The sequence below is a fragment of the Natronospira elongata genome, assembly GCF_034931365.1.
Lineage (GTDB): Bacteria > Pseudomonadota > Gammaproteobacteria > Natronospirales > Natronospiraceae > Natronospira > Natronospira elongata.
In genome coordinates this window covers 1-57,671 of the sequence record NZ_JAYGII010000011.1, presented here as the reverse complement: position 1 = coordinate 57,671, position 57,671 = coordinate 1, and the positions used below count along the sequence as shown (strand labels likewise).

The 57,671-nt window shown below is 61.2% G+C and carries 48 protein-coding genes and 1 tRNA gene (1 of these 49 running past the window's edge); 32 read left to right on the top strand and 17 right to left on the bottom strand.

Annotated elements, in window-relative coordinates; all coding sequences use genetic code 11:
• From VCB98_RS06875 to VCB98_RS06865, 3 genes are all read left to right on the top strand, one after another.
• Positions 1–558, top strand: partial view of a M90 family metallopeptidase gene (locus VCB98_RS06875; protein WP_346051166.1) — the 3' portion only. 204 nt of this gene lie to the left of the window's left edge; only the last 558 of its 762 coding nucleotides appear in the window; the start codon falls outside the window, past its left edge; its stop codon occupies positions 556–558.
• Between the two features lie 75 nt (positions 559–633).
• Entirely contained in the window at positions 634–1,446 is an 813-nt protein-coding gene (locus VCB98_RS06870) for a TatD family hydrolase (RefSeq protein WP_346051165.1), read from the top strand.
• 112 nt (positions 1,447–1,558) lie between these two features.
• The gene (locus tag VCB98_RS06865) at positions 1,559–2,971 is read left to right on the top strand and encodes a M20 family metallopeptidase (RefSeq protein ID WP_346051164.1); all 1,413 of its coding nucleotides are present in this window, start codon (positions 1,559–1,561) and stop codon (positions 2,969–2,971) included.
• Positions 2,972–3,028: 57 nt separating this feature from the next.
• On the opposite strand, the gene VCB98_RS06860 is transcribed toward VCB98_RS06865, so the two are convergent.
• Positions 3,029–3,577: a nuclease-related domain-containing protein gene (locus VCB98_RS06860; RefSeq protein ID WP_346051163.1), complete on the bottom strand. Its 549-nt coding sequence runs from the start codon at positions 3,575–3,577 to the stop codon at positions 3,029–3,031.
• Between the two features lie 11 nt (positions 3,578–3,588).
• Positions 3,589–4,494: an EamA family transporter RarD gene (gene rarD, locus VCB98_RS06855; protein WP_346051162.1), complete on the bottom strand. Its 906-nt coding sequence runs from the start codon at positions 4,492–4,494 to the stop codon at positions 3,589–3,591.
• Positions 4,495–4,629: 135 nt separating this feature from the next.
• Here rarD and VCB98_RS06850 point away from each other — a divergent pair, with 135 nt between their 5' ends.
• The 8 genes from VCB98_RS06850 to VCB98_RS06815 all read left to right on the top strand — a co-directional run bounded on the left by VCB98_RS06850 (position 4,630) and on the right by VCB98_RS06815 (position 11,732).
• Positions 4,630–5,103, top strand: coding sequence for an SUF system Fe-S cluster assembly regulator (locus VCB98_RS06850; protein ID WP_346051161.1), 474 nt, complete (start codon positions 4,630–4,632; stop codon positions 5,101–5,103).
• Between the two features lie 48 nt (positions 5,104–5,151).
• Positions 5,152–6,612, top strand: a complete 1,461-nt coding sequence (gene sufB / locus VCB98_RS06845) for a Fe-S cluster assembly protein SufB (RefSeq protein WP_346051160.1) — start codon at positions 5,152–5,154, stop codon at positions 6,610–6,612.
• A gap of 47 nt (positions 6,613–6,659) precedes the next feature.
• Positions 6,660–7,415, top strand: a complete 756-nt coding sequence (gene sufC / locus VCB98_RS06840) for a Fe-S cluster assembly ATPase SufC (RefSeq protein WP_346051159.1) — start codon at positions 6,660–6,662, stop codon at positions 7,413–7,415.
• Entirely contained in the window at positions 7,412–8,755 is a 1,344-nt protein-coding gene (gene sufD / locus VCB98_RS06835; RefSeq protein ID WP_346051158.1) for a Fe-S cluster assembly protein SufD, read from the top strand. The genes sufC and sufD overlap by 4 nt, the downstream gene beginning before the upstream one ends.
• The gene (locus VCB98_RS06830; RefSeq protein WP_346051157.1) at positions 8,752–10,008 is read left to right on the top strand and encodes a cysteine desulfurase; all 1,257 of its coding nucleotides are present in this window, start codon (positions 8,752–8,754) and stop codon (positions 10,006–10,008) included. The genes sufD and VCB98_RS06830 overlap by 4 nt, the downstream gene beginning before the upstream one ends.
• Positions 10,009–10,023: 15 nt before the next feature.
• Positions 10,024–10,467: a Fe-S cluster assembly sulfur transfer protein SufU gene (gene sufU / locus VCB98_RS06825; protein WP_346051156.1), complete on the top strand. Its 444-nt coding sequence runs from the start codon at positions 10,024–10,026 to the stop codon at positions 10,465–10,467.
• 15 nt (positions 10,468–10,482) lie between these two features.
• Positions 10,483–11,031 carry a putative Fe-S cluster assembly protein SufT gene (gene sufT / locus VCB98_RS06820; RefSeq protein WP_346051155.1) on the top strand — a complete coding sequence of 183 codons (549 nt, stop codon included), beginning with the start codon at positions 10,483–10,485 and terminating at the stop codon, positions 11,029–11,031.
• A 62-nt stretch (positions 11,032–11,093) separates the two neighbouring features.
• Complete coding sequence (locus VCB98_RS06815) at positions 11,094–11,732, top strand: hypothetical protein (RefSeq protein WP_346051154.1); 639 nt, start codon at positions 11,094–11,096, stop codon at positions 11,730–11,732.
• A gap of 82 nt (positions 11,733–11,814) precedes the next feature.
• Here the strand turns inward: VCB98_RS06815 and VCB98_RS06810 are convergent, their stop codons facing one another.
• Together VCB98_RS06810 and VCB98_RS06805 are read right to left on the bottom strand one after the other, a co-directional pair.
• Positions 11,815–12,450 (bottom strand): inorganic pyrophosphatase, encoded by a 636-nt coding sequence (locus tag VCB98_RS06810; protein WP_346051153.1) that lies wholly within the window; start codon positions 12,448–12,450, stop codon positions 11,815–11,817.
• Between the two features lie 40 nt (positions 12,451–12,490).
• Entirely contained in the window at positions 12,491–12,775 is a 285-nt protein-coding gene (locus VCB98_RS06805) for a hypothetical protein (protein WP_346051152.1), read from the bottom strand.
• A gap of 153 nt (positions 12,776–12,928) precedes the next feature.
• Between VCB98_RS06805 and VCB98_RS06800 the strand changes: the two genes are divergently transcribed.
• From VCB98_RS06800 to VCB98_RS06760, 9 genes are read left to right on the top strand one after another with little or no spacing between them, the layout of a single operon-like run.
• Positions 12,929–14,938 carry a hypothetical protein gene (locus tag VCB98_RS06800; RefSeq protein ID WP_346051151.1) on the top strand — a complete coding sequence of 670 codons (2,010 nt, stop codon included), beginning with the start codon at positions 12,929–12,931 and terminating at the stop codon, positions 14,936–14,938.
• A gap of 30 nt (positions 14,939–14,968) precedes the next feature.
• A complete protein-coding gene (locus VCB98_RS06795) occupies positions 14,969–15,472 on the top strand; it encodes a Na+/H+ antiporter subunit E (RefSeq protein ID WP_346051150.1) in 504 nt (167 codons plus the stop codon).
• Entirely contained in the window at positions 15,469–15,750 is a 282-nt protein-coding gene (locus VCB98_RS06790; RefSeq protein WP_346051149.1) for an MrpF/PhaF family protein, read from the top strand. The genes VCB98_RS06795 and VCB98_RS06790 overlap by 4 nt, the downstream gene beginning before the upstream one ends.
• Positions 15,743–16,036 (top strand): cation:proton antiporter, encoded by a 294-nt coding sequence (locus VCB98_RS06785; RefSeq protein ID WP_346051148.1) that lies wholly within the window; start codon positions 15,743–15,745, stop codon positions 16,034–16,036. Before VCB98_RS06790 ends, VCB98_RS06785 begins: the two co-directional genes overlap by 8 nt.
• The gene (mbhE, locus tag VCB98_RS06780) at positions 16,029–16,991 is read left to right on the top strand and encodes a hydrogen gas-evolving membrane-bound hydrogenase subunit E (protein ID WP_346051147.1); all 963 of its coding nucleotides are present in this window, start codon (positions 16,029–16,031) and stop codon (positions 16,989–16,991) included. The genes VCB98_RS06785 and mbhE overlap by 8 nt, the downstream gene beginning before the upstream one ends.
• On the top strand, positions 16,988–17,308 hold the full coding sequence (locus tag VCB98_RS06775) for an NADH-quinone oxidoreductase subunit K (RefSeq protein WP_346051146.1): 321 nt from the start codon (positions 16,988–16,990) through the stop codon (positions 17,306–17,308). Before mbhE ends, VCB98_RS06775 begins: the two co-directional genes overlap by 4 nt.
• Positions 17,295–18,776, top strand: coding sequence for a complex I subunit 5 family protein (locus tag VCB98_RS06770; RefSeq protein ID WP_346051145.1), 1,482 nt, complete (start codon positions 17,295–17,297; stop codon positions 18,774–18,776). The genes VCB98_RS06775 and VCB98_RS06770 overlap by 14 nt, the downstream gene beginning before the upstream one ends.
• A complete protein-coding gene (locus tag VCB98_RS06765; RefSeq protein ID WP_346051144.1) occupies positions 18,773–20,272 on the top strand; it encodes a proton-conducting transporter transmembrane domain-containing protein in 1,500 nt (499 codons plus the stop codon). The genes VCB98_RS06770 and VCB98_RS06765 overlap by 4 nt, the downstream gene beginning before the upstream one ends.
• Complete coding sequence (locus VCB98_RS06760; RefSeq protein WP_346051143.1) at positions 20,269–21,927, top strand: complex I subunit 5 family protein; 1,659 nt, start codon at positions 20,269–20,271, stop codon at positions 21,925–21,927. Before VCB98_RS06765 ends, VCB98_RS06760 begins: the two co-directional genes overlap by 4 nt.
• A gap of 49 nt (positions 21,928–21,976) precedes the next feature.
• On the opposite strand, the gene VCB98_RS06755 is transcribed toward VCB98_RS06760, so the two are convergent.
• Positions 21,977–23,503 (bottom strand): alpha/beta hydrolase-fold protein, encoded by a 1,527-nt coding sequence (locus VCB98_RS06755; RefSeq protein ID WP_346051142.1) that lies wholly within the window; start codon positions 23,501–23,503, stop codon positions 21,977–21,979.
• Positions 23,504–23,705: 202 nt separating this feature from the next.
• Between VCB98_RS06755 and VCB98_RS06750 the strand changes: the two genes are divergently transcribed.
• A tRNA-Ser gene (locus VCB98_RS06750) sits at positions 23,706–23,793 on the top strand.
• A 267-nt stretch (positions 23,794–24,060) separates the two neighbouring features.
• Here VCB98_RS06750 and VCB98_RS06745 read toward each other — a convergent pair.
• From VCB98_RS06745 to VCB98_RS06735, 3 genes are all read right to left on the bottom strand, one after another.
• Positions 24,061–27,390: an EAL domain-containing protein gene (locus VCB98_RS06745; protein WP_346051141.1), complete on the bottom strand. Its 3,330-nt coding sequence runs from the start codon at positions 27,388–27,390 to the stop codon at positions 24,061–24,063.
• A 126-nt stretch (positions 27,391–27,516) separates the two neighbouring features.
• Complete coding sequence (locus VCB98_RS06740) at positions 27,517–29,697, bottom strand: cyclic nucleotide-binding domain-containing protein (protein ID WP_346051140.1); 2,181 nt, start codon at positions 29,695–29,697, stop codon at positions 27,517–27,519.
• A 208-nt stretch (positions 29,698–29,905) separates the two neighbouring features.
• Positions 29,906–32,293, bottom strand: a complete 2,388-nt coding sequence (locus VCB98_RS06735) for a helicase-related protein (RefSeq protein WP_346051139.1) — start codon at positions 32,291–32,293, stop codon at positions 29,906–29,908.
• A 204-nt stretch (positions 32,294–32,497) separates the two neighbouring features.
• Between VCB98_RS06735 and VCB98_RS06730 the strand changes: the two genes are divergently transcribed.
• The 3 genes from VCB98_RS06730 (at position 32,498) to VCB98_RS06720 (ending at position 36,136) form a co-directional block, all read left to right on the top strand.
• Positions 32,498–33,172: a Bax inhibitor-1/YccA family protein gene (locus VCB98_RS06730; RefSeq protein WP_346051138.1), complete on the top strand. Its 675-nt coding sequence runs from the start codon at positions 32,498–32,500 to the stop codon at positions 33,170–33,172.
• A 135-nt stretch (positions 33,173–33,307) separates the two neighbouring features.
• Positions 33,308–34,198 (top strand): vitamin K epoxide reductase family protein, encoded by an 891-nt coding sequence (locus VCB98_RS06725; RefSeq protein WP_346051137.1) that lies wholly within the window; start codon positions 33,308–33,310, stop codon positions 34,196–34,198.
• An 18-nt stretch (positions 34,199–34,216) separates the two neighbouring features.
• Complete coding sequence (locus tag VCB98_RS06720; protein WP_346051136.1) at positions 34,217–36,136, top strand: ATP-binding cassette domain-containing protein; 1,920 nt, start codon at positions 34,217–34,219, stop codon at positions 36,134–36,136.
• Positions 36,137–36,142: 6 nt separating this feature from the next.
• Here VCB98_RS06720 and VCB98_RS06715 read toward each other — a convergent pair whose 3' ends face one another.
• Complete coding sequence (locus VCB98_RS06715) at positions 36,143–38,845, bottom strand: diguanylate cyclase (RefSeq protein WP_346051135.1); 2,703 nt, start codon at positions 38,843–38,845, stop codon at positions 36,143–36,145.
• Positions 38,846–39,081: 236 nt separating this feature from the next.
• Positions 39,082–39,525, bottom strand: coding sequence for a CBS domain-containing protein (locus VCB98_RS06710; protein WP_346051134.1), 444 nt, complete (start codon positions 39,523–39,525; stop codon positions 39,082–39,084).
• A 241-nt stretch (positions 39,526–39,766) separates the two neighbouring features.
• Here VCB98_RS06710 and VCB98_RS06705 point away from each other — a divergent pair, with 241 nt between their 5' ends.
• Genes VCB98_RS06705 through nrtS form a run of 3 tightly spaced genes read left to right on the top strand, consistent with a single transcriptional unit; the run spans position 39,767 to position 44,168 of the window.
• The gene (locus tag VCB98_RS06705) at positions 39,767–40,600 is read left to right on the top strand and encodes a substrate-binding periplasmic protein (RefSeq protein WP_346051133.1); all 834 of its coding nucleotides are present in this window, start codon (positions 39,767–39,769) and stop codon (positions 40,598–40,600) included.
• The gene (locus tag VCB98_RS06700) at positions 40,597–43,035 is read left to right on the top strand and encodes a putative bifunctional diguanylate cyclase/phosphodiesterase (protein ID WP_346051132.1); all 2,439 of its coding nucleotides are present in this window, start codon (positions 40,597–40,599) and stop codon (positions 43,033–43,035) included. Before VCB98_RS06705 ends, VCB98_RS06700 begins: the two co-directional genes overlap by 4 nt.
• Complete coding sequence (gene nrtS, locus VCB98_RS06695) at positions 43,032–44,168, top strand: nitrate/nitrite transporter NrtS (protein ID WP_346051131.1); 1,137 nt, start codon at positions 43,032–43,034, stop codon at positions 44,166–44,168. The genes VCB98_RS06700 and nrtS overlap by 4 nt, the downstream gene beginning before the upstream one ends.
• Here the strand turns inward: nrtS and VCB98_RS06690 are convergent, their stop codons facing one another.
• From VCB98_RS06690 to ald, 6 genes are all read right to left on the bottom strand, one after another.
• Positions 44,169–45,032, bottom strand: a complete 864-nt coding sequence (locus VCB98_RS06690; RefSeq protein WP_346051130.1) for a peroxidase-related enzyme — start codon at positions 45,030–45,032, stop codon at positions 44,169–44,171.
• Between the two features lie 62 nt (positions 45,033–45,094).
• Complete coding sequence (gene serS / locus VCB98_RS06685) at positions 45,095–46,381, bottom strand: serine--tRNA ligase (protein ID WP_346051129.1); 1,287 nt, start codon at positions 46,379–46,381, stop codon at positions 45,095–45,097.
• 48 nt (positions 46,382–46,429) lie between these two features.
• A complete protein-coding gene (locus VCB98_RS06680; RefSeq protein ID WP_346051188.1) occupies positions 46,430–47,713 on the bottom strand; it encodes a replication-associated recombination protein A in 1,284 nt (427 codons plus the stop codon).
• A 44-nt stretch (positions 47,714–47,757) separates the two neighbouring features.
• Positions 47,758–48,381: an outer membrane lipoprotein periplasmic chaperone LolA gene (gene lolA / locus VCB98_RS06675; protein ID WP_346051128.1), complete on the bottom strand. Its 624-nt coding sequence runs from the start codon at positions 48,379–48,381 to the stop codon at positions 47,758–47,760.
• 58 nt (positions 48,382–48,439) lie between these two features.
• A complete protein-coding gene (locus tag VCB98_RS06670; protein ID WP_346051127.1) occupies positions 48,440–50,785 on the bottom strand; it encodes a DNA translocase FtsK in 2,346 nt (781 codons plus the stop codon).
• 218 nt (positions 50,786–51,003) lie between these two features.
• The gene (gene ald, locus VCB98_RS06665) at positions 51,004–52,059 is read right to left on the bottom strand and encodes an alanine dehydrogenase (RefSeq protein WP_346051126.1); all 1,056 of its coding nucleotides are present in this window, start codon (positions 52,057–52,059) and stop codon (positions 51,004–51,006) included.
• 297 nt (positions 52,060–52,356) lie between these two features.
• Between ald and trxB the strand changes: the two genes are divergently transcribed.
• From trxB to infA, 5 genes are all read left to right on the top strand, one after another.
• The gene (gene trxB / locus VCB98_RS06660) at positions 52,357–53,334 is read left to right on the top strand and encodes a thioredoxin-disulfide reductase (RefSeq protein WP_346051125.1); all 978 of its coding nucleotides are present in this window, start codon (positions 52,357–52,359) and stop codon (positions 53,332–53,334) included.
• Positions 53,335–53,340: 6 nt separating this feature from the next.
• Positions 53,341–54,495 carry a GNAT family N-acetyltransferase gene (locus tag VCB98_RS06655; RefSeq protein ID WP_346051124.1) on the top strand — a complete coding sequence of 385 codons (1,155 nt, stop codon included), beginning with the start codon at positions 53,341–53,343 and terminating at the stop codon, positions 54,493–54,495.
• A complete protein-coding gene (aat, locus tag VCB98_RS06650; RefSeq protein WP_346051123.1) occupies positions 54,492–55,265 on the top strand; it encodes a leucyl/phenylalanyl-tRNA--protein transferase in 774 nt (257 codons plus the stop codon). The genes VCB98_RS06655 and aat overlap by 4 nt, the downstream gene beginning before the upstream one ends.
• Entirely contained in the window at positions 55,262–55,972 is a 711-nt protein-coding gene (locus tag VCB98_RS06645) for an arginyltransferase (RefSeq protein ID WP_346051122.1), read from the top strand. The genes aat and VCB98_RS06645 overlap by 4 nt, the downstream gene beginning before the upstream one ends.
• 651 nt (positions 55,973–56,623) lie before the next feature.
• Positions 56,624–56,842, top strand: a complete 219-nt coding sequence (gene infA, locus VCB98_RS06640; protein ID WP_346051121.1) for a translation initiation factor IF-1 — start codon at positions 56,624–56,626, stop codon at positions 56,840–56,842.
• A 100-nt stretch (positions 56,843–56,942) separates the two neighbouring features.
• On the opposite strand, the gene VCB98_RS06635 is transcribed toward infA, so the two are convergent.
• A partial coding sequence (locus VCB98_RS06635) for an AAA family ATPase (RefSeq protein ID WP_346051120.1) occupies positions 56,943–57,671 on the bottom strand: 729 nt, incomplete at its 5' end.

Here is a 57,671-nt window from a genome sequence, read left to right as displayed (position 1 = left end):
GCCATGCAACTGCGCATTGCCACCATGGCCGCCGTGCCCATTCTGGAGCTTGGCCTGGACTGGTATGACGGCTGGTACTCCATCATTCTCTACCCGGCCGAGTTTGTTCCCACCCAGGAATATGAGGATGATTTCGGCGTTGTTCATCGCGACCGCCACCCCCTGAGCGGCGAAGCCTGGCTCCAGGGCCCGGTCATCCTGTCCTGGAACGATGTCATGGCCGCCGACCCGGACGCCGCCTACAACGTGGTCATTCACGAGCTGGCCCACAAGCTGGACATGCTCAGTGACGGTCCCAACGGCTCCCCGCCCCTGCATCGGGGCATGGACCCGGAGGCCTGGACCCGGGCCTTTACCGACGCCTGGGAGGATCTGGAGGCCCGAGTGGAGGAGGAAGCGCCCCTGCCCCTGGATCCCTACGCCCTGGGGAACCCCGGCGAATTCTTCTCCGTGGCCAGCGAGACCTTCTTCGAGTCGCCCCGCCGAATCCGGGATGCCTGGCCGGACCTTTACGAACAGCTACGCCTGTTTTACCGCCAGGACCCGGCCGCCGCTTGAGAAGCGGGCCCATCTTGCGCAGAATTGCGCCTCCATCGGAGATCCATCTGATTACCGCAGCGACGAGGAGCCTGCATGACCGCCCTGGAGAAATCCCCCGCCCCCCTCATCGATATTGGCGCCAATCTGAGCCACGACAGCTTCGATCATGACCGGGATGCGGTCATCCAGGCCGCCGACGAAGCCGGTGTCAGCCGCATGATCCTCACCGGGGCCAGCGTCAAGGGCAGCCGTCAGGCCCTGGCCCTGGCTGAACAATGGCCCGATCGCTTCTGGAGCACCGCCGGTGTGCATCCCCATATGGCCAAGCATTATGTGGATGAAACCAACGGCATTCTGCGCGGCTTCCTGGCCTCGGAGAAATGCGTGGCCGTGGGTGAATGCGGCCTGGACTACTTCCGGAACTTCTCCGAACCGGCAGACCAGCAACAGGCCTTCCGGGCCCAGCTGGAGATTGCCTGCGAGATTGGCTATCCGGTCTTTCTGCACCAGCGCGATGCCCATGAGGATTTTCTTGCCATCCTCGACGAATACCTGCCGCGGCTGTCGAGCGCCGTGGTGCACTGCTTCACCGGCAGCGGCGAGGAATTGGCGCACTACCTGGAACGGGACCTGTATGTGGGGATCACCGGTTGGATCTGCGATGAGCGCCGCGGGACGCACCTGCGCGACATCGTCCACCAGATCCCGGATGATCGCATCATGATCGAAACCGACGCGCCCTATCTGCTGCCACGGGATCTGAAACCCAAGCCTTCGACCCGGCGCAATGAGCCCAAATGGCTGCCCCATGTGCTGGCTCGCGTGGCAGAATGCCGCAACGTGGACCCCGAAACCCTGGCACGCCAGACGACGGCGAATGCCGAGCGCTTCTTTCGGCTGGCCTGAGCTTCGGGTGAGGGGTGAGGGGTGAGGGGTGAGGAGCCGTACTCCCCTAACTCCTGACCCCTCACCCCTAACCGTATGACCGTATCACCGTCAAAATACAGAGAGCGCGAATATGGATAGCAAGGCCCTGCAGCAGTTTGTGAACGGCAAGTGGGATGAGGAGATCATTCCGGAGCTTGAGGAGTACATCAAGATTCCGGCCAAGTCTCCCGACTTTGACGCCGACTGGGAGAAGCACGGCTACATCGATGAAGCGGTGAAGCATGCCGAGGCCTGGTGCCGAAAGCAGCCGGTGGACGGCATGTCGGTGGAGGTGGTCAAACTCGAGGGCCGCACGCCCCTGCTGTTCATCGAGATCGAGGGCCAGAAACCCGGCACCGTGGTGCTCTACGGGCATCTGGACAAGCAACCGGAATTCACCGGCTGGGAGCCGACGCTGGGCCCCTGGAAGCCGGTGATTCGCGACGGCAAGCTCTACGGCCGGGGTGGCGCCGACGACGGCTATGCGGTCTACGGCTCACTGACCGCTATTGCCGCCCTGCAGAAACAGGGCATTCCCCACGCCCGCTGCGTGCTGCTGATCGAGACCTGCGAGGAGTCCGGCAGCTATGACCTGCCCCCCTATATCGATCACCTGAAGGATCGGATCGGCAATCCGGACATGGTGGTCTGCCTGGACGCCGAGTGTGGCAACTACGAACAGCTCTGGACCACCACCTCCCTGCGCGGGAACCTGGTCGGCACCCTGCGGGTGGATGTGCTTGAGGAAGGCGTACACTCGGGTAGTGCCAGCGGCATCGTGCCCTCCAGCTTCCGGGTCCTGCGTGAAGTGCTCGACCGGGTTGAAGACCCGGCTACCGGCGAGATGCGGCTGGAGGAGCTCAAGGTGGAGGTCCCGGCGGAGCGCCTGGACCAGGCCCAGGCCGCCGCGGACGTGCTGGGCGAGTCCATCGCAAGGAAATATCCCTTTTCTTCCAAAGAGATGGAGCCAGTTTCTGATAAGCCACTTGAACTGCTGCTGAATAATTCCTGGCGGCCTACCCTGTCGGTCACCGGGGTCGACGGCATCCCGGATTTCGCCAATGCCGGCAATGTGCTGCGACCCTACACGGCGGTCAAGCTGAGCTTCCGCCTGCCGCCCACCTGTGACGCCCAAAAGGCCGGCGAAGCGGTCAAGAAGGCCGTGGAGACCGACCCGCCCTACGGCGCTAAGGTGGAATTCAGCATCGATTCACCCCAGAACGGCTGGAACGCCCCGGCCATCGCCGACTGGCTGGACGAGGCCATGCAGGCCGCCTCCAACCGCCATTTCGGCAAGGACGCCATGTACATGGGCATGGGTGGCAGCATTCCCTTCATGGGCCTGCTGGCCGAGAAATTCCCCGAATCCCAGTTCCTGGTCACCGGCGTCCTCGGCCCCAAGTCCAATGCCCACGGCCCCAACGAGTTCCTGCACATCGACACCGGCAAGAAACTCACCGCCTGCGTGGCGGAGGTCCTCGCCGCGCATGCGGCGAGGGGGTGAGGGGGTGAGTGGTGAGGGGTCAGGGGTTAGGAGAATCGCATCCTCACCCCTGACGCCTCACCGCCGCTCGGCATGCCCGGCGATCTTGCCCCAGGTGGCGCGCCAGCCGTCGGGGATGTCGCCACTGACCGGCTCCAGCCGCTCGGCCAGGTCTTCCGGGAGCACGGTTCGGGTCGGGCGACCCTTGGGGAAGCTGACATCCCCGATCAGCAGAACATAGGCTTCCACCCGGATGCCGCCGGCAAAATGCGACAGTGCCGCCACCCTTTCCTCCAGGGGCCCGAGAGGATTACGAAAGCCGTGCCGACGACCATTGTCGAGCATGACCCACTCGCCCATCTTCTCCGAGCCGAAGACCGCACCCCGGAGACGTTTGATTTCCAGTGCCACCAGGCCACGACGGGTCATGAGGACCAGATCAATATGCACCTGGCCGTCGAGGCCATCGGGAATGACCACGTCCCGTGCCTGGTCCCAGACCCGCCCCTTGAGCACGCGGCCCAGGTCGCCCCGACGGCGTCTCCAGATCCAGTAGCCCAGGGCAGACAGGATGACAAGCAGGCCGAAGCCGGCCGCGGCCAACAAGATGATGTCTTCGCTATGCATGGTCTTCTTTATCAGTCAGAGAGTGGCGCCGATCGTTTGCGGCGGCTGCGGATTGTATCAGCCATCAGTAATATGAGGGCAGCCCAGATCAGTCCGAAAGTGATCCCGTGGGCCGCCGTGAACAATTCCCCGAACACGAAAACGGCCAGGCACAGGGTGACGGTGGGCGCGATGTACTGGAAAAAGCCCAGTGCCGACAGCGGCAAACGGCGCGCGGCATTGGCGAACCAGATCAGGGGCAAGGTGGTGATCACGCCAGCCGCCACCAGCAACAGGTCGGTGCGCCAATCCACCTGCAGGAAGCGCAACTCGCCCGCCTGCCAGGCCCACAAGGCCAGCAACAGAACCGCCGGCAACAGCAGCAGGGTCTCGACCAGCAGGCCGCTGGCCGCCCGCACTTCCACCCGCTTTCTCACCAGGCCATAGAAGCCAAAACTCAGGGCCAGGGCAAAACTGGCCCAGGGCATGACCCCCTGGGCGAGGACCAGATTCAGTGTCCCGGCCGCCGCCATGAGCACGGCCAGCCACTGCACCGGCCGCAGCCGCTCGCCCAGAAAGACCAGGCCGAGCAGCACGTTGACCAGCGGGTTGATGTAGTAGCCCAGACTCGCCTCCATGACCCGGTCGGCGTGCACGGTCCAGATGAACACGCCCCAGTTGAAACCGATGATGGCGCCGCTCAGCAGCAGCCAGGGCAGGACATCCCGCCGCCACAGCCCGGCCAGCCCCCGACGCAAACCACCCCACCAGGCGATCAGGAGAAAAAGGAAGACCACGGACCAGGCAATCCGGTGCCCCAAAACCTCCAGAGCCGGCACATGCTGGACGGCCTTGAAGTAGATGGGCGTCAGGCCATAGAAGATGAATGTGGCGGTGGCGAAGATCACCCCCGCCTTTTCTTCACTGGATCGGAACATCCGCGCGTCTCTAGGTCATTGCCTGGGTTGATGGGCGGGGCATGATAGCACTCCGGCCGCCCGGAAGAAGGCCAGTGGCTTGCCCGTCAATTCAATTCGGACTAAAATAGTCCACATTCTCCGGAGGCAGTCCAGATGCTCAAGCTCAGCCGCCTGACAGACTACGCCACACTGGTGCTGGCCCACCTGGCCCGGCACGGTGAAAGCCGCCATTCCGCCGCGGAAGTGGCCGAGCAAACCGGTCTGGCCGGCCCCACCGTCAGCAAGGTGCTCAAGGCCCTGGCCCGGGAGGGTCTGGTGAGCAGCACCCGCGGCGCCGCCGGCGGCTATGCCCTGGCCCGGCCGGCACGGGAAATCAGCGCCGCCAACATCATTGACGCCATCGAGGGACCGGTGGCGGTGACCGAGTGCAGCCACGAGGACGGCGATTGCAGCCTGGAATCCATCTGCGGTGTCGGCCAGGGCTGGCAGAAGATCAATTCGGTGATCCGCCGGACATTGGAAGGCATCACCCTGGAGGAATTGCTCACACCCGAAATTCCGCTGCAGTGGTTTCCGAGACCGCCCGGCAGCAAAGCAGGCGAAACGGATGCTAAGACCGGCGCCTGATCAGATCCGGATAATTTTTTACATTGGTTCCCCGACGGGAGGCTAATCATGGCCACCAATCAGAAGGAAATGGACGAACTCGTCAGCCGCGAATACAAACACGGCTGGGTTACCGACATCGAGCAGGACACCCTGCCCCCCGGTCTGGACGAGGACGTCATTCGTCATATCTCCGCCAAGAAGGAGGAGCCCGAGTGGCTGCTGGAATGGCGGCTCAAGGCTTACCGTGCCTGGACGGAGATGAAGCACCCGAGCTGGGCCAAGGTCAAGCATCCGCCCATTGATTATCAGTCCATCTCCTATTACTCCGCGCCCAAGAGCAAGGAGCAGATCGAGGCCGAGGCCCCCAAGAGCCTGGACGAGGTGGACCCCAAGCTGCTCGAGACCTACGAGAAGCTCGGCATCCCCCTACACGAGCAGGAGCAACTGGCCGGGGTTGCCGTGGACGCCGTGTTTGACTCGGTGTCGGTGGCCACCACTTTCAAGGAAAAGCTCCATGAGGCCGGGGTGATTTTCTGCTCCTTCTCGGAAGCGGTGCAAAAATACCCCGAGCTGGTACAGAAGTATCTGGGAACCGTCGTTCCCCTGAAGGACAACTTCTTTGCCGCGCTCAACTCGGCGGTATTCACCGATGGCTCCTTCGTCTTCGTGCCCAAGGGTGTGAAGTGCCCCATGGAGCTGTCCACCTACTTCCGCATCAATGCCTCCAACACCGGGCAGTTCGAGCGCACCCTGATCGTGGCGGAAGAAGGTGCCAGTGTTTCCTATCTGGAAGGCTGCACCGCGCCGCAGCGCGACGAGAATCAACTGCACGCGGCCGTGGTGGAACTGGTGGCCCTGGATGATGCCACCATCAAATACTCCACGGTGCAGAACTGGTACCCCGGTGACGAGAATGGCGTCGGCGGCATCTACAACTTCGTCACCAAGCGTGGCGACTGTCGTGGCGACCGCTCCAAGATCACCTGGACCCAGGTGGAGACCGGTTCCGCCATTACCTGGAAGTATCCCAGCTGCATTCTGCGGGGCGACGATTCCGTGGGTGAGTTCTACTCAGTGGCGGTGACCAGCAACCACCAGCAGGCCGATACCGGGACCAAGATGATCCATATCGGCAAGAACACCCGCAGCACGATCATCTCCAAGGGCATCTCGGCCATGCAGGGCGATCAGAGCTATCGCGGCCTGGTCCGGATCACCCCCAAGGCGGATGGCGCACGCAACTACACCCAGTGCGACTCCCTGCTTATCGGCGACCGTTGTGGGGCCCATACATTCCCCTACATCGAGGCACGCAACAACAGCGCCCAGGTGGAACATGAAGCCACTACCTCGCGGGTGAGCGAGGACCAGCTTTTCTACTGCCGGCAGCGCGGCATCTCCGAAGAAGATGCGGTCAACATGATCGTCAACGGATTCTGCAAGGAAGTCTTCAAGGAGCTGCCCATGGAGTTTGCGGTGGAAGCTGAAGCACTGCTGGGCATCACTCTCGAAGGTGCGGTGGGCTGATACGCCCTGCCCCTGGCGATCACGAATTCAAAGACAGGTAACAAGACATGCTTAAGATTGAAAACCTCAAGGTCAATGTAGAAGGCAAGGAAATCCTGCGCGGGCTGAACCTGGAAGTGAAGCCCGGCGAAGTGCACGCCATCATGGGCCCCAATGGCTCCGGCAAGAGCACTCTCGCCCATATTCTCGCCGGCCGGGGCGACTACGAGGTCGTCGAGGGCAGCGCCACCTGGAACGGCAAGGATCTGCTTGAGATGGAACCCGAGGAACGGGCCCATGAAGGTGTTTTCCTGGCCTTCCAGTACCCGGTGGAAATTCCTGGCGTCAACAATGTCTACCTGCTGAAGGCTGCGCTCAACGCCATTCGCGAACATCGCGGCGAGGAGCCCATTGATTCCGCCGACTTCCTGATGCTGGTCAAGCAGAAGATGAAGCGCATGGGCATGGATGAAAGCTTCATCCGCCGCAGCGTCAATGAAGGCTTCTCCGGTGGCGAGAAGAAGCGCAATGAAATCTTCCAGATGCAGGTACTGGAACCCACGCTGGCCATTCTCGATGAAACCGACTCCGGCCTGGATATCGATGCCCTCAAGGTGGTTGCCGAGGGTATCAACCAGATGCGCGACCCTGAGCGCGCCTTCGTGATGGTCACCCACTACCAGCGACTGCTGAACTACGTGGAGCCCGACAAGGTGCATGTGCTGTCTGGTGGTCGGATTATCAAGACCGGTGACAAGAACCTGGCCCTTGAGCTTGAGCGCGACGGCTACGAAGGGGTCCAGAAGGAGGCGGCTGAAGCATGAGTGGCGAGGATACTGCACGCTACAACTTCCTGACCCAATTCGACCGGGCGGTGGACGAGCTCCCCGGACAGGGCTGGCTGTCCACCCTGCGCCGTGACGCCCTGGCCCGGTTTCGTGAACAGGGCCTGCCAACGCAGAAGGACGAAGACTGGAAGTACACCAGTCTGCGCCCCATCACCGAGGGTCGCTTCGCCCTGCCGGGCAGCACCACGGTGCCGGCTGATCGCCTGGACGAAGCCCGGGTACCGGGGCTTGATGCCGCCCGGCTGGTATTCGTCAACGGCCGTTATCAGGCCGGACTTTCCGATATCAGTGGCTTGCCCGAGGGCGTCACTGTTCGCTCCATCGCTGATGCCATGGAGCGCGAACCGGAGAATCTGCAGGCACGCCTGAGTCGACAGTCCGGTCTTGACTACACCCCCTTTACTGCCCTGAACAACGCCTTCGTGGCCGACGGGGCGCTGGTAGAGGTGGCTGCCAACGTGCAGTGCAAGACACCCATTGAATTGCTGTTCCTGTCGGTACCGGGTGATGAGGCCTTTGTCTTTCATCCCCGCGTACTGGTGCAGATGGCACAGGGCAGCGAGGCAACGGTGATCGAGCACCATGTGGGCCTGGATGAAGCGGCCAACTTCAACAACGTGGTCAGTGAAATCTCCCTGGGCGCTCAGTCCCGCCTCGAACATTATCTGCTCCAGCGCCAGTCCACGGCGGGTTATCACATTGGTGGCATCCATGTGCACCAGGCCCGTGACAGTCGCTACGTCAGCCATAACGTCAACCTGGGCGGGGCCCTGGTCCGGCATGACATCAATGCCCGACTCGCCGAGGAAGGTGCGGAGGCGGTGCTGAATGGTCTGTATCTGGTCAATGACCGCCAGCATGTGGACAACCACACCTGCGTGGACCATGCCGCCCCTCACACCATCAGTGATGAGACCTACAAAGGCGTGATGGCGGGCCGTGGCCGTGCCGTATTCAATGGCCGTGTCGTGGTCCACAAGAATGCCCAGAAGATTGATGCCGGCCAGAAGAACGACAATCTGCTGCTGAGCAAACTGGCGGAAGTGGACACCAAGCCGGAACTGGAGATCTATGCCGATGACGTGGCCTGCTCTCACGGTGCCACCATCGGGCAACTGGACCCGGATGCCCTCTTCTATCTGCGCTCGCGGGGCATCGATGCCGACAAGGCCCGTGACCTTTTGACCTTCGCCTTTGCGGAATCGGTCATTGAACGCATGGGCCTGAGCGAAATTCGGGAATGGCTTGATCACCTGGTGGTCAACCGCGTCTCCGGCGAAGGCCGGCTGGATGACCTGGAGTCCGTGGAACAATGAGTACTGCACCGGAGAAGTTGAGCGAAAGCGACAGCCCCCTGGATCTCTCTGCAATCCGGGCGGACTTTCCCATCCTGGATCAGACAGTTCAGGATAAGGCGCTCTGTTATCTGGATAATGCCGCGACGGCACAAAAGCCACGCCAGGTCATCGACGCCGTGGCCGAGTACTACCGTCGTGACAATGCCAATATCCACCGTGGTGTTCATACCCTGGCCGAGCGCGCGACTGCTGCCTATGAATCGGCACGGGAACGCATGGCGGACTTCATCAATGCCTCGGCCACCGAGGAACTGATCTTCCTGCGCGGCACCACCGAGGCAATCAATCTGGTGGCCCAAAGCTGGGCCCGCCCTCGCCTGGAACCGGGTGATGAGATTCTGGTCACGGAACTGGACCACCACTCCAACATCGTGCCCTGGCAACTGGTTTGTGAGCAGACCGGCGCCACCCTGCGCGCGGTGGAAGTCAATGAGCGCGGCGAACTGGATCTGGAGAGTTTTGAAGCCCTGATCAGCCGTCGACCGCGGCTGTTTGCGGTGGGCCATGTGTCCAATGCCCTGGGCACCATCAATCCGGTCAAGCATCTGGTTGAACGCGCTCATGCCTTCGGCGTGCCCGTACTGGTGGATGGTGCCCAGGCGACGCCGCATATGGCGGTGGATGTTCAGGCCCTGGGCTGTGACTTCTATGCGTTCTCGGGGCACAAGATGTACGGCCCCACCGGCATTGGCGCCCTCTGGTCACGCAAGGAGCTGCTTACCGAGATGCCGCCCTGGCAGGGTGGTGGCGAGATGATCAAGATGGTGAGCATTGAACGCAGCGTCTGGAACGATGTGCCGCACAAGTTTGAAGCCGGCACACCCAATATTGCCGGCGCCATTGGACTGGCCGCGGCGGCGGATTATATGGAGTCCATTGGCCTGGATGCCATTGGCGACTGGGAACACCGTCTACTGGAACATGCCACCCGCCGTCTCTCGGAAACACCGGGGGTAACACTCATCGGCACAGCCGAGCAAAAGGCTGCGGTGGTGTCCTTCGTGGTGGATGGCGTCCACCCGCACGACCTGGGCACCATTCTGGACAGTGAAGGGGTGGCCATCCGCGCCGGCCATCACTGTGCCATGCCGCTGATGGAGAAACTGGGGCTGCCAGCGACGGCCCGGGCATCCATGGCCTTCTACAACACCCTGGAAGAAATCGACACCCTCGCCGACGCCCTCGTCCGGGCGCGCGAATTGCTGGCTTGAAGGGGATAACAGCAAATGGACCTCAAAGACCTCTATCACGAAATTATCGTCGACCATAACCGGCGACCGCGCAATTTCCGCCGCATTGAGAACCCCACGCGAGTGAGCGAGGGCTACAACCCCCTGTGCGGAGACAAGCTCAAGCTTTATGTGGTCGAAAAGGATGGCGTGATCGAGGATGTTGCCTTTGAAGGTTCCGGCTGCGCCATTTCCATGGCTTCCGCCTCCCTGCTCACCGAGCGCCTCAAGGGCAAGCCGGCCGAGGAAGCAGAAACGCTGTTTGGGCAGATGCATGATCTGCTCACCGGCAAGGGTGAGGATATAGACACCGAAGCACTGGGGAAACTGGCAGCCCTTGAGGGTGTCAAAGCCTACCCCTCAAGAGTGAAATGCGCCACCTTGTGCTGGCATACCCTGCATGCGGCCTTGCAGGGTGAAGACCTGGCCACGACGGAATAAAGGAGCTCACTGCCAATGTATACCCGTGGTGATCCCATTGCCCTGACCAGAGACTGCGAAGCGGTACTCATCCCTTCCGGCAGCCGGGTCGTGATTCCGGAGAACACCGAAGTGGTCATCGCCCAGGCCCTGGGTGGCAGCTATACCGTCTATGTGTCCGGCAACATGGCCCGCATTGGGGGTCACGATGCGGATGCACTCGGCATCGAACCCGAGCAGGAGCCGGAGCTGGATGCGGATGCCAGCGAGGAAGAACTGGAAAAGTTCTGCTGGGAGCGCATGGCCACCTGCTACGACCCCGAGATCCCCATCAATATTGTGGACCTGGGTCTGGTTTATCAGTGTGACCTGACCCCCATTGGCAACAGCCGTTATCACGTCAATGTGCAAATGACCCTCACCGCCCCCGGCTGCGGCATGGGCGATGTCCTTGCCGCTGACGTGCAACAGAAGCTGGAACGCATCACCCAGATTGAAAAAGCCAATGTGGAACTGGTCTTCGACCCGCCCTGGCATCGGGACATGATGTCCGACGAGGCCAAACTGCAAACGGGAATGCTCTAGGCCCCATGCAGAATACTCAAGCCCAGCTCGCCCAACGAGGAGAGACTTGCAGCCAAGCCGCCATGCCATATCCCATACTCCAGGCTCTGGGCTTTACTCTCTCGTTCCTGCTCGCAGGCTCGGTCGTGGCATCGGAGTCAGACGAATGGCCAATCATGGTCGTCTGTGACAATGCCACCTGGCTGGAAGGGCAGCCTTTCAACGCGGACACCCAGGCTGAAGGCCATGCCGACTGGCCTGAATCCGCGGCGGAACTGGATGCCAATCGATATAGAGACCCGGCCTTTCGCTCCATTCCCCGCCCCGAGGGCTACCTGGTGATCCAGGAGTATGACGGGAGCCTGCGCGGGGAATTATTGGCCGTACAGGATCGGGTGGCGATTGATCTGCGAATCGAGGGCACGCCATCAGATGGCTTGTCCTGGGTTCGGCTGCAGGCTCGCTATGACGACGAGGAATACCTGGGCGTATTCACCGACGATGTTTACTGGCGCCCGGCCAGTAATCTGGTGGCCTCCCCGCTTGCCAATGACGCCATCTCTATCTTTCTTGACGAAGCCGGCACCCTCCACTTTCAGGGCGACGACATCAGCAACGGCCTGCGGCTCCACACCGGCCCCATTCTGGCGGGATTTGAGCAAGCCGAAATGCTCTGCTTCCAGGGGTCTGATGAGCCCGAGGGCGACGAAGACACCGATTGATCCAGCCAATAATAATGACACCATGAAAAAAGCCCGGCGGTTGCCGGGCTTTTTTCATGCCATCCGGAAACCGGCTCGCGGATCAGCCGTTAGCGGCCTTGGCAGCGTCCTCTCCCACCAGCTCGCGGTAGTCGGCGAGAGCCGCTTCCACAACCTTGTGAGCCTGGTCACGGCCATAGATGCTGTTGACAACGCAGGGAGACTTGTCCATGCCGGGCAGCCACTTGTAGGTCTCAAAGTAGTGACGCAGACGCTCGACGAAGACCTCCGGCAGTTCGGAGATATCCTCGATGCCGCCGTAGACCCGGTCGCTGGGGAGCACCGCCACGATCTTGTCGTCGGCTTCACCCTTGTCCACGGTGCACAGGCCACCCACCACCTTGGCTTCGGCCAGCACGTCAGCCTGACCGATGGGGCGTTCGCTGAAGATGACCACGTCCAGGGGATCGCCGTCCCCTTCCAGACCGTCGCCGGTCAGCGCCGCCACACGGCTGCCGCAGTAGGTGCGCGGGACCAGGCCATAGACGGCCGGCGGCAGGGAGGAAGTACGCTGCACCCGATCAACCACCAGATAACCGGTGTCCTTGTCGATCTCATACTTGATGGGATCGGCGGGCGTGATCTCGATGAAGACGTTGATGGTGCCGGGCAGATCCGGGCCTGCCTCAATCCCGTGCCAGGGATGGGCGCGGTACTGGGAGAAATCCTTGGAAGCCATTGGGTACCTCTGGACTGAAACGATGAATTGAATTGGAAACTCAGGCGTCCCGATCAGGCGGGTCGCGATGGTAGTCGCCGTCAATCACCCGGCCCCGCCGGGGCTGGGTGGCCGATTCCTCCGACCGCTGCCGGCGGCGAGCCGATGCGGCACGGCGCCGCAGCCACCACAGGCGGAGCTGGAATACCACGAAAGCGATAATCGCCAGACCCACAAAAGTGACGAAGGCCACCGCACCGACCACAAAAGCCAGGATACTCAGCAATACTGCGCCAACGGCGGCCAGCACGCTCAACAGGCGATTGCCTTGCATGGAATGCGGCATTCGGGCGACTCCCAGAATCGGTGGCGCTATTCTAACCGAGCGGGCCGCCACATGCGACCGCCCCGGCCACTGGCCGAGACGGGCGGCAATGGTTTACTGTTGAGCTTGCAGCACCCGAATCCCTAGCAATGCTAGGCTGCAAGAGGAATGGGTATGAACAAGCAGGAACGTGGTCCCGGCAGCAACGAGGCAGATGAGTTGCTGGAACGGAATCTCCAGCGCTTCGACCAGGCCCTGTCCCGCCTCGATGCCGCCCGGGACTTCGCCAAGGCCAACTATCAGACCCAGATCCTGGACCTGGCCGCCCGCATCATGAAACTGCCGGGCGGCATACCGCGGCTATACGAGCGTGCCCCGGGCTTTCAGTCGGCAGGCCTGTTCTATGGGACCGACTGGCACTACCCCGAGCGCCTGCTGCCGGAACTGGTCACCGGATCACTCGGGGGCCCCCTGCGCACCCTGGCACTGGAAGCCCTGAGCGAACTGCGCATGCTCGCCCTGGCCCGGGAAGACTGCGAGTACGAAGGCATCTCAGCGGCGTTGGCCCGCCGCTTCCTGGAGCGAGTGCTGGCCATGAATATCCGCCTGGTCTTCCCCGACCATAGCGAGGCGGCCCGGGAACAGAGCGATACCCAGCGTCATATCGCCCAGTCACTGATGGGTTTCCTTCTGGATCATCTTGGCGATGGCGGGGTTCTGCACCGCCTGGTGGATGAATCGGAGAAGATCCTGCGCCAGCGTCCCATCGATGTCTCACCGGTCTGGCGCATGCTGGAGCGCCTGGAATCGCGCCTCGACGACATGGAGGACAAGACCGACCAGCAACGGGCCGCTCGCATGGTCCGGGCCTGGCGTGGTCCCACCGAACTCAGTGCCCAGTCCCCGGAAACAGCGGTGGCAAGCTATGACGCGCTCGGCCAGGAAGAACAGCTGGCGGAGCTGGACCGCCTGGGAACCAGCATTGCCGCTACCGGCCTGGTCTGCCCAAGTCATGCCGCCCTGCTCCAACATCTGGCTGATGCCAGCCAGGAAGAACTGAGCATGCTATTGGCTCTGGACGGCGTCGGGCGGGATAGCCTGGACACCTATGAGGCACTCTGTCGAACCCTGATCCGGGAAGCCATTGGTCCGGAAACCGCCCAGGCCGTCTACGGCCTGCATTGCCTCCTGAACCGGGGCATCTTGTTCTTCCCGCCCATCGCGCCGGCCTTGTGGCGCCTGACCCGCTTTCAACCGGCCGAAGCAGTCTCCCAGCGTCTGCACCGGGAGTCCGGGGCGCCCGATCATCTGTCCGGTCACAGCCTGCTTCTGGCTGGCACGATCAGCGTTCTTGGCCAACCCATTGGCCTTGGCCAGGGCAATAATCCCACCTGTCAGTCGGCCCGGGCCATCAGTCTCTGGGCACAATGTGATCCGGGCTATCTGCTGGAGCTGATCATGTGGGCGGCGCGGGATGATGAAATCGACATGCATTTCGAAGGTGCCCTGATCCGCTCCAGTGAACTCAGCGAAGGCCTGATCGAGGACTTCCACACCGAACTGGACATGGTCTCCCTGCTCATGGTCCCCCATCTGGACAAGATCTACTGGGAAATGGGGCGGCGAATCATGGGCCGGGGCGAGGATGGCCACCGCTGGATCAATCCCGAATTCCACGGCTGGTGGGTCAATCGCGGCTTCGCCAGCTGCATTCAATACAGCACCGGGGCGGTGGTGGATTTCCGTGGATTCATTCGCCGCTTCTACACCGGCTATCATCCCATGCACAACGATGGCGCCGAGCTGATCTATCCCCAACCCGCCGGCGTGGTCGCCACCGACTCCTTCGGGCATTTCATTGGCTGGCATGCCATATCCATTCAACGGGTGATGCTGGACCCCCAGGGCGAGATGCGGGTGTATTTCTTCAATCCAAACAACGAAAGTCGCCAGGATTGGGGACAAGGGGTGATCACCTCCACCGAAGGCCATGGCGAGATCCCAGGGGAGTCCTCCCTGCCCTTCGAGCAATTTGCCTCCCGGCTCTATGTGTATCATTACAATGAACGGGAACTCGGCGACCCCGAATTGGTCCCGGAAGACGCCCTGGACCGAATAGCCGAGATGGCTCGAGCCAGTTGGGGCGCCGACAAGGCCTGGCATGACCTGGTGCCCGCCGACTGATTGCAGACCGCCAACCATTAGCCGACTACCGTGAGCGCAGACCGGAAGGCAACAAGCGGAACATTCAAGAGCCATTTCCTACCTGTCGGCATCCTGCTGGCCCTGTTCTGGTATGCCCTCGCCGGTGATCAGGGCTGGTGGTTCGCGCTGCCGGGTATTGTCGTCGTTCTGCTGCTCTCCCATTGGCTGATACAGCCCCGGCTCGGGAATTTCTCACCCTTGGGCCTGCTTCGTTTCTCCCTTTATTTCCTCTCGCGCTCAGTGGTGGGCGGCCTGGACGTGGCCTGGCGCGCCCTGCACCCGGCCATGCCTTTGCAACTGCATTATCAGGAGTACAGCTTCCATGGCCCGGACGGGACGGCGCGAACCCTGCTGATTGCCACCCTCAGTCTCATGCCGGGCACCCTGTCGGTGAACTACCGTGACGACAGGCTACTGATTCACAGCATCGCCGGCAATGCGGAACAGGCAGCCGAAGAACTGGAACGCTACTGTCGTGGCGTTTTTCCTGACCGGTCAGGTGCCCCCTCATGACGCTAGTGCTCCACTCACTGGCGCTGTTCCTGGTGCTCAACCTGGCACTGGGTCTGGTGCGTGCCTGGTCCGGCCCCGGCCCCGCCGACCGCATGCTGGCAATCCTGCTGTTCGGCACCACCACGGTGGCTGTGCTTCTGCTACTCGCTTATGCGACAAACCAGCCGGCTCTCAAGATTGTCGCCCTGCTGTTCGTCATGCTTGCCGCCATCGGCAGCATTGCCTTCGTGCAACTGCCCACCCGTCTGCGTTCCCGCAAGGAGCAGCGGCATGACTGACATACTCAGCATCACCATTTTGCTGATGGGGGCCTTTTTCTTTCTCGCCGGCACCGCCGGGCTGTTGCGCTTTCCCGATACCCCGGGCCGCCTGCATGCCCTGACCAAGGCCGACAATCTCGGCCTGGGACTGATCTGCCTGGGCCTGGCCATCCACGATGGCAGCCTTCAGGGGATCCTGTTGCTTGTCTTCATCTGGCTGCTGGCCATGTTCTCGGCAACCCTTTCAGCCTTTCTGATCGCCCGCTGGCACGAGACACGCCGCTCGGAGGCCGAGCATGATTGAGCCCGGTTTTCTCCTCGACCTGCTGCTCTGTCTCGGCCTGCTCGGCATCGCCGGCAGTGCTGTGCTATCCCGTGGCCAGTTTCGAGCCACCGTGCTGTTCATGGTCTTCGGTCTGCTCATGGCCCTGACCTGGGCCCGGCTTCAGGCACCAGACCTGGCCCTGGCGGAAGCAGCGATCGGCGCCGGGCTCACCGGAGCCCTGCTATTGAACGCCTGCAAGGCCACCTATACCCGCCGTCAGGCCGGTGAGGCTGCCAGTCAGGATGACGCGCCCGGCACGGTGTTTCGTCTGGTCGCCGCCGGATTGTCCATCCTGCTTGCAGCGGGATTGGCCTGGCTCATGTACAGCCTGACGGTGGCTGACGGTCCGGCAGCGGCCATGGCGAGAAGCGAGGGCGAATCGCATTTTCTCGGTAACCCGGTCACCGTCGTGCTACTGGATTTCCGGGCCTACGACACCCTCCTGGAGATGGCGGTTCTGTTGTTGGCCCTGATCGGGGTGCATATTCTCATCCGCCACTATCGCCTGCCGGACCTGCATCCACCGGCACCGGTCAGCCCGCCAATGCTTACCCCCCTGCTGACCGTGGCCACGCCCCTGATGCTGATGGCCGGTCTGTACCTGTTCTGGGCCGGCAGCCAGTCGCCTGGGGGCGCCTTTCAATCCGGCGCCCTGCTGGCTGCACTGGGGGTGCTATACCGTCTGACCGGACGACTGGTCCCGACCGGTACCGCTTCACCGGGCCTGCGTCTGATACTGGTAATCGGCCTTGCCCTGTTCAGCCTGTTTGCCTGCGCAGCACTGATATGGTCCTCCGCACCCCTGCAGTACCCCGAGACCGCAGCCTATTCCCTGGTGTTGCTGATTGAATTCGCCCTCACCCTGTCCATCGCTGCCACCCTGCTCATGCTCTTTTCCGGCAGCCTGGGCCTGGCCAGGGGGCAAACATCATGACCGTCATGCTTTATGCCACCACGGCCGCCACCCTATTCGCCCTTGGCCTCTATGCGGTACTGGTCCGCACTGGTCTGATCCATCGACTACTGGCCGCGAACGTCATGGCCACGGCCGTTTTCCTCTTCCTCATTCTGGTGTCGGCGGAGAACCCCGAAGGCGTCGATGCCATTCCCCAGGCCATGGTGCTGACCGGCATCGTGATCGCTGTCAGTCTGACCGCCTTTGCCCTGGCACTGCTGCGCTACCTGCAAGCCGCCGACGACGAGGAAGATCAGACCGGCAGTCAGGACGGGAGGCAGAATGGGCCTGACTGAACTTAGCATTCTGCTGCCGGTACTCATGGTATTCGGGCCCTTGCTGCTGGCCCTGCTGGTCTTCCTTGCTCAGTGGCAGCGGAGTGCGGACTGGCTTGGAATGGGACTGGGGCTGATTTTGTTGGCCCTGCTCACGCCCTTCAGTGGCGCGGTACTCCTTGAGGGGCCGCTGGAAATGCAGCTTGGCGGCCATGACCGGGGACTGGCCATTCCCTTCTATGTGGACGGCCTCACCCTGGCCATGCTGTGGCTGAATACCCTGCTGTTCCTGTTCATTCAGGTCTATGCCGGGGCCTGGCTGCAATTGAAACAGCCGGCCCCGGCCGCCGAGTTCCGGCCCTTGTTCCTGCTCCTCTGGTCGGGCCTGAATGCACTGTTTCTGTCCGGCGACCTGTTCAATCTGTATGTGACCCTGGAGATCACCACCCTGGCCGCGGTCCCGCTGGTGATCCTCAGTCACGGCCACGCGGCCATGGCGGCGGCCATGCGCTACCTGCTCTTTGCCCTGGTCGGCTCGATTATCTTTCTGCTCGGCGTTGCCCTGGTCTACGCTCAGGCGGGTCTGCTCTCTCTGCCTCTGCTCCAGGAGCAGGCAGAACCCCACCCCGCACTGACGGTTGCCCTCCTGGCCATGACCGCCGGCGTGGCCATGAAAGCCGCCCTGTTTCCGGTCCACGCCTGGCTGCCCGAAGCCCATGCCAGTGCCCCCAGCCCGGCCAGTGCCCTGCTCTCTGCTTTGGTCGCCAAGGCGGCCGCCTACCTGATCCTGCGGCTGTGGATGGGCCCACTGGAAGCCCAATGGACACCGGCCATGGCACAGCTCATGGGCGCGCTCGGCGCGGCCGGCATCATCTATGCCTCCATCCAGGCCCTGCGCCAGACCCGACTGAAGCGGGTGATCGCCTATTCCACCGTGGCTCAGCTCGGCTACCTGCTCCTGCTCATTCCCATGGCCTCGGTCCTGGCCTGGAACGGTGTGATCTACCACGCCCTCACCCACGGTCTGGCCAAGGCAGCGCTTTTTCTCGCCGCCGGCAATCTCATCATGGTCTTGCGGGATGACAGCCTGAGGAATCTGGCCGGCTGTGACCGAGTGTTGTCCAAGAACATTCTCGTCATCGGTCTGGCCGGCGTGGCCATTGCCGGCCTGCCGCCCACCGGAGGCTTCATTGCCAAATGGTGGCTGATCTCGGCCGCGCTTGAGTCAGGCCAGTGGTGGTGGGCGGTCGTGATTGGCCTCGGCGGGCTGCTGGCGGCGGCCTACATCTTCCGGATACTGAGTTACGCCTTTTTCAGTCCCGACCCTCACCAGGAGACACCCATCCACCAAGCCCAAGGCCAATTGACGCGGGCTCTGGTCTGGCCACCGGTCATCCTGGCCTTTCTTGCCATCGCCCTGGGGATGGCCGGCGGCCTGCTGGCGCCGTTTCTTGAAATCGCTGCGCCGGTCACGGGGGCCCAAGCATGATCAGTCTAGACATGGCGGGACTCTATGCGGCCATGCCAATGTGGGTGGTGCTCAGTTCGCTATTGGCCGGCCTGGTGATTCTCACCCTGGGCGAGCCCTGGCACCGAACCCGCGTGTTCATCAACATTGCCGCGGCGCTGGTCAAGATTCTCTTGGTGGGGATCATGCTCTGGGGCGTGGCCCAAGGGCAGATATTCTTCTTTGAATGGCAGCTAATGCCGGGGATCAGCTTCGTGCTCCATGCTGATGCCCTCAGCATGATGCTCAGCAGCCTGTCGGCCATTCTCTGGCTGCTGACCACCATCTATGCCATTGCCTATCTGGAAGACTCGCCAAACCGGGCCCGATTTTTCGGCTTTTTCAGTCTTTGTGTGGCGGCGACCATGGGGGTGGCGGTTGCCGGTAATCTGTTTACCTTCTTCATCTTCTACGAAATGCTGACCCTGGCCACCTGGCCATTGGTGGTCCATCGCGGTACCCGCGAAGCCCTGCGTTCCGGCGGCCTCTACCTGGGCTTCACCCTGGGTGGCGGCGCCCTGTTCCTGATTGGCGTGGTGATGGTGCAATGGCTGGCCGGAACCACCGACTTCCAGGCCGGCGGTTTCCTAACCGCCCTGGAACTGTCTCCGGGTCTTCTGACCGGGCTTTTCCTGTTGCTGTTCGCCGGTACCGCGGTCAAGGCCGCGGTTGTGCCCTTCCATCCCTGGCTTCCCCGAGCCATGGTGGCGCCGGCACCGGTCAGTGCCCTGTTGCATGCCGTGGCCGTGGTCAAGGCCGGGGCCTTCGGTATCGTCCGAATCGTTTATGACGTCTTCGGTCTGGAGCTGACCGCCATTCTCGGGATGAACCATTTCCTCGCCATCATGGCGTCGATCACCATCATCTACGGCTCCGTGCTGGCTTTGCGACAGCAGGACATCAAGCGCCGGCTTGCCTATTCAACGGTCAGTCAGGTGTCCTATATCACCCTGGGCGTGGGCATTGGCGGCCCCCTGGCCACCATTGGCGGCTTGGTGCATCTGGTTCATCAGGGGCTGATGAAGATCACCCTCTTCTTCTGTGCCGGCAATCTTGCCGAAACCCATGGCATCAAGACCGTTGATCAAATGGCGGGAGCCGGCCGACGCATGCCCTGGACCATGATGGCCTTTACCGTGGCCGCCCTGGGAATGATCGGTATTCCGCCGGTGGCCGGCTTCGTCAGCAAGTGGTACCTGGGACTGGGCAGCATCGACAGCGGCCAGTACTGGGTCATCGCCGTGCTGGTGGCCAGCACCCTGCTCAATGCCGCTTACTTTCTGCCCGTCTTGAAACGCGCCTGGTTTGACGCGCCCCCTACGAAGGTTTCGCACCAGGGTGTAGAGGATGCCTCTCCCGGTCTGCTCTGGCCGGCCCTGATCACGGCGGCCCTTTCACTGGGGGCGGGCCTGTTGGCCTCCATGCCCTTCAGTCCCCTGCAGTGGGCCCGCTTTATCATTGAGAGGTTCTACGGATGATGAGCAGCTGGCTGCCACCATTGCTGGCCTTTTGCCTGCCCGTGCTGCCATTACTGGTGGCGGCCGGCCTGTTTCTGGCAAGCACCCGCAGCCTGGCCCTGCGCACCGCTCCCTGGCTTCCCCTGTTCGCTTTGCCCCTGGTCCTGCTGCACGATCAGCTTGTCGAGTTGCCCTGGCTGCTACTGGGCGCTCGGGTGGGGGTGGACAACACGGCGCTGCCATTGCTGTTGCTAGCCATTGCGGCCTGGACTGTGGCCGGGCTGCATGCCAGCGATACCATCGAGCGAGAGCAGCAACCGCGCTTCTATCTGTTCTGGCTGCTGACCTGGACCGGCAATCTCTGCGTGTTCATAACCCTGGACGCCGCCAGCTTCTACGCCGCCTACGCCATGATGAGCGTATCCGCCTATGGTCTGGTCATATTCTTCGGCCGAATGGCCGACTATCGTGCGGGTCGCGTCTATCTGGTCATGGCGCTGCTGGGCGAGGCCATGATCCTGAGCGGCCTGATCCTCCTGGCAGGGCAGCTCGGCAATGCGCCCCTGGATGCCCTGGCGGCGGAATACGCCGGTCTGAACCACGGGACGTTGATCAGTTGGCTGTTCCTGGCTGGGTTTGCCGTGAAGATGGGGCTGATTCCCTTGCATATGTGGCTGCCCCTCGCCCATCCCCAGGCTCCGGTGCCCGCCAGCGCAGTCCTCAGTGGCGTCATCCTGAAAGCGGGCTTGATCGGCTGGCTACGCTTTCTGCCACTGGGCAGCGAGGGCATCGACCTGGAAACTGCCGGTTTGATGTTGCTGGCCGCAGGCCTGTTCACGGGCCTGGTGGCCGCACTGATCGGGATGAGCCAGCATAAAGCCAAGGTCATCCTTGCCTACTCCAGCATCAGCCAGATGGGGCTGGTGGCCAGCCTGGTGGGGATGGCCCTTTACTCGCCGGAAAATGCACCACTGTTGATCAGCATTGCAGTCCTGTTTGCACTTCATCATGGCCTGTCCAAGACTCTGCTGTTTCTGGGAGTGGACCATGCCGGCCATCGCTGGATCGGAAAACTCTTATGGCTGCCCAGCCTCAGCCTGGCCGGTGCGCCCCTGCTAAGCGGTGCCCTGGCCAAGATTCTGATGAAGAGCGAGATCCCGGAATCACTGACCTGGCTGGAACCCATCCTGCTGATCAGTAGCCTGCTGACCACACTGTTGCTGATGCGCTTTCTGCACCAACTGGCAGGACAACACCAGACAGCGGACAATCAATGGTCACGACCGGTGGTGGCGTGGATGATTCTGCTGCTGCTATCGCTGGGGCTGCCCTGGATCATTGCCATCACGGACAACGCCATGGAAAGCGGGATTGCCGTGAAACCGGGCTATCTGCTGGAAACAGGCTTGCCGGTGTTACTCGGGCTGTTCCTGGCCGCTCTCACCTGGCGCTACTGGCCCGCCAATCGGCACCCCCGAATACCGGCCGGTGATCTGATAGAACTCTTCCGTCTGCCCACCCTGCGCCAGCCCAGTTGGTCACTCCCCGGCAGACCCGCCATGCCGACCTTGCTACCCGTCACACTGAGGCAACTTGATGCCCGGCTGGCGGCCATGGGCCCAGCCTTGCTCGTCTGGCTTGTCTTCCTCGCCCTGCTCGGCCTGTTGGCAATCTGAGCTGGGGCGCACAGGCGCATCGGCGCCTCTGCGCCCCAACCCAATCCCTTCAGTCTTCCAGGCGCTCCGCCATTTCCGAGAAAATCTCGGCGTGGCTCAGGGGAATCCAGCAATGTCCCTGGAGACGCCCCCAGGTGAATCGGGCCTCGGGATCGGGATTGCTCAACTCATCCATCAGGTCGGCAAGACGATACATCCCGGGGTTGAGATAGTAGTCGTCCATGTCGCCCATCCAGATATTGAGCTTGCCGGCCAGCTCTTCACCGATCTCATCCCAATTGGCCTCCAGGTAGCGGACCAGGTCGTAATCCTTCCAGTACTCCACCACCGCCGGATCGATCTCGCCGCTGTGCTCATCCCAGGCCGGCACCGGCAGACCGTCATCACCACGAGGGCCGTAAAGGGCATGCCAGGCACCCCACTGCTCACCGCCGGTCACAAAGCTATCGCCGCGTCCCATGACCCGCTCCATGGCAATCTCTGCCTTGATGGAGAATTCCGGATCCCCCTCAATGGAGCGCTTGCTGGGTATCAGATAGTTGTGGCGGTTGTAGTAGGCGTTTTCATCTTCATAGAGGTTGATGAGCTGAAACCGGCGAAAATCCGGGCTGTCGGCGCAGAAAGACCAGGCACCATTGAAGTAATCCGGGTAGAAGACTTGCATCGCCAATGAAGCCCAGCCCCCGGTGGAGCCGCCATCCAGGAAACGGGCCTCCGGCTCGCCGATGGCACGGAAGCGCTCCTCGATGTAGGGAATCAGCTCTTCGGTGACGGCATCCCCCCAGGGACCGCTGTTGCGGGAATTGATCTGATAGGGATCACCGAAGGGGCCGGTGCCATCCAGCAACACCATGATGAACTTGGGATTGGCCGGGTCATACCAGTCATCGCGGAAATCACTGCCCGCCTCCATCAACTCCAGGGCACGGGTATAGCGTGAGCCATAACCGCCGATGTTGTAGCGCACCGGATACTCATCGCCACTCTCTTCCCAATCAGTGGGCAGGATGACGGCGGCGCGCAACTCAATCTCCTCGCCCCAGAACTCGCTCAGCAGCTCACTCTTGATCCGCACGAACTGCAAATTGGACCGGTCCGCGGGCAGTTCATCCGGAAGGTACTCACTGAGCTGCAGTTCGATCTCGCCCCGGTCCGCCGGCCAATCCACCACCAGCGGTTCCGACAGCCAGCTTCCCTCGCTTACCGCCTGGTGGAAAAAGAAATCCGTCTTGTAGATTGCCTGCAACTGGTAGCGCCCCTCCGGCACGTCATCCACCTGCTCGGGCGGAAAACCGATCATATCGCCGGCCAGGCGGAGCGGCTCATCGCCATTCCAGTCTTCCACATCCACGGCAAAGAAGGGATCAGAGTCGGAAAATGGGGGGAACCCCATGTGGACGTGGGGCACTTCGGCATCTTCCGGCGCAAAAACCACAAAAAGCCGCCCCTCCGATTCCCAGACATCCGCCCTGTCTTCCGGGGGATGCACCGCCGCCCAGGGCGCCTCCACCTCTCGCTCACAGGCCGCCAGTAGAACCACCAAAACCATCAGGACCGCCATCTGCCACGCTTTCATGCCAATCTCCCTCACGAAAAATGATCTCGTCATGTTATCCTTTCGTCCCGGCACCGCACAGCCCCTATCGGACCGCGGGCCGCGCTCGCGGCTGTCATCGAACCCTCGCTTTCAGCGAAGGGCCTGGGCCCGGCAGCGCCGGTCTTGAAAACCGCCAGTCCGCAGGGTCTTGCTAGAACATGTAGACGCCACGGTAGTTTTCGGAGAGGTGGCAGAGTGGTTGAATGCACCGGTCTTGAAAACCGGCAGTCCGCAAGGACTCGTGGGTTCGAATCCCACCCTCTCCGCCATACAATGATCGAGGCCGTCCCGAGTGGGCGGCCTTTTTCATTTCTCGAAATCGAATTCGAACCCACGAGTCAATAACAACTCGGGTTCGACAAATGCGTAGGAACGCATTTGGGCTGCGCAGCGCAGCGGAGCAGCGCCGGAGCGAAGCGGAGGCCGAGGCCCAGGGATGGGCCGAGCAATCCCACCCTCTCCGCCATACAATGATCGAGGCCGTCCCGAGTGGGCGGCCTTTTTCATTTCTCGAAATCGAATTCGAACCCGGATGATTAATCTTCCAGTGGTGATTTCACCCAATCGGCCAGATCATCCGGACTCATGGGGCGCGCGAACAGGAAGCCTTGCATGAAACAACAGCCCAGGTTTTCCAGAAAGCGGCGCTGCTCCCCGGTTTCCACACCCTCGGCAATCACCGTCATGCCCAATTTGGCTGCCATGGCAATGGCGGTTTCCGCGATGGCCGCATCCTCCTCATCGTCCGGCAGGTCCATGACGAAGGAACGGTCCAGCTTGATCAGCGTGATCGGCAACTGCTTCAGATAAGACAGACTGGAATAGCCGGTCCCGAAATCATCCAGCGCCAGCTTGATTCCCAGCTCACGCAATCGATGCAGCCCCTCCAACACCTGGGAATCCATATCCATGAGACTGCTTTCAGTGATCTCCAGGGTCAACAATGCTGGATCCACACCCGTTGCCTGGATGATCTTCTTCAGGTGGTCCACGAAACTCAGGCGGCGAAACTGTATGGGGGAGACATTCACGCAAATCCCGGCACGGGACAACACTGGATTCCCAGAGTCAGACCACGCCTTCTGCTGCCTGCAGGCCATCCAGAGAACTCGATCCCCCAGTGGCAAGATCAAACCCGAACGTTCTGCTGCGGGGATGAACTCGCCCGGGGGTACCATTCCAAGCTCCGGATGATGCCAGCGCAGCAGAGCCTCAAAACCCACGATACTCTTATCCCGGCTGTTTACCTGCGGTTGGAAATGGAGCATGAACTCGTCCTGTTCCAACCCCCGTCGGATGGCATTTTCCATATCAAGCCGCGCGCGGGCTTCGTCATTCATCTCGGGTGCGAAATGCTTATAGTTATCCCTCCCCGCGGACTTCGCCCGATACATGGCTGTATCCGCGTGCTGGAGCAGGGTATCCACATCATCACCATCATCCGGATAGATCGTAATCCCGATGCTCGCGCCGAGCTTGAATCGTCGATCCTCCAGCTCGAACGGTTCAGCCATTTCCTTCAACAGCTTCTCTGCAACAGGCGCTGCACTACTGCTTTCCTCCAGACGAGGAAGAAGAATAACAAACTCATCCCCACCCAAGCGGGCCAGCGTGTCTTCATCCCTGACTGCCTCACCCAACCGCCTGCCAACCTGCTTTAACAACTCATCACCCACACCATGACCCAGGGAATCATTGATGGTCTTGAACTCATCCAGGTCAAGAAACATCACTGCCATCTTGTAACCATGACGCTTCGCAGATTGCAGGGCACGCTCTGCGCAGGTAAACCAGAGACGGCGATTCGGCAAGCCCGTGAGTTCATCATAGTGAGCAAGATATTCAATACGTTCCGCTGCCTTTCTGGCATCAGTGACATCCTGGGCAATGGCCCGAACGCGCCAGGGTCGGCCCTCCGCCCAGTCACTTTCGAGAGCCATATGCAGAACCCGCTCCGATTGCCTTCCCAGGCGACAATCCATGCTCAATGGCTCTGCCTCCAGCTCGGCTCGGCCCAGGAGACTGGCTAGTCTGGGTTGATCATCAGGATGGATCGCCCGTATCAGGGCATCGGGGCTATCCAGTGACTCCAGGGGTAGTCCCAATAGTTCGGCCAGACCCCGGGATGCATTGAAGCTGCCTTCTTCGCCCGGAATCCATTCCCAGCTACCCAGGGCGGCAACCTGCTGGGCCCTATCCAGGGCTTGTTGCTGTTCGAGCAATTCCTCACTAGCTTCTGCGAGTTCCCTCGTCCTGCGTTGAACCAACTCTGACACGCGTCTACTCTGACCGGTCACCAGAAGCAGAAAGGCCGCCAGGCTTCCCGTCAGAACGAACCCAATCAGCGTCGGAATCCAGGCCGGCCAGGTATGAACCACAGCGGTGCCAGCACCCGGCTGGACCCGCAACTGCCATTCCCGCCCGGCAAAGCCCAACTCACGCAAACCCACGTGCCTGGCTGCAAGCCAGTCAGGCCGTTCACAATCCTGAGTGCCCGCCAGTCTCTGACTCCCCGCCCGGCCCCCCAGGTCCACCAGGCAGACCTGCAGTTCCATTGTGGGTGCAGCAGCAATGGCGTCTTCCATCAAGTCCCCAAGGCGGAATGCGGCCGTGACCAGACCCAGAATCACGGCTTCCTCTCCGCTCCCGGACCGATCCTTCACCGCGCTGTAGATCACCATCCCAATCTGGTCGCCCGGCTCCTGAGTCAGAGTGAAAGGCGCACTCGCCTTTGGCTCGCCGGATTCCATGGTCTGCTTTATGGCTACTTGTGGTGAATCGATGGACTGGGGGTCAAGCCCGATAACCGATCGATTTTCCGCCAACGGCTCAACATAAAGGATAGGAAAATACTCGGTGCGAGTGGCCGCCCTGCCCGTCGTTGCTCCATCCAGGCGGTCCAGAATCTGGAATTCACCAAAACCTGCCCTTTGAACTTCTGCTTCGAATTCGGCTCGTTGGGCATCCCTTACCCGAGGATTGAAGCTGAAGTTCTGGCTAGCCGAGTGTCGGTCCAGAAAAGGCCCAACAAAGTCGCGAAACTGGTCGCGGCTCAGATCCGGGTTGAGCTGAACCAGGCGCTCCAGAGCCAACAGAGTTTCCATGTGGGCATCAAGACGACGTTCCAACTGCTGAGACAATGCTTCGGTATCCCGCTCGAAATCGGCGGCGAACCGTTCCACCGATAGCAGATCCAGCTGGCGAAACAGAAGCAGACCTAGGCCGGTAAGCAACAGCAGAGGCAAGACCAGAACCACACGGCGGGGCCGCCAGACGTTACGGGGTCGGGCCAGAAAAACCAGAAGCACCGGCACGATAACAGTCGCCCCAAGTACATCAGCCAGCCACCAGGAAAGCCAGGTGGTCAACTGCGGCCCAAACTCCAGACCACCGAACCACCACAACCAGGGCAAGGACACGGAAGCCTGGACCAGGCAGGACAGCGGGATCACCAGAAGGATGAAAGCGGAAATGTTACGGGGACTGTCCAAGGGATCTGGCCAGTTCACCAGGCGCTGAGCCAGATATCGCCCCAGGGCTGCCTGTACCAGCACCGCCGTTGGCAGAATCAGCAATGGCCAAAGCAACAAGGCGGGATTGGCTCCCGGATGCTCGATAACCATCAATCCCACCAGCTGGGCCCCAAGGCCGACTCCCACTAGGGACCGAAGGCCATAAATCAGAACCCAGCCCAGTGCGATGCCAGCCGGCAGAAAGATACTGGTGGCCACGGTATCGGCTGGCGACAAGCGCAGGGAGACCCAACCCAGGAGGAGGTATAGGGTAAAGCCGGTCAGGTTAATACCCAGCAGTTGCCAGATGGAGTTCGATTGATCCTGTTCTGCGCTTGCTTGTTGCTGGGCCACTGTGGGACTCCGGCAGTGTTATCGGCCATTCCCGAGCGGGGAACCAAGGAAACTCTGATACCCGTCCCTCGGTGGATCCTCCGGCCAGGATCCACCGCCCGTCCGACCATCATAGCAGATCGCTGCTCAGTCCAGCGCCAGCCGCGCCCGTAGCTCTTGAACTCCAACACGATCAATGTACTGGCAGGTTTCCTGGTAAGCGTCACGAATGACATCGGCCGGGTCTACCTTCACATTGAATCCACGCTCGGAAGCCAGACTGATGTCGACATCCAACTGCCGTTTTGTCTCACGGATTCCACGGTGACTTCCCGCGAACAGGGAACGCAAGAGCAGATCCGGCGCCACTGAAACCTGCCGGGACCAGCCCGGTAGCAAGCGACGCCACCAGGGTTGGCTCAGGCTACCAAAGTCAATCTCGACATGATCCGGTTGGCCGTTCATGGTATCAATGCCGATGCAGCTCCCCACGACCCCACGCAGTAGGTCGCCTGGCAAACGGTTAATGAGGCTGCCACTGACATGCAAGTCCCCGTCAAGGGATACGGGACTGCCCAGGCCGGGAACAATACTGCTGGCCGCCACCGAGTCCCACAGATTGCCCTGACGATGAATGCTCAGTGTCTGTTTGTTCAGATTGGTGGAGACGCAAACGAAAGGACGCCAGAGATCTTCAATGTCGGTGGTTTCCAGTTCTGGCCACCCACTGGCATGACGTCCAGGCAGGTGACGCTGCCAATCCACTTCCGCCAACTCGCGTCCGGAGAGGCCAAAGGCATAACCGGCGCCAACCACGGCGCCCACACCGCTGGCGGCAATCATGTCCAGAGGAATGCCGGCTTCCTCCAGAGCCTGGATCGCCCCGACCTGCCCCAGCCCGCCAGGGCCGGCACCACCCAGTGCCAGGCCAACAGCCCGCCCGGCCAATAAGCGGGCAACACGTGCCAGGTCCTCATCATCACCCAGGCGAAGATGGAAGTGCCCGTCCGGAGAACGTGCCTTGAGCCAGGGACTGGTATCCCGGACCCGGCGCATCCCGTTCTCGTGAGTCAGCAGCAATCGGGTGCGCGGTTGACTACGCAGCTCCGTGGTTCGGCGGCGATCCTCATACAGCGCCCGTTCCAGGCCGTTGGGTTCCCTGTCCGCATTACCGTCCGCAACGATCAGCAGTTCGTCAGCCTGATTGAGGCAACGGCGCGTCCAGGCACTCGCCTCTCCGCCCTTGAGCGGTTCAGTAATCTGAAACAGTATTTCGCGACTGGCCGCCATCTCATCCAGCATCAAGCCGATGCCGGCCTCTGCCATGATGGAATCGGCGCCGGGGCCGTCACCCTGACCTTGCAGTCTGCGCACCCGCTCGACGTCCAGGACCTCGGCGCTGGGGCCGATTGCGGCACTGATAGCCCGCATCAAGGCGGTGGGATTCCGGTCGGGGTTAGCGGCAATGACGGCAATACGACGGCAACCGCCGCGAGCGGCCGGTTGTTTCCGCTGGCTGCGCCGCAAGCGATCGGCGAGCTGGCGCGTAATACCCATGACCAGTGCCGGATACTCCCGGTTCAGCAATTCAAAATTGGTTCGCGACAGCCGTACCAGGGTGGACTCGCGAGCCGCCACCACGCCCGCGGAACGGCTCTCGCCGGACAGCAAGCCCATCTCGCCCACCACTTCTCCCTGTCCCAGGCTGGCGATGGGCACTTCTTCACCATATTCATTGGCTGCCACCGCCCAGAGCGAACCATCGACAATGAAGAAGAGGCTGTCGCCCGGATCCCCACGTCTAAACAGGATTTCCCCCGCGTCCAGCCGCACCCATTCCAGCCGCGCCGCCAGTTCATCCCGCTCAACCTGATCCAGATTGCCAAAAAATCGCTCAACGATCTGATCCAGATCGTTGCGCTGAATTCGAGCCCGGGCCTCCGCTTCCAGGGCCGCTTCCAGTTGCGGTGCTTGCGGCAGGCACTCTCGCAATGTCTGGGCCTCGATTGCCAGCAGCCGACTCGGCTTGACGGCCTTGACCGTCGCCGTGCGTGGACCACCAAAAAGCACACCGAGCTCACCCACCGGCTCACCCGGCCGGAGGTCCCCGAGACGCTGCTGCCCCCCATTCTGGGCGACGCAGGCTTCCAATTCGCCGTTCAGGACCAGATACAGTGAATCCGAGGGGGCGCCCTCGCAGAATAAATCTTCCCCGCTCTTCAGTTCTACCGCACGGACAGCATGGCTCAAATCAGCAACAAAAGAGTCATCCAGGTCCCTGAATAATCTGCTTTTTCTAAGAATTTCTTGAGCTTCATCGGCTCGCATATCCGACTCCCCCGGGGGACCGGCCAACCCAGGAATGGACCGATCCTGCGACTCAAAGCATAGGTTTCACAGCCACCAACCGGCAATCGCCCGTCTGAGGCCCCCCATATACCCCCCCATTTGCTTCAACTCCGGGCTGAAAATCCCGAACTCGACGGGACCCTTAACAGGCCCCAAGACTCATTTCCACAGTCTCAGGCAGCATCCACTAGCGGATATCGGTAATCCGGTTACCTTCCCGGTAGCGCAGACGCCATCCCGTCCAGCTCGGGAGCTCCCATCGCTTGGGCGGGGCCCGCCGCGTTCCGCCCTGCCGAACCAGGGTAATCTGCTTCCGGTCCGGGTCGTATTCCAGAGACAATTCCAGATCGCCAAGGGAAAACCGTCGCGGGAAGCGCTGGTCAAAATCTGTCTGCGCCCAGTCCGGCAGCCCGTCGAAGCGCAGGTCTTCCGGTGCCAGCAATTCCAGGTCGTCGACGGACTCCACCCCAAGTGTCGCCAGGCGCTCACACAACCAGTCTTCTGCCGACGGCACTGGCTGCCTTTCCTGCGGCTGCGGCGCCTCCAGCCACCCCCCTGGGTCCTCCCCGGCCCGAATCAGGGCCTGATAGAGCTCCCAGCGTGCCAGGTCTTCCAGAAGTTGCTCGCCCACCGGGGAGAGCATACGACCAGCCAGAATCAAGCGAGCCAAGACCCTGGGCACCTCTCGGGCAGCAGGCTCACGCTCTGTTCGGCTGATCAGGCGATTGGCGTAGTAATGCGCCTCGACCACACGCGGTCGACCGCCATCCACTGTTGCCGGGCCCAGCCTGGATTCGCACAGACCGGCGCTCAACAGCCAATCAAGTGGCAATGGGGCAAGGCAGGTTCCTATGGTCCGGGTCTCCCGGGTTCCCCGCCGTCCGGGGACACTGTGATCGTCGAAGACCAGGGCCGCCTCGGCGCTCTCCTGAAGACGGCTTCGCTCATCCACCAGAATTTCCCCCTCGCCATTACCCATGGCCTGGCGTCGTTTCTCGCGACGGACATGCACCAGCGCCGGGGCGGCCTGCATGACGGCCTTGAGCCAAACAGAGCGATCCACCTCCAGGGTTTCCGGGATCGCCTCGGGCAACCCCAGCACCCGGCGCAACTGAACGGCCAAACGGCGTGCATCCCGGCGCGCCGCCGGGTGACACCCCGGCAACTCCGATCCCGACGCACGCAGGGCCATTAGCAATGTAATGGCGTCACAGGGTTGCGACTGCCATTCCGCCACCTGGCGCCGACCGGTTTCGGAATCCGGCAATCTGAACAGTCGGGGACGGGTGGACAAGGCGGCGGTGAGATCGGCCATTGCGGCCCGGCTGGCAGCATCAGGCATGGCCGTGATCAGGTGGGCAAAATGACTGTCGATGGGTAGCTCGAACAAACCCGAGCCGTGGGCCGTCACTCTGCCCGCCTCATCCACCGCGGCCATTGCCTCCAGCCTCTCCCGGGCTACGCTCAGGGACTTTTCCGGCAGGGGATCGGGAAAATCCAGCGCTTCCAGACGATAGCCGGCGCTGGCCGCTGCCAGCATCATCTCGCTCAGGTCCTCGCGCTGCACCTGCGGTGGGGTAAACGCTTCCAAGGGCGCCTGACGCCCCCAGAGCCGCAGACACAGGCCCGGCGCTACCCGGCCGGCCCGTCCCCGCCGCTGCTCGGCATTCGCCTGGGCGATGGGCGCCAACTGCAACACGGTTCGCTGGTTTCGGCGGGCGGTCCGCCGCTCCAGTCCGCTGTCCACCACTGCCGTCACCCCCGGGATGGTCAGCGAGGTCTCGGCCACATTGGTGGCCAGGATCACCCGTCTGTTCCGGCCTGAACGCAAGGCACCCTGTTGCTCGGCCGGGCTCACACCGGCGTGGAGGACCACCCGTTCCGCCGACAATCCGCTCAGGGCCTGGTGGCAATCACTGATTTCGCCCCGCCCGGGCAGGAAAACCAAAACATCCCCATCGGTCTCATCCATTGCAGCCCGCACGGCCTGGCGGACGCGGGTAGCAAGCTCCCTCTGCGTTGGCATGTCGCGTTCCTGAGCGGCCAGGTAGCGAACCGAGACCGGATATTGCTTGCCCTCGGCCTCAAGCAGGGCACCCTTCAGCCACTTGGCCACCCGCTGCCCCGCCAGCGTAGCCGAGGTCACCACCAGGCGGTGCCGCCCCTGATCACGGAGAAGAGCGAGCAACAAATCCGTATCCCAGCGGCGCTCGTGGAATTCATCCAGCAGGACTGACTCGAAGCTCCCCAGGCGGCCTTCGACCAACCAGCGCAGTGCAATACCGGGGGTCACGAAACAGATTCCGGTATGGGCAGAGACCTTCTGCTCAAAACGAATGGCATAGCCAATGCTTTCACCGACGGCCTCGCCGACCTGCTCGGCGAGCCAGGCAGCCAGGGCGGTGCAGGCCACTCGCCGTGGCTGGATCACCAGCACCGGTCCCTGCTCGCCCATCCACAGCGGCAGGCGAGTCGACTTGCCCGAGCCGGTCGCCGCGGCGACCACAACCGGCCCCCGCGACCAGGCCTTGTCGAAGTCCGCTCGCAGGCTGTCGATGGGCAGGCTGGCTGACACGGGCACACTCTCTCCCTTCGGGTTGGGGCAGCAAGGAGGTGCAGAGCCTACAATAGCCACGCCACCTGTGACGAGCGCCGGCCTGTGGTAGCATTGCCGAGTAATCAACGCGGTGGAGCTTTTCCGTCGGAATACTGTCAAATATCCACGGCAAAGCCCGTTCATCCAAGACTTGGATTGAGACACTGACTGGAGAGGTCAACGATGCGCACGACTCGTCATACGCCCGAATCCGCCATTCATCGGCCGGAATCGGTACTGGCTACCAACAAGGTGCTTCGCAACACCTACGCCCTGCTGTCCATGACCCTGGTGTGGGCCGCGGCAGTGGCCGGTGTCGCAATGATGCTCAATCTGCCCCACCCGGGCATGCTGATCACCCTGGCCGGCTTCTTTGGCCTGCTGTTCCTGACTCACAAGACGGCGGACAGCGCCTGGGGCCTGCTCTCGGTCTTTGCCTTCACCGGCTTTCTCGGCTACACCGCCGGGCCCATCGTCAATGCTTATGTCTCCGGGCTGAGCAATGGCACCGAGCTGGTCATGCTCGCCCTCGGGGGCACGGGTGCCATCTTCCTGGGCCTGTCGGGCTATGTGCTGACCACCCGCAAGGATTTCAGCTTCATGGGTGGCTTCCTGATGGTGGGCATTCTCACCGCCTTTCTGGCCGGTATTGCCGCCGTGGTCTTTTCCATGCCGGCCCTGTCCCTGGCTGTCTCGGCCATGTTCGTGCTGCTGATGTCCGCACTCATCCTGTTCGAGACCAGCCGCATCGTTCACGGCGGTGAGACCAACTACATCCGCGCCACCGTGACGCTGTTTGTCAGTATCTACAATCTCTTCCTGAGCCTGCTTCAACTGCTTGGCTTCGCCAACGACTGATCTGGGGACAGCTTGATACCGGAACCGGCGCGGCTAGTCCCGCGCCGGTTTTTTGTATCCGCCCTGGGGATGGACGAGTCGGCATCAACACCGTATTCTTTCGGGCTGAATTCACCGGGGGACGGACGACAATTCATGGCCAGAAAACATCGACGCAAACAGCAATCCGCCAGTCGCAGCCGCCGTCGCAGTCGCAGCCCGAAAGTTCAGCGGCAACCGGATTGGCCCATTCTGGGCCTGGCGGCCTTCGGCATGCTCATTACCGGTTGGCTGACGGTGATCGCCTCCACCACCGGCGACATGCCCCTGTGTGCGGCCGGCTCCGGCTGTGACATCATCCTGGGCAGCCGCTGGTCGACCCTGTTCGGGGTACCAGTGGCCCTGTTTGGCTTCCTTGCCTACGCCCTGATCGCCTTCGTCAGTTTCGAAATGCGGCCCTCGGTCAAGCGTTGGCGCTGGCAATGGGTCGTGGCCCTCGTGGGACTGACGGTCAGCGTCTATCTCACCCTGCTGGGCCTGGTGGAGCTCCGCGCCCTTTGCCCCTGGTGCATGACATCACTGGCAACCATCGCCGCCATTTTCATCTGGCTGACCCTCAAGCGCCCCCAGGCCGCTCCCGGCGGACGCTGGCGTGATTGGCTGATCAACACGGGCAGCCTGGCCGCCGTCGTGGTAATCATCATGCAGCTGCACTACAGCGGCCTGTTGACGCCGGGCATGGGCCGGGAAGACCCCGAGCTCCAGGCCCTGGCCCAGCACCTGGATGAGAGCGGTGCCCGCTTCTACGGTGCCTATTGGTGCCCGGCCTGTCAGGAACAGGAAGACTTGTTCGGCGCCTCGGCTGATCGGCTCCCCTATGTGGAATGTCACCCCCGTGGCCGCGGCGGGCTGACGGCGGCTGCCTGCATAACCGCCGGCATTGAGTCCTACCCCACCTGGATAATCGACGGTGAGCGGCATGAGGGCATCCTGAGCACCGAAGAACTCTCGGACCTCTCCGGGTTTCGATGGCGCGGAGAAGACTGACTCCGTGCACATTAAGGAATGAGTACAGCGCCGATTCTCAGCCTGGAGCAGGTCTCTCTGGCCTACGGACGGCAAGTGCTGCTGGACCAGGCCGAACTGACAGTGCAGAGTGGCCGTCGCATTGCCTTGCTGGGCCGCAACGGTGCCGGCAAATCCAGCCTGCTCCGCATCCTTGCCGGTGAACTCGTCCCGGACGAGGGCACCGTTCGCCGACAACCGGGCAGCCGCGTCAGTTTACTGGCCCAGCCCCTGCCCGAAGCCAGTTCCGAGACGGTCTGGCATTTCGTTGCCGGCGGTCTGGGCCGGGAGGCCGAGCTGCTCCAGCGCTTTCACGAACTGTCCACCAGCAGCGAGCCAGCAGACCTGCAGCAATTGGGACGCATCCAGGAAGAACTGGATGCCATCGACGGCTGGGCCCTGCAACAGAGAGTCGATCTCACCTTGACCCGTCTGGCGCTCAATCCCGAGCAGCGCCTGGGAGAGCTTTCCGGCGGCTGGCGGCGACGGGCCGCCCTCGCCCGAGCGCTGGTCTGCGACCCCGATCTTCTGCTGCTGGATGAGCCCACCAATCACCTGGATATTCTCGGCATTCATTGGCTGGAGCAGTTCCTGGCCGGATTCAACGGCAGCCTCATCTTCATCACTCACGACCGTGCCTTTCTGAAGAACCTGGCCACTGACATTCTGGAGCTGGACCGAGGCCACCTGACCATGTGGCCAGGCGACTATCAGGCCTATGAAAGGGAGCGGGCCCATCGGCTGGCGGTGGAAGCCGATCATGCAGCCGCCTTCGACAAGAAACTGGCCCAGGAAGAGCAATGGGTTCGTCAGGGCATCAAGGCTCGCGGCACACGCAACCAGGGCCGGGTTAGAGCCCTCAAGGCCATGCGCGAAGAAAGGGCACAACGTCGGGAACAACAGGGCAAGGCCAGCTTTGATATCCAGGAGGCCGAGCGCTCGGGCCGTCTGGTGGTGGAAGCCCGTGGACTATCCCACCAGATGGGGGATTGGTACCTGAAGCCACTGGACTTGCGCATCATGCGGGGCGACAAGCTGGCCCTGCTTGGTCCCAATGGTTCCGGCAAGACCAGTCTGATCCGACTGCTTCTCGGTGAGCTGGAAGCCGACCAGGGCCAGCTTCGTCACGGCACCCGACTGGAAATTGCCTACTTTGATCAACAGCGTGCCGCCATTCGGCCGGGTCAGACTGCGGCGGACTACGTCGGTGAAGGTCGGGACTTTATCCAGGTGGGTGAACGCAAACTCCACATCATCAGCTACCTGGCCGACTTTCTGTTCACACCGGAGCAGGCTCGTGCCCCCATTGACAAGCTCTCCGGCGGCGAGGCCAATCGACTGATGCTTGCCCGACTGTTCAGCCAGCCCGCCAACCTGCTGGTGCTGGACGAGCCGACTAACGACCTGGACCTGGAAACCCTCGACTTGCTGGAGGACCGCCTGGTTAACTATGACGGCACCCTGATCCTGGTTAGCCATGACCGGGACTTTGTTGACCAGGTGGCTACCAGCGTTCTGGCCTTCGAAGCCCCCGGGCAGGTAAACGAGTATGTTGGCGGCTACACGGACTGGCTCCGACAGGGCGGCAGCTGGGATGCCTGGCAGAAAGAAAGGGGAACGGAAGCCAAGCCAAACAGCAGCAGCAAGCCACGCCAGAAGGCCAAACCCTCTCCCCGCCCGGGCAAGCTCAGTTACAAGCTGGAGCGGGAGCTGGCAATGCTACCGGAGAAGATTGAATCCCTGGAACAGTCGCTCTCGGAAATGCAGCAGACCAGTGCGGACCCGGACTTCTATGCTCAGAAGCCTGAGCAGGTTCGCGAACACATGGAGAAAATGCAGGCCGTCCAGGAGGAACTTGATACCGCCACCGAACGCTGGCTGGAACTGGAAGAACGCAAGGACGGTGGCGAGAGCCCATAGGGAAGCTCACTCGGCAACGAGGCAATCCCGTCCGGCCCGCTTGGCCTTGTATAGCCGGTCATCGGCCAACCCTACCAGGGAATCCACCTGCAAAGAACCGGGATCCAGCTCCTCACTACTGGCAATACCCGCACTGGCCGTCATATGCAGCTCGCCGTTAGGCCCCTGAAAAGCCGTCGAGCGCACACGCTCCAGAATCCGTTCCGTGACGCTTGCCGCGGCTTTCAGGCTGGCATCGGCAAATACAATCAAGAACTCCTCACCACCAAATCGCCCTACCACATCAAAGGAACGGACGTTTTCACAGAGTATGGCGGAGAACTCTCGCAGCACCCCATCGCCTGCAATATGCCCATGAGAATCGTTCAGGCGCTTGAAGTGGTCGATATCCACCATGGCAACGGCAATATTCCGCCCACCACGCCGCGCCTCATCCAGCCGCTCTTCCAGGCGCTCCATCGTATAACGACGGTTGTATACACCACTGAGCGGGTCCGTAACAGAGAGATTGACGAGATCTTCTTCCAGGCGACTTCGGTCCAGCACACCGGAAATCAGATTGGCCACCACAATCAGGAGATTGGAATACTCTCTGGGCCACTCTCTCTGAATCAGCGAGTCGGCTCCCCAAAAACCGATCACTTCGCCCTGAGTCGCTACTGGCACACAGAACATGGATCGGACACCCTGGCCCTTCAACAAAACCTTCTCATTACTCGCCTGGGGTTCAGGTAGGGCATCAACGTCATCCACCAAAAGGATCTGCCCCTTCTCGCGCATGGCGCTGATCTGGTGATAGGACCACTCCATCTGCATCACAGACACATCCGCCATATCTGTGATCACACTGTTTACCCCTTCCGCACACCATTCATGCGTATTACGCATGTGGCGTCCTTCATCAGCCAACAAGAAGAGGTAGGTCCTGTCCAGTTGGAAGAATTCTCCGATCCTCCGCAAGATGTAATCCAATTTGGGATCGGCGCTACCGAAAGGGAAATTAACCAGATCACTGGAAATCTCCGCAATCAGATGTTGAAACCGGAATTGGAAATCTGCATTTTCATCCCGCTGTTTCTTATTGGTGATATCCCGTGCAATCCCGAGATAAGCACTCACATTTCCCCTCTCATCAAGAATCGGCGCGGCGTTCGAAGTAAACCATCGGAATGTTCCATCCATCCGGTAGGCACGAAATTCCACGCCACTTTGAGGCTCTCCCGTTGCTACAACCCGGCGCAGGAAATCATGGCACTGCTGAACATCTTCCTTGTGAACAAAGGGCTCAAAAGAACGTCCCACCAGGCTGTCCGGATCATGCCCCATCATCGCCTTCCAATTTGGCGAAACATAAAGAAATAGACCGCCCGGAGTCAGCGTATAGATAATGTCATTGGCATTCTCGACAATGAGGCGATACTGCTCTTCCCTTTCCCTCAGCGCCTGCTCCAGGTCCTTGTGCCCCTGAATCTCGGTGAAATGGCCAAACCACTCAACCTGGTCACCTTCCTGCCTTGCCGGAACGGATAGCGCCTCGAACCAGCGCCACTCCCCATCGGGCATCCGAAAACGCAACTCGTAGTGCCAGCTTGAATTATTCTGGGCGGATTCCATGATGCTTTTAAGGCCCGCCTCTCGGTCATCCGGGTGAGCGAGATCGAAGACAGGCGAGGCATCCCGGCGAAGCTCGTCGGGATCCAGTCCCAGAACATCCTTGACCCTACGGCTGATAAAGGGGTAACAATGTTTTCCGCTTTCCAGGTTGAGTCGATAACAGAACAGAACCCCCGGAACACTGGCGGTCAGTTGCTGAAAATATCGAAGTGATGCCTCTTGCGCTTTTCGCGCCGCCTCCAGCTCCTGGGTTCTAGCCTGAACACTGGACCTGAGCACGCGGCGCTGGCGCTGGAGAGTCAGAATCAAGAAGAGCAATAACAGAAACAGAAGACCGGCACCTGCGGCGACCACCGGTAGCGTTGGGAAAACTTCGATTCGCTCGCTGTGCAACCAGCGCTGACTCAGACGATCCAGTTCACCTTGAGGGAGGCCCCGTACAGCCGCATTGAGTGCGGACAGCAGCTCCTCATCCCCCTGGCGAACGGCGAAGCGAAGAGGCTCCTGATACAAAAGGCCCAGGGGGCGGAAATCGAGATTGGCGCCCTCCCGGCCCAACAGAAACATGGCCACCGGATAATCGGCCACGAAGACCTGGATATCCCCCCGCACTGCAGCTCGCACCATGGCGGCATTGTTCTCGTAGCTTTCATGCAGCAGACCGGGATGCTCATCGATCAAAAAGCGGGCTTCCCGACTGCCTCGAACCACACCCACTGATTCGTTCTCCAAATCTTCGACGGAAAGAACAGGCATGGTGCTGGGAACGAAAATGGTCGTCGACAGGGGCAGGAGTGACTCCCCAAAGCTGAGAAATCCTTCACGCTCTGGGGTCACGAGCAGCCCACCATGAACGTGGGCCACACCATCGTCCACAGCTCTCAGGCTCTCGGGCCAGTCGCTGAGATGGAATCGAACCGGACGCCCCAACGCCTCCCCAACCTGCTGCCAAAGTTCCACCAGCAGGCCCCGGGGCTGACCCGAATCATCCTCCCAGGCGAATGGAGGCCAGGCATGGTCTTGAGCGACGACCAGCGCTTCCTGCTCCGGATCATTGTCCGGTACAGCCAGGGGAACGGCAACGCCAGACCACAAGAATAGGCAAATGAGGACTAGAAACAGAAAGGGGGATGTGCGAAACGCCAGTGACGTCACCACCTGGTCAGGACTAGTCCGGGACTTTACACCGCCCGGCCGACTGGATCGGGATGCCCGTTGCATGACATTCCTCTACTATCCGGATTCTGGGTCGATGCCGCACTCCTCCTACGGCAGCCGCGCGTCCGGATCGGCGCGGAGCCTCCAACTCTGCTCCCACCCCGACCGTCAATTCAAACTGGCTCCGTCCCGTAAATGTAACCAATCAGATCATCAATGGTGTGCTGCTTGTCATTGACCAGCGCCTTGGTCAGGTCACCGGCCGAGACAATACCCAACAGCTCGCCATCCTTGTAGATAGGCAGGTGACGCAGACGCCGCTGGGTACAGAGGCTCATGGCCTCCCCGATAGTCACTTCCGGCCCCACAGTGACGATCTCGCTGGTCATCACATCGTTGACTGGGGTTCGGGCCGGATCCAGGCCCTCGGCCACAACCCGCCGCATCAGATCGCGTTCCGTGAACAACCCACGCAGCCCCCCTTCATCCATGACCAGTACACAACCCTTGTTATGACTGCTCATTGTCCGCGCCGCTTCACTAACGCTGGCATTGGGACCGACAGCCAACAATTCCCCCGGCTTGTCTTTGAGGATACTTCCGAGACTCTGCTCCATGACTCACCCCCGGTTCTCTCCAGCCTGACACTGACCACTTGTTACTGACACGGGCCACTGCAGTCCCGCGCTCGTCGGCTCTGCCACAAGGATAGCCCAGCAAGCTTGAACCATGCCAGCAAGGCGGCCTGTTTCCGCCCAAGCTGTAACGCCCAGAAGGTCAGCTCGTCACATCGCCATGAAGCACCCTAGCGGCCACGCCCTTACCAAGAGCCGCCGAATAGCAGAGCAAGGCCAGGAAATGGCACAAAATGCCCACAAACTCAATATTACGGCAGGCCTGCTCGGCTTGCTGATTGCTTTTAGCGCTTCGGTATCGGCGGCCAGCGACAGCTTGACCCTGGCTGGTGGCGAAGAGGTGCCCCTCAGTGGTCGAGATCTGCTCGGCGGCGGCCTGATGACGGAACTGGTGGCGGCCACTTACCACCGGGCCGGATACCAGACGAGCGTCAAGTTCCAACCCTGGGCACGGGCTTATGTCGATACACGGGATACCTACCATGACGCCAGCTTCTCCTATGTTCGCTCGAAGCAAAGGGTGGGAGAGATGTATTACTCCCGGCCGCTGTTACGCATGGGGGTCAAGCTAATATCGGCCAACAACGGACCTGTCGCAGAGCTGCCCGATGGCCCAACCCGGCTCTGCTTGCCCATCGGATACGCTGTCCCAGACAGCATTGGCTGGCGTCTATCCTCCCTGAGAAGTGAAATCATCCGCGCCCGGAACATGCGTAACTGCTTGGATATGGTTGGCAATGGGCGGGCTCACCTGACCGTCACCGCGCCAATTATCGCCGCACACCTCATATCCAAAAACACAGACCTTGACCCGCTTGATGACTTCTCCTTCCATCCTGCGCCGGAAACCTGGCATGAACTCCATCTCATAACCTCGCGTGCTCACCCCGATGGAGACTTACTTAAGCGGGAATTCAATCGAGCCTGGGAAACATTATGTGCTGATGGAACCGCTCAATCGATCATGGCCAGACACCAGGAAGCATTTCAGACGCGTATTCCCGATGGCTGGTCGAGAGTCGAGCTGGCCTGTCCACAACCGGAGTCCGCGCAGTGAATCGCGGCGCCAGACAATCTGAACCGGCTTGGCAATCAAAGCCATCCTGGTTTGGTCGAAACAGACTGGCCTTGAGACTGACCCTGCTTACCAGTGTAATAGCGCTGATACTAGCTGCACTCTACACCACCTTCGAGATTCAGGCACAAAAACAGAATCTTCGGGCTGAGGCAAGTGCGGAGTTGAAGAGCCTGGGCGAGACCGTGGAGCCGGCTCTGTCGGCAAGCCTGTGGGAACTTGACACGGAACGCGCCGAAATCGTGCTTTACGGCCTGCTCCATGCACCGGGAGTTGATGCTGCCAGAGTCACAAGCATCCAGGGAGAGGCAGTCAATCTGGGACCCGAATTGAATCGGGATAATGTGGTCACGATCGCCCTGTCAATACAATCCCCCCAGAACGATGATCGCTTGCTGGGCATGGCATGGCTCAGCAGAGACCTGTCCAGCCGCAAGAGCGCCTTGCTTGATCACTCCCTTGCCTCACTTGCTGCCAATGTCGGCCGCACTCTGCTCATTGCCCTTTTCCTTCTCTTACTGACCCATTTCCTTGTCATTCGACGCCTGCAAAAGATAGAAGACTATACCCGCACCATTGATTCCAAAAAGTTGGCTACGCCGCTGAAACCGACCTCGTCCCGAAACCGCGCCGCCGACAGCATTGACCGCCTCGAAGAGGCGATCGACAGCATGCGCCGGAAGCTGTTGCGCGACATCCGACTGCGTGAGCGTAACAGAAAAGAGATCATCATATTCGCGAATGCTCTGGCCAGCATTGCCGAAGGCGTTGTCATCCTGGATGAGAGATACCGATTGATCTCCATGAACGCCTCCGCTGAACGGCTTCTTGAACGCAGCAATAAAACCAGTGTTGGCCTATCCGTTCAGGACATCATTGGAGAAAATCTGGGCCCGGCATTCCAGGCACTGACCAAAGATGCATTGAGCACGCGACAGCGCTGGGAGGGTCAGCTATGGATCGAACGTGCCAATGATGAAGGATTCCCGGCCCTGGTAAGTCTGTCGCTGGTACAACATGGCCCGGACAACAAAAATATCATCCTCGTCTTCAATGACGTTTCCCGGTACAGACAATTTGAAGAACGCATGGACTTCCTGCGGCACCATGATGCACTGACATCTCTACCCAACCGACGCTTCATCACCCGACTCCTGGAGCGCCGCCTCTCTCACGGAAGACTCTATCCAGCCCTATTGATGCTGGACCTGGATGATTTCAAGACAGTCAACAACAGTCTCGGTCACGATGCAGGGGATCGCCTATTGCAGTCCGTTGCCAATCGCCTGCAAGACGCAATCTCCGGGGACGACATTATCGGTCGCCTCGGGAGTGATGAGTTCGCGATCATTCATGACACCGAGGAGGACAACAACTCCCTCCCTTCCATATGTCAAGCCATCGAATCGGCAATGACAAGACCCTTCCACATTCAGGGCCATGAAATCCACTTAAGCACCTGTATCGGCATCGCAAGACATCCCAGCGACGGTCAGGATGCCAACACATTGATCACCAGGGCTGACGCGGCGCTTTACCAAAGCAAGCTTCACGGACGATCCAGTCACAGCGTTTCACAGAGAGAGATCATTGAGAGCAATAAGATTCGCTTTCGAATCTCCGCGGACTTGAGAAAAGCAATTGAACGGGATGAGCTTGCTCTGTATCTCCAGCCAATCGTGAAGCTTTCGAACAGCCGGATAACCGCCATGGAGGGCCTTATTCGCTGGAACCACCCCGAGCAGGGACAGATTTCTCCGGGGGACTTTCTCCCAATCGCTGCCTCCAGCGGTCTGATGCCCCGTTTGAACGAGTGGGTACTGGATCATGCCTGCGAAATTCTTTCTCAGCTACCCCCGGACCGACCTGAGGGCTTCCGTGTGGCTGTCAACCTGTCCGCGGATGCCGTTCATGACAGGAATCTGCCTCACAAAATAGCCAGCTGCCTGGCCCAAATGGGCTTGAACCCCCGTCTGCTCGAAATCGAGATCACCGAAACGGCAGTCATGAAATCTCAAAAGCTTAGTCGCTCCGTCCTGGAGCAGCTGCGTGAACTCGGCGTCACCGTGGCAATGGATGATTTCGGCACGGGATACTCGTCATTAGCCTATCTCCGCCAATTCCCCCTGGACTACCTCAAGATTGACCGATCATTCGTCACAGGTGTCCCTGATGTAAGGGAAGACTGCGGTATAAGCCAAACCATAATGACACTCGCTGATCGGCTTGGGATAAAGACAATCGTGGAAGGCGTTGAAACCCAAAGGCAACGCGACTTCTTCAGGGACCATGGCTGCGATGAAGCACAAGGTTTCTTGTTCTACCGCCCCATGCCGGCAGCAGAGGCAGGGCAGTTACTAAAGGCAAGCGCTGCCGATAAACAACAAAACATTGAAATCAAGGAGGGACACGAGTGAGCACCACAAGCGAAGAAGTCCAGACCCCCAAAAAACACCATTTCCCTCGGGGGCTACCTACCTTTTTTATCGCATGTTGTCGGCGACTTCCGACAGCAATGCTGGTTGCACTACTCGTGGGAAGTTTGCTGAACCTGATCAATCAGCCTAATGCGATCCTCGGCGGTGAGAGCCTTCAGTTGAAACAAATGGCGCTGACCTACATGGTGCCATTCCTTGTCTTCATGACTGGCACCATCATTGGTAGCCGTGACGCGGGTCAGTCATCTACCCAGTCGGCCACGGCGGATGCTGGACGAATAATTGAGGAGATTGCAGATCTTGGCAGCCAGGTCCGGAACACAGCCACCAAAGTTAACGCTGCGTCCCGGGAGCGTCTTGAAGTAGCCGAAGAGGCGACGAACCTGGCCGAGCAAGTAGCCAGCGAGGCCGACCTCATCGAAGAAAACACACAGCACAGCCGGAAAGCTGCGGAGCATCTTTCCAGTCAGTTCGACAGTACGCGAGAGAACTCAAGCAAGCTGATCCGAGAACTCAAGTCGGCCGTGGATTGGTCGAAAGAGATGCTTGAGCATTCTTCACAGTTCGAAGCTCACTTCAACGAAACCGTCAAGATGTCCGACTCCATCGGCCAGATCGCGGGCCATACCAAACTGGTTGCCCTGAATGCGGGTATCGAGGCTTCACGGGCCGGCCAGGCGGGCAAGAGTTTTCAGGTCGTTGCCAGCGAAGTGAGTGACCTGGCTCTCCAGACGACACAATATGCTACCCGTATCAGACGGGTACTAAGGGAAGCTTCCGAGCTGCGCGAGCAGATGGCCGCCACCATCACCGACTTCGGCCAACACATGGAAAGTGTCTTGCAGCTATCCGCCGATGGCGAGTCAGGGCTGGAAGAAGCCGGCCAGATGGTCGCTCGTGCGATTCGGGAGTTGCAGGTTTCGACTCAGGAGATCAATGCAAAGTTGCAGATGCAGAAACAGCAAGCCGACTCCGTTCGCGAGAAGATGTCGGTGCTGGAAGCCGGCACCCGAAGCTCGGTTCACGGTTCCAGCCGGAACATGGAAGTAGGTGAAGCGCTGGAGTCCCGGGCCAGACAATTGCGGGAGCTGCAAACAAAGGTAGAGGGTTGATCAGGCTTCCAGAGGAATCCCCAGGGTGTCAATGAACTTGTTGATGGAGGTGTAAATCTCCATGACGCCGAGTGCCTCGAGTATCTCCAGATCGCTTGCCCCGGCCTTGCGCGCCAGGGCAATCCGTTCTTCCGAGGCGCCATGGGGGTCACGGTTCGCCTCCCGTGCCACCACCAGCAGCGCTCGTTCTTTCAACGGCAGGTCACCAGCCATGACATCCTGCTTCATGCGCTCAATGACTTCCTCATTCACCCCCAGGTCCAAGAGGACCTGGCCGTGAGCCCGAACACAGTAATCGCATCCATTGTCATGGGAGACCAGAATCGCGATTGCCTCGCGAAGGCGGTGAGGCAATATGCCATCCTTGACCACCGCTCGCATCTTCGCCCAATTGGCTTCCAACATCCCGGGATGCTGAGCGTAGACCCGGAAGTGTGGCGGAATATAGCCGACAAATTCGCGAACCTCCCGAAGCACCTGCTGGACCCGCTCTTCATCGGGAATGCTCTCCCGCAGGAGACGCTCACCGGTGTTTTCCTGGAAGGCGAGTGACTCGTCGCGGCTCTGAGCGGCATCCCTCCCAACCAAAGCAACGACTTTGCTGCCACCACCCTCTTTGAGGGCCTCAAGGACCCCGGATTCCAGTTCTTCCAGAGCCCGGCCGCTGTCGGCTTCATTACCATGACCGTCGAGCAATTCGGAGAGCGCACGCAGATTGGCGACATGACGCCGGCAGTTGCCACATATCAGGATATGCAGGCGCAAGCGCGCTGCTCGCAGGGGCGATACTTCCCCTCGAAGCAATTCGTCGGCCTCCAGAGCCACCGTCCTGCAATTCAACATCATCGAATCCTCATCATGCATCTCACCCTCCGCGGGGTGAGACCCATCGGGCTGCCCGATTGTTACAACATCACCAGACTGCCCTATCCCTCCTCAGGATACAAATAGGCCTGATTGTTCATATAGGGCCGTAATACCTCGGGAATCCGGATGGAGCCGTCCGCCTGCTGGCCGTTCTCCAGTACCGCCACCAGGGCCCGGCCGCTGGCAACGCCGGAGCCGTTGAGGGTGTGAATATGCTCCGGCTTGCCGGTTTCCGGGTTGCGCCAGCGAGCCTTCATGCGTCGCGCCTGGAATGCCTGGCAATTGGAGCAGGAGGAGATTTCCCGGTATCGTTGCTGGCCCGGGAGCCAGACCTCCAGGTCATAGGTCTTGCTGGCGCCGAAACCGATATCCCCTGCGCAGAGGTTGACTACCCTATAGGGAAGTTCCAGCAACTGGAGCACCTTCTCGGCATGCCCGGTCAGTTCTTCCAGCGCCTGCCAGGAATCGTCCGGCCGCACCAGATGCACCAGCTCCACCTTGTCGAACTGGTGCTGGCGGATCATGCCCCGGGTATCCTTGCCGTAGGAACCGGCCTCCGAGCGGAAACAGGGGGTATGCGACACCAGCTTCCGGGGAAGCTGCTCTCCGTCCAGAATGGATTCACGGGCAAAATTACTCAGGGGCACTTCGGCGGTGGGTATCAGATGCCAGTCCCGCTCATCATCCAGGTGGAAAAGGTCTTCACCGAATTTGGGTAGCTGCCCCGTGCCCTCCAGGCTTGCGCGACTCACCACATATGGAACATAGGCCTCTTCGTAGCCGTGTTCGTTGACATGCAGGTCCAGCATGAACTGGGTCAGGGCACGATGCAGTCGGGCCACCCCACCGGTCATCACCACGAAACGCGCCCCGGTCAGGCGGGCCGCCGTTTCGAAGTCCAGGCCACCGAGGGCCTCGCCCAGGTCCACATGGTCCCGGGGCTCAAAATCCAGCTGAGGCGGCTCACCCCAGCGCCGGATTTCCTCGTTGTCTGACTCATCCGAGCCATCCGGTACCGACGCATCCAGGAGATTGGGCATGGACATGAGCCACTCACCCAGCTCTCCCTGCAGCTTTTCCAGCTCATCCTCCGCCGAGTCCAGCTCCTCGCCCAGCTGCTTGACCTCCGCCTTCAACGGCTCGATGTCCTCACCGGCGGCCTTGGCCTTGCCGATGGACTTGGAGCGGGTATTGCGCTCATTGCGAAGCTGCTCAACGCGCACCTGCAGTGACTTGCGGCGTTCTTCCAGTTCGGCGAAGCGGGTCGTATCCAGCTCATAGCCACGGCGGGCCAGATTTCGGGCCACACCATCCAGATCTGTACGAAGGATTTTATTGTCCAGCATGTCGGTATCGGTTCTTCTTTGAAGGTCAGATGGAGATCAAAAAATCGTTTACTGTTTATTCTTCGAATCATGGAAGGCCCGGTCAGCGGCCCTGAGGCGTTCCAGCTTCTCGCCAATCCGGCCTTCCATTCCACGCGACGTTGGGCGGTACCAGCGCCGGCCCTGAAGGGCATCCGGAAGATAGCTCTCGCCCGCGGCGTAGGCATCCGGCTCATCATGGGCATAGCGGTAGGCGTGTCCGTAGCCCAGCTCCTTCATCAGGCGAGTGGGCGCATTGCGCAGGTGCACGGGCACTTCCAGAGAGCCCTGCTCGCGAACATCCCGAAGGACGGCGTTCCAGGCCATGTAGACCGCATTGCTCTTGGGGGCCACCGCCAGATAGACAGTGGTTTGAGCCAGGGCCAGTTCTCCCTCGGGGCTGCCCAGCCTTTCCTGCACTTCCCAGGCGTTGAGCGCCAGGTCCAGTGCCCGGGGATCGGCATTGCCAATGTCTTCCGACGCCACCCGCACCAGACGGCGGGCAATGTACAGGGGATCACAGCCGCCGTCCAACATCCGGGCAAGCCAATACAGGGAAGCGTCCGGGGCCGAGCCTCTGATGGATTTGTGCAAGGCGGAGATCTGGTCATAGAAATCATCGCCGCCCTTGTCGAAGCGGCGCCGTTCCCCGCCGACGGTGACCGCCGCGACCCGCTCACGGTCCAGGGTGTTTCCCGATTCAAGGCCCTCGACGGCCACCTCCAGCAAGTTCAGCGCCCGCCGGGCGTCCCCGTCGGCAATTCGGGCAATTTCTTCCAGCGCGCCCTCGCCGGCCTTGATGCCCAGCTCACCGAGACCGCGCTCGCTATCCTGAAGCGCCCGCTGGAGCAATGACAGCAGCCCCGCCTCGTCCAGAGCGCCCAACTGATAGACACGCGCTCGGGACAACAGGGCGTTGTTCAGTTCGAAGGAGGGATTCTCCGTGGTCGCGCCCACGAACAAGAGTGTGCCGTCCTCGACCCAGGGCAGAAAGGCATCCTGCTGGGCCTTGTTGAAGCGGTGGACCTCGTCCAGAAACAACAGGGTGGCCCGGTCTTCCATGTCCCGCCGGGCGCGGGCCGCTTCCACGGCCGCGCGGACATCCTTGACCCCCGCCATCACCGCCGAAAGACTGACAAAGGCCGTTCCCGAGCGTTCGGCAACCATGCGCGCGATGGTGGTCTTGCCGCTGCCGGGCGGGCCCCACAGGATCATGGAATGAGCTCGCCCCCCCTCCAGAACCTGGCGCAGCGGTGCCGATTCGGCCAGCAGACTGTCCTGCCCCACCAGCTCGGCCGGCGTGGTGGGACGCATGCGCTCGGCCAGGGGCGTGGTGGATGAATTGGTGGTATGCCCACTCACTGCCGAATAACGTCAACGCCTTCCGGCGGGTCGAAGTGGAACAGATCGTCCGGCAGCTCGGGATTGAATTCGATATTGTGAAACTCGATCCGTGTGGTCTGGCCGAGGTTGTCTCGCAGTTCCATCAACTCCACGGTTTCCTCGCCCACGGCGATCCGGATCCGTTCGAACTCCGTGTCCTGCACACGCGGGCGGAGCTGGAACCAGCGCAGATTGCCCTGCATGCCCTCGTCCTCCACCACGAAACTGTCTTCCAGGTCCCCCTCGCCACTCAAGAGCATGGCAGGGCTGGTCGCCAGGGTTTCGTCCATGGGACGGACAATGACTTGCTCGAAGTCGGCTTCGTAATCCCACATGGTCTCGCCATCGGAGACGATGACTTGCTCATAGGGCTCGCTGTAGTCCCAGCGGAAACGGCCCGGGCGCTTGATTGCCACTTCGCCACTGGCGGTCTCATCCACCACGAACTCCGAATCGAGCACGGTCTGCTCGAAGTTGGCCCGTAGACTGTGCAGCTCGGCGAGGATCTCACGCAGATCCGCCGCGCCCGGCCTGTCGTCCGCTGCGAGAACCGGACTTATTCCCATAAGCAAACCGGCGACGACAGCGATGCATACCATTCTTATTTTCATAAAAAACCTCTGATTGAGTCGGCCCCACCCGGAGGACATCCGCTTGCTAATCCGCATCAGGCGGGGGCGCGGCCAGTACTTCCCGGGAACCGTTGGACTGCAGTGGCCCGACAATACCGGCCTCTTCCATTTGTTCGATCATACGCGCGGCCCGGTTATAGCCAATCTTCAGGCGACGCTGGACGCCGGAGATGGAGGCCTTGCGGGTCTCGGTGACCAGGCGCACCGCCTGGTCATACAGCGGATCGCTCTCGTCACCGCCGTCATTCCCGTCTCCCGGTAGACTGGGCATACCCGGCACCGGTTCCGAGGGGCCATTGAGAACATCCTCGTCATATTCCGGTTTGCCACTCTGCTTGAGCTCGGCCACCACCCGGTGGACCTCCTGGTCCGAGACAAAGGCGCCATGCACGCGCTCGGGCATGCTGGTGCCGGGTGGCAGAAAGAGCATGTCACCGTGGCCAAGCAGCGATTCGGCGCCCATTTGATCAAGAATGGTGCGGGAGTCCACCCGCGAGGACACCTGAAAGGCAATCCGGGCGGGAATATTGGCCTTGATCAGGCCGGTGATCACATCCACCGAGGGCCGCTGTGTCGCCAGTACCAGGTGGATCCCGGAAGCGCGGGCCTTCTGGGCCAGGCGGGCAATCAGCTCCTCCACCTTCTTGCCCACGATCATCATCATGTCCGCCAGCTCATCGATAACCACGACGATCTGGGGCAAGGTGTCCAGCGGTTCCGGTTCCGGCAGATCACCCGGCTCGGCATCCGGCGGCGCATTGCGGTTGGCCAGGGGATCCAGGATTTCCTCGCCCTTCTTCCTCGCATCGCGGATCTTGCGGTTGTAACCAGCCAGGTTACGTACCCCCAGGGCGGCCATCAGGCGGTAGCGGCGCTCCATTTCGGCGACACACCATTTGAGGGCGTTGGCGGCATCCTTCATATCCGTGACCACCGGCGCCAGCAAATGGGGAATCCCCTCATAGACCGACAACTCCAGCATCTTGGGGTCGATCATGATCAGGCGAACGTTCTCGGGCGTGTCCTTGTAGAGCAGGCTCAGAATCATGGCATTGATGGCCACGGACTTGCCCGAGCCGGTGGTGCCGGCAATCAACAAATGGGGCATCTTCTGCAAGTCCGCCACCATGGGGCGACCACTGATGTCCTTGCCCAGGGTCAGCGTCAGGGAGGACCGGGAGGCATCATAGGCCTCGGATTTGAGGATCTCGCCCAGCGTGACCAGCTCCCTGTCCTCATTGGGAATCTCGAGCCCCACCACCGACTTGCCGGGTATCACTTCCACCACGCGCACACTGATGGCCGACATGGCCCGGGCCAGATCCTTGGACAGATTGCTGATCTGACTGACCTTGACGCCGGGGGCCGGCTGCAGCTCGAAACGGGTCACCACCGGCCCGGGATTGACCGCCACGACCTCCACATCCACGCCAAAATCCTTGAGCTTGAGCTCGACCTGCTTGCTCATGGCCTCCAGCGCCGCCTCGGAGTAGCCACCCTTGCGGGCCGGGGGACTGTCCAGCAGCGACAGTGCCGGCAGGCTGGCACCGGAAGGCGCCGCCTGATTGGGCTCGAACAGGGTCTGTTGCCGTTCACGCTCGACTCGGGCACTGGGCTTGAGATCACTGAGCACCGGTTCAATCTTGGGCGGCTTGCGCTTCCTGGAGGCCTTGGTCTGCTCCCTCACTTCCGCGACCTGCTCACGACGCTTGCGGCGATCCTGCCACCACTGCAGCAGACGCTGCCAACGGTTACGCAGCCGCTCGGCTTGCAAAAGGGTGAAGCGCCCCGTGGCATCCATTACCGCCAGCCAGGACAGACCGGTGAACAGGGTAACGCCGGTAAAGAACAGGGCGAGGAGAATCAGGGTGCTGCCGAGATACCCCAGGGTGCCACCGGCAAAGCCGCCGATGGCCGCGCCCAGCACACCCCCGGCATCCAGCGGCACCCGCGCCGGATCCACCGCCCAGTTCATGGAGCACAGGGCGCTGGCGGTGGCCACCGCCAGAATCAGGCCAAGAAAGCGCAACGACAGGGTCAGCCCGTCCACGGGTTGATCGTCTTCGTCCCGACTGCGGAAGATCAGCCAGCCACTCCAGACCACCAGCACCGGCAACAGATAGGCCGGATAGCCCAGCAGAAACAGCAACAGATCCGCCACCCAGGCCCCGGTGGGCCCGACCCAGTTGGAGACGCCGTGGAAACCACCGGTGTGTGAGAAACCGGGATCTCGCGGATCATAGCTGGCCAGGGCGGCCAACAGGACCAGCGCCAGAGCGAGGCATATCCAGAACGCCGACTCACGCAGGCCGCGCTTGAGCCGCTCCCGGGAGGCCGAGTGCTCCCCTTTTTTTGTCTTGGCCTGTGCCACGGCTAGGCGGCCTCCAAAGAAATCGCTTCAAACAGGAAAGCCAAACTCTTGGCAGACAAGCAATTTTACCCCACCAAGAAACTTTCCCCCAAACCTCCATTTTGTGCCGCGCCGGCCCACGACACAAGCCCCCGCCCGCCTGCTCTTGTCCGCAGTGGCGACAAAAAACGGCCGGCAGCTGACGCTGCCGGCCGTTGACAGCCAGACCGGGCCGGGAATCAACCCTTGATGGCCGGATGAACGACTTCGCCGTTCTCGACGTTGATGCCCTTGATGAGGGGATCGAAATCACGCCAGTTACCGGAAGCCAGGCGGCTGCAATAAGGGGCAATGGCCGCGGACAGGGCCTGGGAACCCGTGCGCGGCACGGCACCGGGCATATTGGTCACGGTGAAATGCGTCACCCCTTCCCAGACGTAGGTGGGATCTTCCCAGGTCGTGGGCCGGGTGCTTTCGACACAGCCACCCTGGTCCACGGAGATATCCACCACCACACTGCCCGGCTGCATCTCGCGGACGGCTTCCTTGGTAATCACATGGGGGGCGCGGGCACCGGCAACCAGCACGGCACCGACGGCAATGTCGGCGGTGCGAAGCTGATCAATCACATCATCCGTGTGGGGATAGAGACCGGTCACATTGGGACCGAACGTCCGGGCCCAGGCCAGCTTGGCCGGATCCTTGTCAAAGACCACCACCTCGGCGCCGATCCCGGCAGCCAGCTGGGCGGCGTTGCCACCGGCCATGCCGCAGCCGACGATCACCACCTTGCCCCGCTTGGCGGCGGGCACGCCACCCAGCAGAATCCCCTTGCCACCTTCCGGCTGGTGCAGCAGATGGGTGGCCACCTGGATGGCGATGCGCCCGGCGATATCGCTCATGGGCGCCAGTAGCGGCAGATTGCCCTTGTCTTCAACGGTTTCGAAGGCCACGGCGGTCAGGCCAATCTGCTTCAGACGCTCGGTCAATTCCGGCTCGGCAGCCAGGTGCAGATAGCAGAACAGCAGATGGTCCTTGCGCAGCCGATCCAGGTCCGGGGCGATGGGCTCCTTGACCTTGACGATCATCTCCGCCCGCTCGAACAGCTCGTCGGCCGTGTCCAGCACCGTTACGCCGAGCTCACGATACTGATCATCGCCGTAACCACTCTTTTCGCCGGCCGAGGATTCAATGAAGACCTCGTGTCCCTGACGGACGAGCTCGCCACAGGCGGCGGGAATCAGGCCAACCCGGCCTTCGAGCGGCTTGAGCTCGCGTGGAATACCAATGCGCATGCTGCCTCCTTTACGGTGCTGGGGACTTCAATTTAAACTGGTCGTTCGCGCGTCGGTCCCGGCGCGTCTCCCCCGGCCCGCCACTGGGAAAAACCCTGGCCGTACTCGCCGAAGCGGCGGCCGGACAGTGGTCTGGCAGTTTGCGGGGGAGAGGCCCGGAGGCCCTGAATCGAACAGTCTGATTCACCGGCAGGCCCCAGGGGGCCCTCACGACCGGAACGTAACATCGACGAATTTACATGGTCGGATGGGGCACCACAGCGCACCGTCCGAACGCCAAATCGGGAGCTATTATACATGAGCGAAGCCAAGCATTGCCGTCTGCTGATCCTCGGTTCCGGACCAGCGGGCTACACCGCCGCCGTCTATGCCGCCCGCGCCAACCTGGAGCCGGTGCTGGTCACCGGCATCGAACAGGGCGGGCAGCTCATGACCACCACCGACGTGGACAACTGGCCCGGGGACGTCAGCGGCCTCCAGGGCCCGGATCTCATGGACCGCATGCGCCGTCATGCGGAGCGTTTCGAAACCGAGATCGTCTTCGACCATATCAATGAGGTGCAACTGGGTGAACGCCCCTTCCGTCTCAAGGGAGACCAGGGCGAATACACCTGCGATGCCCTGATCATCGCCACCGGCGCCCGCGCCAAGTACCTGGGTCTGGAATCCGAGGAAGCCTTCATGGGCAAGGGCGTGTCCGCCTGCGCGACCTGTGACGGTTTCTTCTATCGGGAACAGAAAGTCGCTGTCGTGGGCGGTGGCAATACGGCCGTGGAAGAGGCCCTCTACCTGTCCAATATCGCCAGCCACGTGACCCTGGTTCATCGCCGGGATCAGCTGCGGGCGGAAAAGATCCTTCAGGACCGCCTTTTCCAAAAGGAAAAAGACGGCAAGGTCAGCTTCAAATGGAATCACACCCTGGATGAAGTTCTGGGTGACGACAGTGGCGTGACCGGCATTCGCATCCGCAACACCAAGGACACGGAAAAGACCGAGGAGCTGGAGGTTCAGGGTGCATTCATCGCCATCGGCCACCAGCCCAACACCGAGCTGTTCAAGGGCCAGCTGGACATGGAAGGCGGCTACCTGGTGGTCAATAGCGGCCTTAACGGTAATGCCACCCAGACCAGTATTCCCGGTGTCTTTGCCGCCGGTGATGTCATGGACCATGTCTATCGTCAGGCCGTGACCTCGGCCGGCACCGGCTGCATGGCGGCACTGGATGCCGAAAAATTCCTGGAAGCGCAGGCGGTGAACAAGGGCAAGGCGGCCTGAGCCGTCATGATCCGCCGCCTGGCGGGCATTGATGAAGTCCAGGCAGTGGCATGGAACCGGCTGGTCCCGGCGGACCAGCCGGCCTTGCGCCATGAATTCCTGTCGCTGCTGGAATCGAGCGGCGCGGTCTGCCCCGAAACCGGCTGGACAGCGGCCCATCGGGTCATCGAGGATGGCCAGGGCGGGCTCCGCGCCATTCTCCCCCTGTATGAAAAATCCCACAGCTTCGGCGAGTTCGTTTTCGACTTTGCCTGGGCGGACGCCTGGCACCGCAGTGGTCGGCCCTATTACCCCAAACTCACCGCCGCTATCCCGTTTACACCCGTGATCGGCCCCCGCCTGATGGCGGCTGAGCAGTCCGAGCAGGCAGCGCTTGCCGAGGCCATGGAGTCACAGGCCGATGGCATTCGCTTTTCCACCGCCCACGCACTGTTCTGCTCCGACGAGGACGCCGGCCTGCTCGCTGGGCGTGGCTGGATTCAAAGGGATGGCTGCCGCTTCCTCTGGCGTAACCGCAATTATCGGGACTTCGACGAGTGGCTGGGCGAGATGCGCTCGAAGAAGCGCAAGAATCTCCGCCGCGAGCGCCGTCAGGTCCATGAACAGGGAATCCAGTTCCGCTGGCGAGAAGGCGAACAACTGTCTTCCGTGGATTGGAATGCCTTTTACGAACTCTACGCCCGCACCTATCATGAGCGCATGCAGACGCCTTACCTGCCCGCCAGTTTCTTTCCGGCACTCGCCCGCAAGATGCCCGAGTCAGTGGTGCTGATTGAGGCCCTGGACTCGACCGGCACACTGGTGGCGATGGCATTCTGTCTGCGCGGCAATCGGACGCTCTACGGACGCCACTGGGGCAGCCGCCTGGCGCTGGACGGACTGCATTTCGAGACCTGTTATCACCAGGGCATCGAATACTGCATTGCTCGTGGCCTGGATTACTTCGACCCCGGCACCCAGGGCGAACACAAGCTGCTGCGCGGCTTCCCGCCGGTGAAAACCCGCTCCATGCACTGGATTCCCGATCCGGCCCTGCGCCGGGCGGTGGCGGATTTCGCCGCCGCCGAGGCGCGTCAGAATCAGGTCTACATGGCCGCGGCCCGCGCCCACCTGCCCTTTCATCGCGAGCACCGCCCTGATTCCCCGGAGCGAGCCCCATGACTGCCCTGCCCTGGCTCGACCCAAGACGGGCGCCTCACTTTCCGGACCCCGGGCAAGCCCTGGAGGAACCCCCCGGGCTGCTGGCCGCCGGCGGCCGGTTGTCGCCGGAATGGCTACTGAAGGCCTATTCCGCCGGGATTTTCCCCTGGTATGACGAGCGCAGCCCCATCCTGTGGTGGTCGCCCGACCCACGCATGGTGCTGCTGCCGGGTGAGCTCCACATCAGCAGCCGTCTGGCCAGACGCCTGCGTCGCCCCGACTATCGCATCAGCCTCGACCAGGCCTTCGACCAGGTCATTGCTGCCTGTGCCGACACCCGGCTTCGCCCCGATCAGGAAGGCACCTGGATCACCGCGGAAATGCGCGACGCCTATCAGACCCTTCATCAACTGGGCCATGCCCACTCCATTGAAGTCTGGCAAGGTGATGAGCTGATCGGTGGTCTATATGGCGTGGGGATTGGTCGGGCTTTCTTTGGCGAGTCCATGTTCAGCCGACAACGGGATGGCTCCAAGATCGCCATGGCCTGGCTGGATACCCAGTTTCAGGCCTGGGGTATGGCGCTGATGGATTGCCAGATAGACAATCCCCACCTGCGCCGGATGGGGGCAAGGAATCTGCCCCGCGAGGACTTTCTTGCTCGCATTGCGCGCGCCACTGCCAGCACATTGCCGAAACAGGCCTGGCACCGCCTGCATGTTCCCGACTGCTGCCGAAGCGGGGATAATAGCGACAGGCAGCTGGATAAACCGGAGACCTGGCAAGCATGACCCGCGCCCGCCACCCGCGCCTCCTGCTCACCGGGGAGCAGGATTGCCCCTATCTTCCCGAGCGCCTGTCCAGAAATCTGGTCGTGGCACCGGAAAGCGTGCGCGACGCCCATGACCACAGTGCCTATTCCCGCATTGGCTTTCGTCGCAGCGGGGATTTTCTCTATCGCCCCCATTGCGGCCAATGCCGGGCCTGTGTCCCCATTCGAGTCCTGAGCCGGGCCTTCCAGCCCCGCCGCCGCCATCGTCGCTGTCTTGATGCCAATGAAGATCTGCAGGTGGAGATTCTTCCGGCAACCTTTGATGAAGAGGCCTATCACCTTTACCAGGCTTATCAATCGGCCCGTCACCCCGGCGGTCCCATGGCCGAGGGGGATGAGCATGACTACATGGGTTTCATCCGTTCTGCCTGGGCCGAGACGTCCATGGTCCATTTCCGTCTCGACGACCGCCTGGTGGCCGTTGCGGTGGTGGACTGGCTGGATGATGGCCTGTCGGCGGTCTATTCCTTTTTCGATACCGCACTCAAGAAACGCAGCCTGGGTACCTACACCATCCTCTGGCAAATCACCGAAACCGCCCGCCGCGGCCTGCCCCATGTCTACCTGGGCTACTGGATCCAGGAAAGCCCCAAGATGGCCTACAAGACCGACTTCCGACCAGCCGAGCTCTTGATCGGCGGCCATTGGCAGCGGCTTGAGCACTGAGGGTTTTGTCGGCTTCGATTGGAGTCTTTCCCTTTGATGGCGGTGACGGGAGGCGTTCCTGCCTTGGGGCCGACCTTTGGTGGGGGTCACCTGGGCCGTGCCAACGGAGCGCTGGCTTCTGCCTGCTGCTGTGGTGCCACATTCCACCCTGAATCGCGGATAAATCCGCTCCTACGGCGGCTTCGGCATAAGCTATTGGCACCGTAGGAGCGAATTTATTCGCGATAAAAACCCGCGGATGGCACCAAGACATCGAACTGAACTCTCCACTAGCACGGCCAAGGTGACCTCACCCAAGAGTAGGTCCAGGTTCTGGTGGCCTTGCTCAAGGCTGTGAGCGACAGGATGTCGCGTGCGGAGTCCCCAGGGATGGGTCCACGACGCCCTTGAGCAAGGCCACCAGAACCTGGACCGAAACGCCCCCGTCACCGCTATCGAAGGGCACGACTCCATTCGAAGCCGAAAACCCACCGGGAGCAAAAACCGAAATGCGCTTGGCACCGACATCGAAGGGGATACCCCCAATCGACGCCCAGCACCCAACAGACACGCAAAAAGTAAGGGAATCGGCCAGCAAAAAATGCCAGCCCACTTGAACTTCGGGGGTGTTTTCGGTCAGAATCCGCGTTTTCCCGAAACGAGTGAGGTCCAATGGCGAAGGAAGACCATATTACGATGGAAGGCCGGGTCGTCGAAACCCTGCCCAACACCACCTTCCGCGTCGAGCTGGAAAACGGTCACGTGGTAACCGCCCACATCTCCGGTCGCATGCGCAAGAACTATATCCGCATCCTCACCGGGGACAAGGTTACCGTCGAACTGACCCCCTACGATCTCAACAAGGGCCGGATCGTCTACCGCGGCCGCTGAAGCGCCGGGACGAAGCCAGGGGCCCAATTAGCCCGAAACCAAAAACGGCCGCTCCCCAAGGGAGCGGCCGTTTCCGTGCGGCAGTCTGAAAACCGGCCGGCTATTTCTCCAGCACCGCCTCGTCTTCCGCGGACTTCACCGCCAGATCCAGCTCGCCGTCCTTGACCGTCACCGTGACACTGCCACCCTGGACCAGGCTGCCGAAGAGCAACTCCTCCGCCAGCGGGCGCTTGATGCTGTCCTGAATCAGTCGGGCCATGGGTCGCGCACCCATCTGAGGATCGTAGCCACGCTCGGCCAACCAGGCCCGAGCCGGCTCGTCCACGGTCAGCCCCACCCGCTTCTCTTCCAGCTGGGCTTCCAGCTCGATCAGGAACTTGTCCACTACCTGGGCAATGGTGCGCTCGTCCAGGTTCTCGAACTCGACAATGGCATCCAGACGGTTGCGGAACTCCGGGGTGAACATGCGGCGGATCAGCTCCATGCTGTCGCTGCTGTTATCCTGGGCGACAAAGCCGACCGAAGCCCGCGCCCGCTCCTGGGCGCCCGCGTTGGTGGTCATGACCAGCACCACATTGCGGAAATCCGCCTTGCGACCGTTGTTATCAGTCAGTGTGCCGTGGTCCATCAGCTGCAGGAGGATGTTGAAGACCTCCGGATGGGCCTTTTCGATTTCATCCAGCAAAAGGACGGCATGGGGCTTTTTGGTCACCGCCTCGGTCAGCAGACCGCCCTGGTCATAACCCACGTAACCGGGTGGCGCGCCAATCAGGCGGCTGACCGTGTGCCGTTCCATGTACTCGGACATGTCGAAGCGGATGAAATCAAT

Bases quoted from the DNA above. Each gene is read 5' to 3' on its own strand.
- VCB98_RS06740 (WP_346051140.1), bottom strand. From the start codon at position 29,697: ATGCGAGCCGATGAAGCTCAAGAAATTCTTAGAAAAAGCAGATTATTC.
- VCB98_RS06755 (WP_346051142.1), bottom strand. From the start codon at position 23,503: ATGAAAGCGTGGCAGATGGCGGTCCTGATGGTTTTGGTGGTTCTACTG.
- sufC (WP_346051159.1), top strand. From the start codon at position 6,660: ATGCTTAAGATTGAAAACCTCAAGGTCAATGTAGAAGGCAAGGAAATC.
- VCB98_RS06815 (WP_346051154.1), top strand. From the start codon at position 11,094: ATGCCATATCCCATACTCCAGGCTCTGGGCTTTACTCTCTCGTTCCTG.
- VCB98_RS06770 (WP_346051145.1), top strand. From the start codon at position 17,295: ATGGGCCTGACTGAACTTAGCATTCTGCTGCCGGTACTCATGGTATTC.
- VCB98_RS06785 (WP_346051148.1), top strand. From the start codon at position 15,743: ATGACTGACATACTCAGCATCACCATTTTGCTGATGGGGGCCTTTTTC.
- VCB98_RS06810 (WP_346051153.1), bottom strand. From the start codon at position 12,450: ATGGCTTCCAAGGATTTCTCCCAGTACCGCGCCCATCCCTGGCACGGG.
- VCB98_RS06655 (WP_346051124.1), top strand. From the start codon at position 53,341: ATGATCCGCCGCCTGGCGGGCATTGATGAAGTCCAGGCAGTGGCATGG.
- VCB98_RS06690 (WP_346051130.1), bottom strand. From the start codon at position 45,032: ATGCATGATGAGGATTCGATGATGTTGAATTGCAGGACGGTGGCTCTG.
- VCB98_RS06775 (WP_346051146.1), top strand. From the start codon at position 16,988: ATGACCGTCATGCTTTATGCCACCACGGCCGCCACCCTATTCGCCCTT.
- ald (WP_346051126.1), bottom strand. From the start codon at position 52,059: ATGCGCATTGGTATTCCACGCGAGCTCAAGCCGCTCGAAGGCCGGGTT.
- VCB98_RS06710 (WP_346051134.1), bottom strand. From the start codon at position 39,525: ATGGAGCAGAGTCTCGGAAGTATCCTCAAAGACAAGCCGGGGGAATTG.
- VCB98_RS06790 (WP_346051149.1), top strand. From the start codon at position 15,469: ATGACGCTAGTGCTCCACTCACTGGCGCTGTTCCTGGTGCTCAACCTG.
- VCB98_RS06645 (WP_346051122.1), top strand. From the start codon at position 55,262: ATGACCCGCGCCCGCCACCCGCGCCTCCTGCTCACCGGGGAGCAGGAT.
- trxB (WP_346051125.1), top strand. From the start codon at position 52,357: ATGAGCGAAGCCAAGCATTGCCGTCTGCTGATCCTCGGTTCCGGACCA.
- VCB98_RS06800 (WP_346051151.1), top strand. From the start codon at position 12,929: ATGAACAAGCAGGAACGTGGTCCCGGCAGCAACGAGGCAGATGAGTTG.
- VCB98_RS06705 (WP_346051133.1), top strand. From the start codon at position 39,767: ATGGCACAAAATGCCCACAAACTCAATATTACGGCAGGCCTGCTCGGC.
- serS (WP_346051129.1), bottom strand. From the start codon at position 46,381: ATGCTGGACAATAAAATCCTTCGTACAGATCTGGATGGTGTGGCCCGA.
- VCB98_RS06725 (WP_346051137.1), top strand. From the start codon at position 33,308: ATGGCCAGAAAACATCGACGCAAACAGCAATCCGCCAGTCGCAGCCGC.
- mbhE (WP_346051147.1), top strand. From the start codon at position 16,029: ATGATTGAGCCCGGTTTTCTCCTCGACCTGCTGCTCTGTCTCGGCCTG.
- VCB98_RS06860 (WP_346051163.1), bottom strand. From the start codon at position 3,577: ATGCATAGCGAAGACATCATCTTGTTGGCCGCGGCCGGCTTCGGCCTG.
- VCB98_RS06680 (WP_346051188.1), bottom strand. From the start codon at position 47,713: ATGCGTCCCACCACGCCGGCCGAGCTGGTGGGGCAGGACAGTCTGCTG.
- sufB (WP_346051160.1), top strand. From the start codon at position 5,152: ATGGCCACCAATCAGAAGGAAATGGACGAACTCGTCAGCCGCGAATAC.
- infA (WP_346051121.1), top strand. From the start codon at position 56,624: ATGGCGAAGGAAGACCATATTACGATGGAAGGCCGGGTCGTCGAAACC.
- VCB98_RS06865 (WP_346051164.1), top strand. From the start codon at position 1,559: ATGGATAGCAAGGCCCTGCAGCAGTTTGTGAACGGCAAGTGGGATGAG.
- lolA (WP_346051128.1), bottom strand. From the start codon at position 48,381: ATGGTATGCATCGCTGTCGTCGCCGGTTTGCTTATGGGAATAAGTCCG.
- VCB98_RS06805 (WP_346051152.1), bottom strand. From the start codon at position 12,775: ATGCCGCATTCCATGCAAGGCAATCGCCTGTTGAGCGTGCTGGCCGCC.
- aat (WP_346051123.1), top strand. From the start codon at position 54,492: ATGACTGCCCTGCCCTGGCTCGACCCAAGACGGGCGCCTCACTTTCCG.
- VCB98_RS06870 (WP_346051165.1), top strand. From the start codon at position 634: ATGACCGCCCTGGAGAAATCCCCCGCCCCCCTCATCGATATTGGCGCC.
- VCB98_RS06720 (WP_346051136.1), top strand. From the start codon at position 34,217: ATGAGTACAGCGCCGATTCTCAGCCTGGAGCAGGTCTCTCTGGCCTAC.
- sufD (WP_346051158.1), top strand. From the start codon at position 7,412: ATGAGTGGCGAGGATACTGCACGCTACAACTTCCTGACCCAATTCGAC.
- sufT (WP_346051155.1), top strand. From the start codon at position 10,483: ATGTATACCCGTGGTGATCCCATTGCCCTGACCAGAGACTGCGAAGCG.
- VCB98_RS06760 (WP_346051143.1), top strand. From the start codon at position 20,269: ATGATGAGCAGCTGGCTGCCACCATTGCTGGCCTTTTGCCTGCCCGTG.
- VCB98_RS06730 (WP_346051138.1), top strand. From the start codon at position 32,498: ATGCGCACGACTCGTCATACGCCCGAATCCGCCATTCATCGGCCGGAA.
- VCB98_RS06850 (WP_346051161.1), top strand. From the start codon at position 4,630: ATGCTCAAGCTCAGCCGCCTGACAGACTACGCCACACTGGTGCTGGCC.
- sufU (WP_346051156.1), top strand. From the start codon at position 10,024: ATGGACCTCAAAGACCTCTATCACGAAATTATCGTCGACCATAACCGG.
- VCB98_RS06765 (WP_346051144.1), top strand. From the start codon at position 18,773: ATGATCAGTCTAGACATGGCGGGACTCTATGCGGCCATGCCAATGTGG.
- rarD (WP_346051162.1), bottom strand. From the start codon at position 4,494: ATGTTCCGATCCAGTGAAGAAAAGGCGGGGGTGATCTTCGCCACCGCC.
- VCB98_RS06830 (WP_346051157.1), top strand. From the start codon at position 8,752: ATGAGTACTGCACCGGAGAAGTTGAGCGAAAGCGACAGCCCCCTGGAT.